This is a genomic window from Mesorhizobium sp. WSM4842 (assembly GCF_055901575.1).
This window is the reverse complement of sequence record NZ_CM148372.1, coordinates 6,926,002-6,983,672: the sequence shown is the minus strand read 5'-3', so window position 1 is coordinate 6,983,672 and position 57,671 is coordinate 6,926,002. Positions and strand designations below refer to the sequence as shown.

Sequence of the window (57,671 nt, the reverse complement as noted above, 5' to 3'; positions counted from 1 at the left end):
GGGAAGTGTGTCCATCATCGGCGAAATAACGACTGCCACGGAACTGACCTCGCTCGGCGTCGATTCGCTGGGTTTGGCGGATCTCCTCTGGGATGTGGAGCAGGCCTACGACATCAAGATCGACATGAACTCGGCCGACGCCTGGTCGAATCTCAAGGATGTCGGCGACATGGTGGAAGCCGTCCGCGGTTTGCTCGCGAAGGAGGTCTGATTGGACAGGCGAGTCGTCATTACTGGGATGGGCGGGCTTTGCGGCCTAGGCAACAACGCCGCCTCTATCTGGAAAGAGATGCGCGAAGGCCGCTCCGCCATCCGCCCGATGGTCACTTCCGAGCTTCATGAGATGAAGGGCACTGTCGGTACCGAGATCAACGAGCTGCCCAAGCACGACATCGGCCGCAACCAGCTCGTCTCCATGGATCGCCTCAGCTTGCTCGCTGTGCTTGCAGCGCGCGAAGCCGTGCAACACGCCGGACTTTCCTGCGACGAGGGAAATCCGTATCGCTTCGGCGCGACAGTGGGCGTCTGCGGCTGGGGCTGGGGAACGGTCGAAGAAACCTACCGCGCCCTCTATTTGGACGGCGCGAAGCGTACTGGCCTCTATGCTGCACCAAAGGGATTGCCGAGCGCCGCTGCCAGCCAGGTCAGCATGAGCCTCGGCCTGCGCGGCCCGGTCTTTGCCATCGCGTCTGCATGCGCATCAGCCAACCATGCGATCGCTTCGGCGGCGGATCAGATCAGGCTCGGCCGGGCCGACGTGATGCTTGCCGGAGGCGCCGAAGCGCCACTCGTATGCGGTCAGCTGAAGGCATGGGATGCAATGCGCGCCCTCGCTCCGGATACTTGCCGGCCCTTCTCCGCCGACAGGAAGGGAGTGGTGTTAGGTGAGGGTGCGGGCATGGCCGTGTTGGAAAGCTATGAGCATGCCGCGGCGCGCGGTGCCACAATGCTTGCCGAGATTGCAGGCATCGGCCTTTCCGGCGATGCCTTCCACATCGTCGCGCCGTCCATCGAGGGGCCGGAGGCCGCGATGCGCGCTTGCCTTGCGGACGCCGGGCTGAATGCTGAGGACGTGGATTACCTCAACGCCCACGGCACCGGCACCAAGGTCAACGACCGAACCGAGACGGCGGCGATCAAGCGCGTCTTCGGAGACTATGCCCATTCGATGTCTGTCTCGTCCACCAAGTCCATGCACGCGCATTGCCTCGGCGCGGCGAGCGCACTTGAAATGATCGCCTGCGTGATGGCGATGCAGGAGGGCGTCGTGCCGCCGACCGCCAATTATCGCGAGCCAGACCCCGATTGCGATCTCGACGTCACGCCCAATGTGGCGCGCGAGCGCAAGGTGCGCGTGGCACTGAGCAACGCCTTCGCCATGGGCGGCATGAACGCAGTTCTGGCGTTCAAGCAGGTGTAGAAGCCATGCGAGGTGCCTCCCGTAACTCTATCTCTCGTATTCAAATGCTTGCCGGATCACGATTGTGAAGGACGTGGCCTTGGACCGGCTCGGTGAATGCGCCAAGTGGCAGCGGAAGCTCGACGAACCGGGGCCCCGTTTTTGCAAAATTCTCAACTGTTGAAGCGGCGTGGACGTACCGCTACCCGGAAGGTTAAGCCATGCCCTTCGGTTCGGCTCGAGGTGTGTCCAAAGCTTTACCCGACAATGTCTGGAGGCACGCAGGGCCGCCAGTGGCCGCTTCCATGCGAAGCCGGTCCTCAGAAAGGGAATCGATAACAATGTTCGATCTGACCGGCCGCAAGGCGCTCGTCACCGGAGCAAGCGGTGGAATCGGCGAGGCCGTGGCGCGGGCGCTGCACGCGCAGGGCGCAACCGTCGGCCTGCACGGCACGCGTGTCGAAAAGCTCGAGGCGTTGGCTGCCGAACTTGGCGGGCGGACAAAACTGTTTCCAGCGAACCTCTCGAACCGCGACGAGGTCAAGGCTCTGGGCGCAAAGGCGGAAGCCGAACTCGAAGGCGTCGACATACTGGTCAACAATGCCGGCATCACCAAGGACGGGCTTTTTATCCGCATGTCGGACGCGGACTGGGACGCGGTCCTCGAGGTCAACCTGACCGCCATGTTCCGGCTCACCCGCGAACTGACCCATCCGATGATGCGCCGCCGCAACGGCCGCATCATCAACATCACGTCCGTGTCCGGTGTAACCGGCAATCCCGGCCAGGCGAACTATTGCGCCTCAAAGGCTGGCATGATCGGCGTGTCGAAATCGCTGGCGCAGGAGATCGCGACACGCGGCGTGACTGTGAACTGCGTGGCGCCGGGCTTTATCGAATCGGCCATGACCGACAAGCTGAACGACAAGCAAAAAGAAGCGATCATGGCCGCCATTCCGGCCAGGCGCATGGGCACCGGCGTGGAAGTCGCCTCAGCTGTGGTCTACCTGGCCTCGAACGAGGCCGCCTACATCACCGGCCAGACCGTTCATGTGAACGGCGGTATGGCAATGATTTAGCGTGAAAAGTTCAGTGCGCCCCGATGACGCGTATCAACAGTGAAGGAAGTTTCCCACCCAGATAGCAGTCGGTTGGTCTGGCAACTGACGAGTGGGTCGGTCGGGCAACTGGCCGGGTCGAAGCCTCGTGATCAAGGCCGCCTTGGGCGGAGGTTTAGATCAAGCTCTTTGAAACGCATGTCTTTCTTATCCATCGCGTGGAATGCATTCATCGAAACAAACGATTTTGCCAATTCCGCAGAACGTCGCATAGCAAGATTTCAAAGATGTAAGCCAAAGGTAACTATCGATGTTTGTATTGGCTCCGAGCAGCATTTTCCTGGTGTACGCCTTCCGGTGTGCTCGCAACACAGCGGAGTCGCATGTTCATTGCGGCTAGTTTCTTCGGCGACCTGCACAAGCTACATCGAGCCGGCTCGATGCGACAAGCGTTCCCCCTGCTAGGCGCTTCCCCAACAAAACAGCAACAAAGATGAGGTTTTTCCATGTGCTCTGACGTGCGGTGGAGGTTGTGCTGGGAAAGTGACTTGCAACAGGCCGACCATGTCGAACTTTCCGAGTTTTTCCGAAAGACCTACGGACCGACTGGGGCCTTCAACTCAGAGCCATTCGAAGGCGGCCGTAGCTGGGCCGGTGCGAGGCCGGAGCTCCGCGCAATCAGCTACGACGCGCACGGCGTAGCGGCTCATATCGGCATACTACGCCGCTTCATCAAGGTTGACGAGGTCGATCTCATGGTGGCCGACTTGGGGTTGTACGGGGTGCGTGCGGATCTTGAGGGACAAGGGATCGGTCATTCAATGCGCGTTTTATATCCAATATTGCGGCAGCTTGGAGTTCCATTCGCTTTCGGCACCGTTCGGCACGCGATGCGGAACCATATGGAGAGGTTCTGCAGAGACGGCCTGGCGGCGATTGTGTCGGGCGTTCGCGTGCAGTCCACTCTCGCAGATGTGTATCTCGACCTGCCGCCCACGCGCGTCGAGGACGTGCTCGTCGTCGTTGTGCCGATTGGACGCTCGATGAGCGAGTGGCCATCCGGCACCCTGATCGTTAGGAACGGTCCGGAGCTATGAAACATCTTGAAGTGCCGGGTGATCGCGCTGAGGGCACCAGAGCGGCGGGTTTTTGCCGAGCTACTCGGACTGAATACGCGATCCCATTCAAGTTAGCTGTGGATGATCAAGGCTGAATTAACATGCAAAATCTGCGCATCTAAATCGATCCGAGCCCGAGTTTCCGCGCGCACGGACGTTCCGGACCTGAATCGCCGTCACCCTGAAATCGACAAGACATCGGCTATCCCAAAATCGAGCCCTTCGAGGTGCACAGGATATCTGGAGAGATGTTCGCCTGTTCGCAGGCGAACATGGTTCCGGTGCGCTCCCCAACCGGTCATCACTTCGTCGGCGATCAGGAGCGTGCCGAAGGCCTCAGTGATCTTCTTCAATTCGGTCAGAACCCAGGCCGGGTACATCAGCATGCCGCCGGCGCCGAGCACGAGACCGATGTCGAGAATGGGCGCGCTGCGGGTAAGCCAGCCACCGATATGCGGTCCACGCCGGTCGCCGCAATTGCCGGGCGCTCGCCCGCGTTACTCAAGCCCAAGGCCTCGGTGATCGCGCTGCGCCCGACATAGGCACAGCCTGCGCAAGCTCCTCGACCGACATGTTGTCGAGGAGCATGCCGTCGACGCCCACTGTAAGCGCTATCTCCAACTGGTCCAGCCTGTCCACCTCTACCTCGATCTTGACCATGTGACCTATGGCGCTAGGCGCCCGCTCGATTGCGGTGCGGATGTCGCCGGCAATGGCGATGTGGTTGTCCTTGAGCACCGCGTCGTCGAGCGCGAAGCGGGTGATTGGCGCCTGACCGCGTATCGCTTCGACAAACAACGCGGCCGTAGCCGTAGCAATGCCGCTCAGACGGCACAGAAAATTGAGCGCGGTCCGCTCAGCAGGCTTCGCGCCGGCCCGTTTACCATCGCAATGGTTTGACCTGCTCGACATCGCTGCCGTCCGGCCGCCGGATTTGCACATCGATTGCTGGATCGACGAGCAAGAAAGAAAACGCCACAGGTCGAGCCCGCACCCACGCCCGCTTGGCGCGCGTTAAGCGAAAGCGTGGCTTTGCATCGGCGGCGATAATTGCATCGCTCGTGATATCGCCGGCTCTGCCCAGGTCTTCCAGCAGGGATGATGATCTGAGGAAGTGTGCAAGTGAAGTCATGTCAACGGCTCCGTCGGATGTCGTCGTTGCAGTCGCGCTCATGGCCGGCTGACTTGGGTCATGCTGCGTGCTGCCGCCGTAAGGTTCCGCTGGGATTAGCAGTGACGCACAACGAGAGGGTTCAGAGGGTTCAGGTCAACGCCCTGGAACCCATGTCACTAGCCATCCATCACGTGGATGCGTTTCATCGAAACAGACGATTTTACGAATGTTGCGGCACGTTGCATAGAACGAATTCAAAGATGTAAGCCTTTCGGGAAAGTCGTTGATGTCTGCGTTGGCTCCAAAGAGCATTTTCTGGTGTGCGCCGAATACCAGCCTAGGCGCGCGTCCATCGCGGCCAGGCACTTCCGCGATCGACGCAAGCTACATCGCATCGGCGCAGCACGACAAGCTCCCCGAATTGCGCAGGCGCTTGCCTCAAAGGCAGCAGCAAAGCTGAGGTTTGTGGTTGTTTTGGAAAGAGGCAATTTAGATGCTTGTTGATGGCTCAAGGATGGATCGGTTCGTTGTTTCTCGACGGCGCGAGGGTCTCGGTGATTGCCTGTGGTCTCTCGCGTCGGCATGGGACTACGCACATCGGACGGGACGGGCTTTAGCAATAGATTGGCGCGGCTCTTGTTACCTCGACAACCCGTTTGCGAATGCCTTTCCGGCTTTCTTCAAGCCAATTGAAGAGATCGGTGGTGTACGGGTCATTTGCGATGACGAGATCAACCACGTCTCATTCCCCGGTCCCTTCTTCCCGTCGTGGTGGAACAAGCCATCCATCGACTGCGTGTACCGTCCGGATGAACAGATTTTCCAAGAACGTGACGAGCTTAACGATCTTTTCCAGGCCCAAGATGATTGTGAAGCCAACACGGTAGTGTGTGATGCTTGCTTGATGTGGCGCTGCGATGAGCAAGCCGAGCGAACGATATTTCGGAGCATCAGACCGAGGGTCGAAATTGAGGATCGGATTGAAGCGCTCTACCAGGAACACTTTGCCGGGCACAGCATAATTGGGGTCCATGTCCGCCACGGCAACGGCGGAGATATTATGGATCACGCACCTTACTGGGCTGATCCAAAGGTTGCCTTAGAGCAGGTATGCACTGCCATTCGCATGGCCAAAGCGCAACCGCATCCAAGGCCTGTAAGGGTGTTCTTGTGTACAGACAGCGCCCAGGTTGTTGATCACTTGTCGGGCGTATTTCCCGAACTTTTCACCGTCCCAAAACGCTTCCAAGCGGATCAGGCCGGCCCCTTAAACAGTGCAGCACTGGGCATTGACGGGGGTTTTTCCGCTCTCGTTGAGATGTATCTCCTTGGTAGATGCGACACTGTAATTCGGTTTCCTCCGACTAGCGCCTTCTCCCGCTATGCCCGCCTCTTCGTGCCACGAATTGTCGAATTCGATCTGAAGGACCCACGTCGTTTGATCTTGATTGATAACTCTTTCGACCGTTCCCCGACCCCATGAAGGGGTTGGCATCCCGCTCGAACTCTCCCTTGCCTTCGCGCAGAGGCCCCGTTCGCCCTGCCCAATGCGCCCCTTTCTCGCCACGCAATCCCGCCGCAGGCGAGCATTTTCTTCGGCGCGTCAAAATCAAAAGGATTCAAGCTTGTCAAAGAGAAAAGTCGCTTTAATCACCGGGGTCACGGGGCAAGACGGTTCCTACCTCGCAGAATTGCTGCTGGAAAAGGGCTATTCTGTGCATGGGATAAAAAGACGATCGTCTCTTTTCAATACGGGCCGTATAGACCATCTCTATCATGATCCTCATGAAAGTGGCGTTGATCTTACACTTCACCACGGGGACTTGACAGACTCGTCCAGCCTTACGCGCGTCATCCAACTGGTTCAGCCGGACGAAATTTACAATCTGGCAGCTCAGAGCCACGTTGCAGTCTCCTTTGAACAACCAGAATACACCGCGAACTCGGACGCGTTGGGTGCGCTGCGTATCCTCGAGGCAATTCGGATCCTGGGGCTCGTCGAGCATACGCGCTACTACCAAGCCTCGACGTCTGAGCTCTACGGGCTGGTGCGGGAAACGCCACAGACCGAGACGACACCGTTCTACCCCCGATCACCCTACGCTGTTGCCAAATTGTATGCTCACTGGATCACCGTAAATTATCGAGAAGCTTACAATTTGTACGCATGTAACGGCATTTTATTTAATCATGAGTCACCCGCGCGCGGAGAAACATTTGTAACGCGAAAAATCACGCGCGCCCTGGCTCGGATTAAGCTTGGAATGCAGCCGAATCTATTCTTGGGCAACCTTAATGCTCTTCGCGATTGGGGGCACGCTCGAGACTACGTCCAGATGCAGTGGTTGATGCTGCAGCAGGAGCAAGCTGAAGACTTTGTGATCGCTAGCGGTGAGCAACATTCGGTGCGCGAATTTGTCACCGTCGCGGCCGCTGAACTCGGCATTGGTGTTCGTTGGGTTGGGGAAGGGGTCGACGAAGAGGGATACGATGCAAAGACGGGAGCTTTGATCGTAAAAGTAGATCCCCGTTATTTTCGTCCTGCAGAAGTCGAGACACTTCTCGGCGATGCCCGCAAGGCCAAAGAAAAACTTGGATGGGAGCCAAAAATCTCCTTCATTGAATTGGTTAGGGAGATGGTTCGGGAAGATTTGCGCATGGCAGAGCGTGACGCAGTGCTGATGACGCAGGGTTATTATTCATACAGTCCACGAGAGTTATGATGACAACGGCGGCGCCATGCTGGCTTGTTGTCAGCGTTAGGGTGGCCTTCTTAAGGAGCGTCCATAGCGTTATCACATGGGAAACAAAAAGATGAAGAAAGTCTATGTGGCAGGCCATAGCGGCCTTGTTGGATCCGCCACAATGAGTGCCCTCGAGGCGTTAGGATCGTATGAGATAATAACACGTACTCACGACCAACTGGATCTATTTGATCGGACCGAGACGCGCAGGTTCTTCATGTCGCGGCGGCCCGATTACGTCATTATGTGCGCCGCAAAGGTTGGTGGTATACTGGCGAACGCTAGCTCTCCTGTCGATTTCCTTCATAACAACCTCGCGATCCAACTCAGTGTTTTTGATGCCGCTTACGCTTCAGGCGTCGAACGGATGATTTTTCTTGGCTCCTCATGTATCTATCCACGCGACTGTCCGCAGCCGATACGGGAGGAATACCTTCTCACCGGTCCGCTTGAAGCGACGAATCGTCCCTTCGCTTTGGCAAAAATCGCAGGAGTCGAATCATGCTGGTCTTTTAACCGGCAGTACCAGACGCGCTATCTCGCGTTGATGCCGACCAGCTTATATGGTCCCGGCGATAATTATCACCCCGAAAAATGCCACGTTCTGCCTGCTCTGATACGCCGTTTTCATCAAGCTAAAATAAACGGCGACTCCTCGGTGGGGGTCTGGGGATCCGGAAACCCTCGGCGAGAGTTTATGTATTCGTCGGATGTAGGCGATGCCATTGCGTTCCTGCTTGGCCTGCCAGATTCGGATTTTGACGCCTTGACTGCCCCCGACACTGCGCCCCTGATTAATGTTGGCGTTGGCGAGGATGTCACAATTCGCGAGGTGGCGGAACTCGTCAAGGCAGCGGTCTGCTGGGAGGGCAATCTGGTATTCGACACGACGAAGCCAGACGGTACTCCGCGCAAGTTACTGGACGTAACGCGCTTGCGTAAGCTTGGCTGGAAGGCCAAAACGTCTCTTGGTGCCGGGTTGCAAGCGACGTATGAGGATTTTCTTCGCCTTCATGGGGCTTGATGTGGACGCGCGCATCCTGGTTGGACTGCGTGTCCGACCGGGTGCAAGTTTGTTCAGTCAGGCCAAACAGAAGAGAGGGACGCATACATGTGCTAACGGTGCAAACCGGACCTCTCTGCGACCGGCGGTGCTGAGGACCACCCAAAAGCTTGCCCAGGCCAATGGGAAGGGCGAGGGCCGCATAACGGGCTGCACCTGGAACGGCTGTGCGTGAGCGCCGTCGACTCAAGCCGCCAGTTAGAACTGCTCGACCTCACGGGAGTCGCTGCTTAGGAACCTGCCGTCGATACGAACGCCAACCGGGGCCCCGCCATGCCTCGGGGCAGGCCTTATCCAAGGCGGTGCATGCGGTAATGGCGGACGTGGACGTATGCTTTTCAACTCGCGCCGCAGGCGGGATCGTGTCCGGATCGTGTCCTCCCTAGGTGGTGTAGCTGACGGCATTGGTCGCCATGCTCTCCGGCATGGGCCGGGCTGATCGGCTTGCTTCAGTCTGCGTTGTTAGCGCCGAACTCACTCGCCTCAAGGTCATAGCGCCACAAGCGCGGATTCGCGGCGCGATGGTGCGGGCGTTTACAACTCCTGCAGCAGCGGGTCTCGTTGATGAACCGGCTCGCCCTGAACAAATCGCTCGCGTGTGCAGCGCGCCAAGCTATCGCGCAGAGCATCCTGACGCTCTGGGATGGCAGTGGCAGGTGACCGCCTATGCGGTGAGCACGCTTGGCCTTAGCTTGATTGGCATCGACCCCAACCACCCCTTATCATCGTGCCGTGCGCACAGCTTCTGCCGCCAAGTGAAGCCGATCAGCTGCGACCGCTCGCCGCGCCAACTCCGGCGCCAGACGATGCTCTGCTCGGCTGGTTCGAGCCCGTCGCCGCTGTTTATCCGCAGCATCGAATGTCCTAGCAGCTGAAGCCTCGAATGAATAACCGTCGCAGCTCTTCCAGCGCTGGCTCGAAACAGCAGCGCCTCTCGGAGTTGTTGAATAACCCGGAAGACAATGCCCATTTTACTTTTTCGGCAATGTTGAGGCGTCTGGGAATGGCTCAACGATTGCCCGTTAGGCCTCATGCAATGTCTCGCCCAATCCGACGAGACGGGCTGCGGCTTGACCCGTCGGCATGTCAATGACCGTGATTGCCCTTTCTGCAAGGAAGCGACGCTCGTTCTTGGTCAGCTTTGCTGTATCGATTGCCGCAAAATGTGGGCCATGGGAGCGCTTCATGATCTGTCGGGCATAGCCAACGCGCTGGCGGCACGCTGATGGCCGGCTTTGATGACAGCTTCGACATCATTGTCGTTGGCGCCGGGCCGGTCGGACTTTCCTTCGCCGCATCGCTTGCCACAGCGAGCTCAAACTGGCGGTTGTCGAAGGGCAGTCCCTGGAAAGACTGGAAAATCCGGCTTTCGACGGTCGCGAGATCGCGCTCACCCACGCCTCGATTGGGATCCTTCGCGAGCTCGGCGCTTGGGATGTTATCCGCGGCTCTGACAAGTCACCGCTTCAAGGCGCACGCGTCCTTAACGGATCGAGCCCTTTTGCGCTGTGTTTCGATTCCCCTGGCGGATCCGCGGAACCACTGGCGTTCTGGTCCCGAATTGCCGGATCCGCGATGCCCTGTTCAGGATCATCCGCTTGCAGGGCCATGTCCGGCTGCTGTGCGGCCACTCGGTCGTGCGTGCAACAAACAGTCACCAGGGAGCAGTCATAACGCTCTCCAATGGCAGGCAGCTGACCGCTCGGCTTCTCGTTGCCGCCGATTCGCGTTTGTCCGCCACCCGCAATCTGCTCGGCATCCGCGCCGATATCAATCGGCTTGGCAACTCGATGCTGATTTGCCGGGTGAGGCACGAGCGCCCCCACCACCAGATCGCGATCGAATGGTTCGATCATCATCAGACGGTAGCGATGTTGCCCCTCGCGCGAGGCATGTCGTCGCTGCTTTTGACTTTGCCTTCAAACGAGGCCGACGGACTGCTTGCCCTCGACGACGAGTTGTTCCTGATGGAGTTGACGAAGCGCTGTCGAGGGCGCCTCGGCAACATGAGCTTGGCAAGCAGCCGCCATATCTATCCGTTGGTCACCACCTGGGCGCACAGGTTCCGGGCGCCGAGCGCCGCATTGATAGGCGACGCTGCCATTGGCATGCACCCGGTGACCGCGCATGGCTTCAACATCGGCCTCGGCGGCCAGAGGCAACTCGCCCGTGGCATCCTGACAGCATGGCGCGACCGTCGCGACATTGCCGATCCCGACATGCTCCGCAGATATGAAAGCCGACTGCGCCTGTCGGCGGCGCCGCTCTATCATGCTACGAATATCCTTGTCGGACTCTACTCAAGCGAGCATCCGGCGGCACGTCTTGCAAGACATGTGGGGCTGCGCTTCGGCCAACATCTTCCCTTTGTCCGTCATGGCATTGCGGCCATGCTGAGGCGGTGAACCCCAGTCACCATAGTGTCATCATCGGCGTGCCGGCGTAGCAGGCTGGCGAGTTTGGTTCGATGTGAGCGGTCGCGGCTGCGCGGGATCCTCGATCCCAGTGAAGAGCATGACGCCTTCCTCCCCTTGTATGGGCGGAAGCGTGATCTGCTCTTTCAAGCGTTCGTTTTCCTGGTGCGGACGACGAGGTATCTGGGCCGGTCAATCGGCTTTCGGTGCTGATTATGGCAGGGCCGCCCCTCTACGGAGCGATCGGTCAGGATTGCTCTGTCTTGGAACGAGAGAGGACCGCCGCGATTTTCGACCCGCGCAGCGCCCAGCCGGTTCCGTGGTTGCACGCTTGTCGCTCCATGGTCAGCCGCATCCGGCGCAGCCGGCACACGAGGTGGGCGGCCGAACGAACCTACACCTGTCCACCGCCCGAATTGGAAGCAGCGATCCACCGCATTTCCGCCTGGGGTCTTTCAGGAATCCGGCTCGCTCCGCGAAGCCGACAAAGGCATCGCGGGCCACGCCCATCGGCGTGCGGCGTCTTGTGCTTGGTAGCACCGGTGAAGGGCTGTTTCATGGATCAGACTGCGGCGTTCCTCCGGCCACTCCTCAAACTCGATCGCGTCTACGAGATCGACAACGCACAAGGTGGGCTCCATGCTTGATGAAGACGGGGCTGCTGAATGCCGCGAGCCTCTTCCGTCGCGGATCGTCAGCGTGTCAATCGCTGTGTGTGCGGAATTCCCGACCGCCGCCAAGCGTTTGTCGGCCAACGCCACACAGGCGCGGACCCAGCCACGCCCAATTCCACCTTCGATGTGTTTAGGGCGTGGATGGTTGTCATCCGAACAATCAATTTTGCCAATCCTGCCGACCCTATTAGGGGTGTGACCGAAATCAGGTGCCTCGGCCTGCAGGCACGCCCGACGAAGAAGCCTGAGCACCAACCACCTATGCCCATAGGAGTACAGAAGGCAACGATCCGAAGACAGTGGAAATTGGTGCCGGGACGTTCTTCCTCATCCGTGTCTATGCGCGCGTCAAACGGACTCTCATTCGCTGAATGGTCCCAGAAGCGCACGAGGTGGGCAAACCACACGGTGAAGCGTGGTGGTGTTTTGACATCGGGTCTCACGAACGGCCCCGCTTTCAGAATTAGGTGCAACTTTGATGTAGAAGCTCGTTCGCCGATCACGGCAAGTTGAACACGGCCTTGCGCGCAACGCGCCGAGTTAGAAGACGCGGCCCGGCCGAATCCCGCGCACTGGAAAAAACGACGATGCCGAAGTACAGGTTTCACAAGCTTGCAGCCATTGTTGTGCTTGTCGGTTTCGCTGCGTGGATGGCGACGGGCGAGTTCTCGTCCGTCGGCAGCGCGGCCGCCGACAAATCCAAAGCGGGGGAGGTCGAGCAGCCAAAGGCGGCTGACGGCGGCAAGGCCAAGCCCGCTGAGGCAGAACAGCCCAAGGCGACCTTACGCACCGTCGCGACCATAACCCCACCCAGGCGTACCTATGCGCGCGCCATCCGGATTTCCGGACTGACCGAAGCCGACAAGCGCGCGGTCCTGGCGACGCGCGTCGCCGGCGTCATCGACAAGCTGCCGGTCAAGCAGGGACAGCGCGTCAAGACGGGCGACCTCGTGCTGATGCTTGCCACCGAGGAAAAGCTTTCGGCGCTCAGCAACGCCAAGCAGCTTGTCGCGCAGCGTCAGGCCGAACTCGATGCGGCCTCGCGGCTGGCGAAAACCGGCAATCTGCCCAAGCTGCAGCTCGATACGGCTCGCTCCAACCTGACGCAAGGCCAGTCGCATCTGGAAGCCGCGCAGGCCGAGCTCGACCGCAACGAGGTGAAGGCGCCGTTCGACGGCGTCATCGACCGGGTACCGGTGGAGCTTGGCAGTTCCGTGATGCAGGGCGACGAAGTGGCGACCATTCTGAGCCTCGATCCGGTGATTGCCCGCGGCGAGGTCAGCGAACGTGATCTCGGCTATCTGAAGATCGGCGACAAGGCGAATGTACGATTGGTCAGCGGCCAGAACGTCGAGGGCACCGTGCGCTATATCAGCCGCGACGCCTCGTCCGCCACCCGCACCTTCCGCGTCGAGACCGCAATCCCCAACCCCGAGGGCACTATTCCGGCCGGGATGACCGCCGAGATCGCGCTGAGCGCGCAGCCGACCGACGCTGTCATGCTGCCGCGCTCCGTGGTGACGCTGGGCGACAAGGGCGATCTCGGCATCCGCGCCGTCGACAGGGATGACAAGGTCGTGTTCTTCCCGATCGATCTGGTCGACGATACGCCAACCGGCCTGGTGCTCGGCGGCATCCCTGCCGATGCGCGCATCATCGTCGCCGGCCAGGAACTGGTGAAGGAAGGCGAAGTGGTCAAGCCGGTCGAGGCCGACCAGGCGACCATCCAGAAGCTGTTGGGCGAAGCGACGGCCGGGACGCAGTAATCATGGATATCGTCAAACTCGCAATCAGCAATGCCCGGCTGACCATTTCGGTCCTGGTCTTCCTCATCCTCGCGGGTGCGGTCGCCTATCAGTCGACACCGAAGGAAGCGGAACCCGACGTTCCGATTCCCATGATGTATGTCAGCCTGATCTATCAGGGCATCTCGCCCGAGGATTCGGAGCGCCTTCTGCTGCGGCCGATGGAAGCCAAGCTGAAGAGCCTCAAGGGTCTCAAGGAGATGCGCTCGGCCGCCTTCCAGGGCGGCGGCTATGTGCTGGTCCAATTCCACCCGCAGACGGATCTGGCGACGGCGTTGCAGGACACACGCAGCAAGGTCCAGGACGGCAAGGCCGACCTGCCGCAGGCAGCCGAGGAGCCTGTGGTCTCCGAGGTCAACGTCTCCGAGTTCCCCGTCCTTGTCGTGACGCTGTCGGGCGAGGTGCCTGAGCGCGTTCTGACGACGGCTGCGCGCGAGTTGCGCGACCGCATCGAGGAAGTGCCTGGCGTGCTGGAAGGCTCGCTGCAGGGCGCCCGCGACGATCTCGTCGAAGTCGTCATCGATCCGATGAAACTGTCTTCCTACGGGCTGCAGCTCGAGCAGCTGATCGGTGCGGTCGGCGATTCCAACAGTCTTGTCGCCGCCGGCAACATCGAAGGGTCCGAGGGCAAATACGCGGTCAAGGTGCCGTCGCTGATCGAAACGCCGCAGGACATGGCGGCGCTTCCGATCGTCGCCGGCCCCAATGCCGTGGTGCAGGCCAAGGATATCGCCACCGTCCGCTCCACCTTCAAGGACGCCGAGACGGTGACCCGTCTTGACGGCAAGCCGGCGATCGCCATCGAGGTGAAGAAGCGCATCGGCTCCAACCTGATCGACACGATCGCCCAGGTGAGGGCCGTGTCCGATGCCTTCATAAAGACCATGCCGGAAGGCATGCACGTCACCTACACGCAGGACAAATCGGTCTTCGTCAACCAGTTGCTCGGCGATCTGCAGAACCACGTCATGATCGCCGTGATGCTGGTGTTCATCGTCATTCTCTACGCGCTGTCGGGCCGCGCCTCGCTGCTGATCGGCCTCGCCATTCCATCGTCCTTCCTGATCGGCATCCTGCTGTTGGCCATGATGGGCTACACGATCAACATGATCGTGCTGTTCAGCCTCATCCTGGCGGTCGGCATGCTGGTCGACGACGCCATCATCGTCACCGAATTCGCCGAGCGGCGGATGAGCGAAGGCATGCCTAAGGCAGAGGCGTTCGCGCTTGCCGCCAAGCGCATGGCCGGTCCGGTCATCGCCGCGACGATGACGCGCATCGCCGCCTTTTCGCCGCTGCTGTTCTGGCCGGGCATCATCGGCGACTTCATGAAATACATGCCGATCACGCTGATCGTCACGCTCTCGGCCTCGATGCTCTATGCACTGGTCTTTGCACCGGCGCTGGGCGCCTTGTTCGCCAAGGCGCCGCCGCATCACGAGAATGACAATCGCGACGGCTGGTACATGGCTGTGGTCAAGCAGGCGGTGCGCTTTCCCATCACCGTGCTTCTACTCACCGTCGGCCTTTTGTTCGGTGTCGGTTTTGCCTATTCGAAATATGGCGCCGGCGTCGAGTTCTTCCCGAATGTCGAGCCTGACTACGGCCTGCTCTATGTGCACGCCCGCGGCAACCTTTCGCTCGCAGAAATGGATGCCGCCACAACGACCGCGGAAAACCGGCTTCTCGGCTGGCCGGGCGTGAAATCGGTCTATACCCGTGTCGGCAAGACGCAAGGCGGCGGCCAGGATATTCCGGAAGACGTGGTCGGCGTGATCCAGTACGAGTTCGTCGACTGGCGCGAGCGCAAATCGGCGAACGCGATCCTGGACGAATTGCGCGGCGTCATGGCCGGCATTCCCGGCGTCGACGTCGAGGTTCGCGTGCCCGAGGCCGGCCCGCCCACCGGCAAGCCGATCCAGATCAGGCTTTCGGCCGTCGACCCGGAAGGCCTCGACGACAATGCGCGCGCCGTCGCCGCGCGCATTGCCAAGGTGCCCGGCGTCATCGATATTTCCGACGGCCTGCCGCCGCCCGGCGTCGACTGGGCGCTCGACGTCGATCGCGCCAAAGCGGCACAATACGGCATCAGCCCGACCTCGGTCGGAACGGTGGTGCAACTGGTGACGAACGGGCTGAAGCTCAGTGAATACCGGCCAGCCGGTGCTGACGACGCCGTCGACATCAGGCTGCGTCTGCCCGAGGACCGGCGCACGCTGTCGACACTCGATGACCTCAGGGTGCAGACTTCGCAAGGGTCGGTGCCGATCTCGAATTTCGTCGTGCGCAAGCCCGAGCCGACCGTTGGTATCCTCAACCGCATCGACGGCGCGCGCACGGTGGTCGTCCAGGCCAATGTCGCCGCCGGCGAGCAGGTCGCTTCTGTCCAGCAGCAGGTCAGCCAGGCTGTCGCCGAAGTGGATCTCGGCAGCGGCATACGCTGGAAGCTTGCCGGCTCGAACGAGGACAGCGCCGAGGCCAGCGCTTTCCTCAGCAAGGCCTTCGGCGCGGCGATCTTCCTGATCTTCCTGGTGCTTCTGATGCAGTTCAATAAGTTCACCAGCGTCTGGCTGGTGCTATCCTGCGTAGTCATGGCGACGGTTGGCGTGTTCCTGGGATTGCTGTTGACCGGAGAGGCGTTCGGCATCGTCATGTCAGGCATCGGCGTCATCGCACTGGCCGGCGTGGTGGTGAACAACAACATCGTGCTGATCGACACCTACGACCGGCTGCGCGAAGAGGGCTGGGACAAGATGGACGCGGTGCTGCAGACTTGCCGCGAACGTGCCCGCCCGGTGGTGCTGACGGCGGTGTCGGCGATCCTCGGCGTGCTGCCGATCGCCTTCGGCCTCGGTCTCGAAATCTTCCATCACGAGACGACGATCAACGCGCCGTCGACGCAATGGTGGATATCGCTGTCGTCGGCGATCGTCCTCGGCCTGTCCTTCGCCACCTTGCTGACGCTGGTAGTGACACCGTCGATGCTGATGGTGTTCACGCGCAGCAAGAACAGCCGCTTCTATGCATTCTTCCGTCGGGTATTCCGGCGCGGCAAGACAGTCGGTGCGACTGTAGAGACCCCCGCAAGACCGGGCTCGCTTGACGAGCCGGCGATCGCCTTCCCGAAGGCCGCCGAAATAGGCCAACTTTGCTTGAAGCGCCATGCTGAACAAATCGTTGACCGAGATGACACGCATCGAGTGCCGGGGCGCGTCGATCAATGAAGACTGCCTGCTGGCCCGCTTCCGAAAGCCGATTTCCGCTTCCTGATGAAACGAATTGTCGAAGTTGACTTGGTGACACGTGCGCTCGTGGTGTCAAGCTGACCCTATATGTGGACGTATAAGAGCGCCCGATTGCAACAAGTTAGCTGGATCCAGTTGATGGTCACAACTGCTGACGTATATCCGGCTTCTTCATGCGGCTCGATGTTCAGCGCGGCGAGCCTCGACGGGTTTTCGCCCGCTTCCACCTCAACGGCCCCAGACGTCGGCCGAAGCTTTTGCGGTCCACACATCAGGTTCGGAAGCGACGGGGTGACCGTTTCCCCATCTCTGCCATTTTGCTGCAAGGCCGAGGTGCGCCCTCCTTCTCGCTCTCCAGGTCCGTCAGGCTGCTTTACCGACAGTACCGGTTGCCAGGCAGCGAGCATCGACCAGACGATTCTTGTTGCCGAGCGCGACCGCAGCGCCAGTGGGATGCCGCCTTTGCCGCAACTTGTCGAGCCTGAGGCTTCGCGGAACCTGTTTGCCGCCGGCGCGATCCAGAGCTGCGCGATCGCCTATGGATCATCAGCGTGCGTCAACGGTCGCCGCGTTTGCTGACGCCTAACAGTCGGGCCCATCCTCCACTTGATCGCTGCTTCGGCACGAGGCGCAGCCACGCCGCTGGCAGCCGCTCTTGAAGCAGGTTGTGTCACCGACAGCTGCCTCGGTTGCCGTCGCTTTATAGGCCAACCGAGCACGGCCGGAAGGTTCAGATCATGGGCCTTCGAAACGCATGGTTTTAACATCCATAGCGTGGATGCTCGCGATCTAAACAATCAATTTTACCAATCTGGGCGGGTCGTTCATAGACCCCCCACATGACATGCACCGCGTTGCTCTGCCGCGTGAGGTGCACAAAAGAACCCGAAAAAGAGGAAGTCTTCGCATGCGCTCTGACGTGCAGTGGAGGTTGTGCTGGGAAAACGAGTTGCGGCTTTCCGATCACCTCGAACTCTCTGAGTTCTTCCGGAAGACCTATGAGCCTACCGGAGCCTTTAATGGAAAGCAATTCGAAGGCGGTCGAAGTTGGGCGGGTGCGAGGCCGGAGGTCCGCGCAATCGGCAATGATGTGCACGGGATAGCGGCTCACTTGGGCCTGCTGCGCCGATACATCAAGGTTGACGACGCTGATCTGCTTGTCGCTGAACTCGGTCTATACGGGGTCCGTCCGGATCTTGAGGGGCTAGGAATCGCCCATTCGATTAGCGCGATGTATCCAGTGCTGCAGCAGCTTGGCGTTCCATTCGCTTTCGGCACGGTTCGGCACGCGCTCCGGAACCATGTTGGTAGGTTCTGCCGCAAAGGCTTGGCGAGCATTTTGTCGGGCGTTCGCGTGCGTTCAACCCTCCCGGACGTGTACCCCGATCTGCCTCCCACGCGAGTCGACGACGACGTACTCGTCATGGTGCTCCCAATTGGACGCTCAATGAGCGAGTGGCCGGCCGGCACATTGATCGATCGGAACGGTCCAGAGCTATGAAGAACACCCGCAATGATATCAGTCAGCGCGACCCGCCCCTCATCGCATCGATCGATCTGAATACAGCATTGACCGCGGATTTATTGTCCGCTCGCTTCCTCAAATTCACTGAGAAATCTGACATCTCATGAACCTCTTTGCCCCAGCCAGTATCGTTGCAGTCTGCTCTTATGCGCTGCTGTCGACCGTCTATAAGACCGCGCAGGTGTTTTATACCCTGCCTACAAACGTACCGCCGACCTCGGGCGAACCGGCCGGCTGTGAGCCTTGGCCGAGCGTCGATGTCATTATCCCGTGCTACAACGAGGCTCCTCGCACCCTCTCGGACTGCCTGGCTTCCATTGCAAGTCAGGACTACGCCGGAAAACTGCAGGTCTATGTTGTTGATGACGGTTCTGGAAACCGCGATGCCCTCGTAGGTGTACACGAGGAATACGCTGGTGATCCGAGGTTCGAATTCATTGCGCTCCCAAAGAATGTCGGAAAGCGCAAGGCACAGATTGCGGCGGTTCGCCGCTCGTGCGGAGATTTGGTGCTCAATGTAGATTCGGACACGATACTCGCGCCGGACGTCGTCACAAGGCTTGCGCTAAAGATGCAAGATCAAGCGATCGGCGCCGCCATGGGCCAGTTGGCGGCTAGTAATCGCAATGAAACTTGGCTGACGCGGTTGATTGACATGGAATACTGGCTCGCCTGCAACGAAGAGCGGGCAGCGCAGGCTCGGTTCGGTGCCGTCATGTGTTGCTGCGGTCCGTGTGCCATGTACCGGCGAACCGCGCTTGTTTCGCTGCTGGATCAATACGAGACGCAGCGCTTTCGAGGGAAGCCGAGCGACTTCGGTGAGGACCGCCACCTTACGATCCTGATGCTGAAAGCAGGCTTTCGAACAGAGTATGTCCCGGAGGCCGTCGCGGCAACAGTCGTTCCCAGCAGCATGGGTCCCTATCTGCGCCAACAGCTTCGCTGGGCCCGGAGCACGTTCCGTGACACGTTGCTGGCGCTCCAACTGCTGCGCGGCCTTAATATTTATCTCACATTGGACGTGATTGGGCAGAATCTTGGCCCATTATTGCTCTCTTTGTCGCTCCTGGCTGGGCTCGCGCAATTCATAACGACAGGTACTGTCCCTTGGACGGCATGCCTGACTATTGCGGTCATGACTATAGTTCGCTGCAGCGTGGCAGCGTTTCGTGCGCGCCAACTTCGATTTCTCGGATTCTCGCTCCACACACTCATCAACATCTTTCTCTTGCTCCCGTTGAAAGCATACGCGCTGTGTACATTGAGCAATAGCGATTGGTTGTCGCGAAGCTCGGCCGCCACTGTGACAGACATCGACGGCGCCATTCCAAAGCCCGCCTTGGTGGGATCTGACGCAGCTTACAGCGAACAGCAATAGTCACGTGATCGCAGGTGGAAGAGTGTTGAGCCAGGACCAGAAACATCAAGTGTTGAAGCGAAAGTTGGGCCCAGAGGATTTGCGGCGGCCCGAGACTCCTCCGATCGAACGGGAGTGTCACCGGCAAACAAGCGCGAAAAGCTCCGTGCATGACTCTCTGTCGACCGTGGCAATCGATTTTGCCGGCGTAACTAAGTCGTATGGGAACAAGGTCGTTGTCGACGACCTGTCGTTCACCGTTGCGTCGGGAGAGTGTTTCGGCCTCCTCGGACCAAACGGGGCCGGCAAAAGCACGATTGCGCGTATGCTCCTCGGCATGACATGCCCTGACGCGGGCACGATCACGGTGCTCGGCGTCCCGGTGCCGGCGCGCGCTCGGCTGGCACGTAGGGGCATTGGCGTGGTCCCGCAATTCGATAATCTTGACCAGGAATTCACCGTACGCGAGAACCTGCTGGTGTTCGGCCGCTACTTCGGCATGAGCACACGCGAGAGCGAAGCGGTCATCCCGTCGCTTCTCGAGTTCGCTCGCCTCGAGCGCAAGGCGGATGCGCGCGTCTCGGAACTGTCCGGCGGCATGAAGCGATGCCTGACGATGGCGCGGGCGTTGATCAACGACCCCCAGCTCATTGTGATGGACGAGCCGACCACCGGCCTCGATCCGCACGCGCGCCACCTGATCTGGGAGCGGCTGCGCGCGCTGTTAGCTCGCGGCAAAACGATTATCCTGACGACGCATTTCATGGAAGAGGCTGAGCGATTATGCGATCGGCTGTGCGTGCTCGAAAGGGGTCGCTACATCGCCGAAGGCCGCCCGCAGGCGCTGATCGACGAGCATATCGGATGCCAGGTCATGGAGATTTACGGCGGCGATCCGCACGAGTTGCATTCGCTGGTCAAGCCACATTCTCAGCGCATCGAGGTCAGCGGCGAAACCCTCTACTGCTACGCGCCAGACCCTGATCAGGTGCGCACGCAACTCCAGGGGCGACCAAGTCTGCGCCTTCTTCTGCGTCCAGCCAATCTCGAGGATGTTTTCTTGCGGCTGACCGGGCGCGAGATGGAGGAGTGAACGATGATTGAAGGTCTTGCGGCGGTGCTGCCCGCCAATGCGTGGAACTGGGTTGCGGTGTGGCGCCGGAACTATCTGGCATGGAAGAAAGTCGCATTCGTGGCGATTCTCGGTAACCTCGCCGATCCAATGATCTACCTTTTCGGACTAGGTACCGGCCTCGGCATAATGGTCGGCCGCGTCGACGGTGCGCCGTACATCGCCTTTTTGGCGGCCGGCATGGTCGGGGTCGGTGCGATGACCGCCTCTACCCTCGAAACACTGTACGCGGCTTTCGCTCGCATGCATTCTCAACGCACATGGGAAGCCATGCTGTATACGCACGTTACCCTCGGCGACATCGTTCTGGGGGAACTGGCGTGGGCAGCCACCAAGGCCTTCCTGGCCGGTATGGCAATTACCATTGTCACCGCAGCCTTGGGCTATACAGCCTGGCCGTCCGTCCTCTATGCGCTGCCATTCATTGCTCTGACAGGGTTCGTATTTGCCAGCCTCGCGATGGTCGTCACCGCACTTTCGCCCAGCTACGATTACTTCGTATTTTACCAGACGCTTATCCTTACACCCATGCTGTTCCTGTCGGGCGCCGTTTTCCCATTGAATCAGCTGCCTGACACCTTTCAGAAGATAGCGCGATGCATGCCGCTGTCACATGCGATCGACCTCATTCGTCCGGTTATGCTTGATCGCCCGATCGGCGGCATCGCCCTGCACATCGGTGTGCTCGGCCTGTACGCACTGTTGCCATTCTTCCTCTCGATGGCGCTGTTGCGCCGCCGACTGATGCGCTGACGCGAAAGAGAAGGAGATAAACCATGCGCTATGGGCGCAAATAAAAACGACATCGCCAGCGTGTGCCGCGAAGGGTTTTGGCTGGCGTCGATTCAATCCCACAACGCTATGTAACGCCCGGCGTCTCGAGCACAGGATCTTATGTTGATCCCGGCGGACCTCATAGAATTTCCTTGAGGCCGGTGATGTTTGGCTGGCGTTCGGGCGCGAGCGACAACGCGGCCTGTCTTTCTGATCGAACGGTCTCGAGACAGGCCAATTTAGTATTCCTGTACGACAAATGGAGAGCGAGATGCTGTGTCTAGGATTGAACGGCGGATTGGACAAAGTCTATGAAAACAGATTTCAGATTCCAAACACATTCATGCACGATGGCGCTGCGGTGCTCGTCCGGGACGGACAGGTCATTGCGGCGGTAGAAGAGGAGCGCCTCAATCGGATCAAACATTCCAACAAGCTCCCAATTAGTGCGGCTCAATACTGTCTTTCAGCAGCTGGGGTTCAGCTCAGCGAAATCGATCGAGTGGCGTTCTACGCTACCGAAGACTATAGCAACGCAATGCTTGAAAACATGCTTGTTTCCCAGCCGGACGCCTCCATTCCGTTGGATGCTAAACTGTTGATGCAGCAGCTGCTGGCGCAGGAGTTCGGTACCGAGCTCGACGCTTCGCGTATCTCATTCGTAAGTCATCATCAGGCGCACGCCGTGAGTGCTTTTGCAATGTCGGGCTTCGAGCAAAGTCTGATTTTCGCGATTGATGGCTCTGGTGATTTCCTGTCGGGCCTTGTGGCGGTTGGATCTGGTACTGAAATTACGCAACTTGCGACTTTCCCAGAGAACAATTCTCTCGGGCAATTTTATCTCGAGACGATCCGGTATCTCGGCTACGGCTTGTTCGATGAATATAAGGTAATGGGGCTTGCCCCCTACGGCGATCCCGTTCCCTATCGCGAGCTTTTCGAGCAATTCTATGAACTCTCTGCAAACGGCGAGTATCGCGTCCACCTGGACCGCATCGGTCCGACTTTGCTCCGCAGCATTCAGGTTCGGCAAAAGGGAATGCCATTCACTCAGCAGCACATGGATGTGAGTGCGTCGTTACAGGAAGCGCTCGAACGCATCGTGTTTCACATTCTTCGCCATTATCGTGAGGCCACCGGGATGACGCGGTTGTGCCTGGCCGGCGGAGTTGCGCACAATTGCTCCATGAACGGCAAGCTGCTCTATTCAGGACTTTTCGAAGACATCTTCGTGCAGCCCGCATCGCATGACGCTGGATGCGCATTAGGCGCCGCGCTAATCGTGTCTAATGAGTTGGGCCGCCCAGCGCCGCGTACGCGATTGCAGGAGGTTTATTGGGGGCCGGAACTCGCGAGCGATCACGCTGTCGAAGAGGAACTAAAGGCATGGGCGGGGCACCTGGAGTTTGAACGCACTGAGGAGGTGGCGGATAGGGCAGCCGAGTGGATGGTCGGTGGCGCGGTGATCGGCTGGGTGCAAGGTCGTTCGGAGTTCGGGCCGCGAGCGCTCGGAAATCGCAGCATTCTTGCCGACCCCAGGCCCGCTTCAAACAAGGACCGGATCAACGCTATGGTCAAGAAGCGGGAAGGATATCGCCCGTTCGCCCCATCAGTGTTGGAGGAGGATGCGCGCGAATTTTTCGACCTCCCGGGCAGTGCGTGCGAATTTCCCTTCATGAATTTCGTAGTTCGTGTGCGCGATTCCAAGCGTGATTTGCTCGGCGCCATCACGCATGTCGACGGTACGGCTCGGCTGCAAACAGTATCGCGCAAGGCCAGTCCGGCCTACTGGGACGTTATCAATGCCTTCAAGCAGCGGACAGGCATCCCAATTCTGCTCAATACGTCCTTTAACAACAATGCAGAGCCGATCGTAGATTCAGTTGCAGACTCGATTGCCACGTTCCTGACAACAGAGCTGGATGGACTTGTGGTCGGGCCGTACCTCGTCAAAAAACGGGCCGCAACGCTGCAGGATTGGACTGCGCTCGCGGTTTCATTGCCGCCTTATGTATCCCTGCATAAAGTCCGCGCATACACGGCGCAGGATCGCCACGAGACCGTCTGCGAAATCCGAACGGATCACCGTGACTGTGCGCGTATTTCACATGGCTTGTTCGATCTGCTGACGCGGATCGAAGGCGAAGCCGTGCTCGCGGATCTCCTCGACACAATTACGCCGGATCAGGGCCTGCGCGAGGCTCTCACAGGAGAGCTGCGACTATTGTGGGAGCAGCGCCACGTTCGGATGCATCCCTCGCAAGCTGCTCGCGTCCACCAAAACTGATGCCAAAGCCTGGACGACCGATAACAGCTGCCCAAACACCGGTCTGCACCTTCATATGATGATCTCCAATCCAATTGACCGAGGCAAGGGTCCTGATGATTGCGTCTGCCGCGAGCATGCATGTTCGCTCCAGCTAACGCATATTGCAGTCGCGGATCAGCAATGGATTTGCTTGCCGGTGGCTCAAGACAGCACCAGTTCGTCGTGTCTCGACGGCGTACCGGGTCGGTGACCGCCCCTGCGACTTCAGCTTGGTGTTACGCGTAGCGGATGGGACGAGCGTTGGTGGATAGATTGGCGTGGGTTGACCCCGGTGGCGAGCGGGCGGGCCGCTTGCGGGAATGGCGGCGGCCCTTCGGCGCGCCAAGCCGGCATGTTCGTCGTTGAGCTGCTTTTGGCAAAATGCGTCGGTGGGGCGACGATCTTGTCTGAATGCGGCTTGATGCTTCGGCCTCCAATCATCCGGCCCTGTTGTTTGCATCCTTGATTTACGGCAATACGACGCCGGTGCAGATTTCGACGACGCCATCTTCAGGAAACCGAGGATCTGTTGGTCAAGGTCACGCAGGGGTTAGCGTTGGCGATGCCCGACATCTGCTCTCGGGCAATCGCCTGATCGGGATGGGAGTCGAGGAAGGGGAGCGCCCCTCGAGCACCTGCGCGATCGCAAGCGTCATGGTCTGTGCCCTTCGCGAAGCGCAAGAGTCTTCAGCCCGCGCAGAACCAGGTAAGGCCGAACTAGCGAGAGCGCGGCGCCGGTGATGTAGGTAAGCCCGTGTGGAGGGTTTCCGCGCCGCCGAGGATTGCGCCGCCAAGGCGGCGGCCCCATTCGCCGCAACGCTTTCGAAGCCGTAGGTCGAGTTCAGGATGACGGATGGCTGAACGGCACTGGAAACACCAGCCGGATCGTAGCAGGATCGCGCGGGTAGCGAAGCCGATTGGCTGTTCGCAGACCGGGCCAGTCTTGGATCGGTGGGCGGGCTCGGGCATCCACTTCGGACGTGCTCTTGGCTTTCAGGAAGAGTAGCTGCAAACTGGTTCAGTTGGCAGGAAAAGAAATGGTCCAGTCTCCAGCTCCCGGTGGCTCAATCCGCCCGCATGGCATGGGGGCGCGCCAGATCTACGAAGCGCTTCGTGAGCAGATACTCAGAGGCGTCTACGACACCGGCAGCGTCGAGATGCTGCGCGACGTCGTCGCCCAACTCTGAGACGTCGACGGTTCCGCACGCGGGGTTAGAACTTCGCGACCGCTCATCGTAAACAGGTCATCGTTGAAAGCAGTTGGGCGACGGCCGCGCTCATGGCCGGCTGAATTAGCTGATGCGGCTTGCCGCCACCGTGCCGTTGCGCTCGGTCAGCAGTGCGTGGAGCCGACGAGGAGCTTCACATCAAGGGCCATGGTCTCATCTATCCGCAACGTGGATGCTTGTCATCGAAACATTCGATTTTGACTATCGGACAGGACATTGCATAGGAAGAATTCAAGGATGCAGGCTAGGGAGATTGTCGATGTATGCGGTTGGCTCCGAGGAGCATTTTTCTGGTGTGTGCATTCTGGTCTGCGCCGAACATTAAGCGAGCCGATCCCCTTTTCGACCAGGTACGTCGGTGATCGCGCAAGCTGCATCGCGTCGGCTCTTTCGCCACAAGCCCCAACTGGCGTAGGCGCCTACCCCAAGGATCAACAAGTCGAGGTTTCCCATGCGCTCCAAGGACGGTGGAGGTTGTGCCGGGAGAACCAGTTGCAAGTAGCCGATCATATCGCACTCTCCGAGATCTTCCGAAAACCCTATCGGGGGACTGACCCTGCAATGAAAAGCTAGGCGCTGGTAATTTGAGACGTTCTGCAGAGACGGCCCGGCCACGATGTGTCGATGTTCGCATGCGGTCCCACTCAGAAGTGCTGGATCTCGACATGCCGCCTCGTGTGGAGGACGTGCTCCTCGTGATTATGCCGATTGCGCGGCCGATGAGCGAATGGCCGACCGATGCAACAATTGACCGGAAGGATCCGGAGCTATGAAACATCTTGATGACGGATGGGAGGTGCAGAGTGAATGCGCTGATGGAACCGGCCGTCGGAGCGTTTATCTGACGTTTGACGACGGTCCCGATCCATTCTTCACACCACAGATACTCGATGTGCTGGCGCAAAATCGGGTGCCAGCGACTTTCTTCGTGATTGGTGCCTACGCCGCAGAGCACCCGGACCTCATCCAGCGAATGATCGCAGAAGGGCATGAGGTGGGCAACCACACGATGTCTCATCCGGATCTGTCCAAATGCGGCTTGGGCGACGTCCAACGTGAGGTATTTGAGGCGAACCGTGCCATCATGGTAGCATGCCCCCAGGCCTCGATCCGCTACATTCGCGCGCCATACGGCGCCTGGAGCGAAGAAGTGTTCACTGCGTCAGAGATCGCCGGGCTGGCGGCCCTTCATTGGTCGATAGACCCAAAAGACTGGTCGCGCCCCGGCACCGATGCGATCGTCGATGCTGTGCTCGCCTCGGTCCGGCCCGGCGCAATCGTGCTCTTGCACGACGGTTGTCCTCCCGACGAGTCGAGAAGGAGCACTCAAGCCGGTCTGCGCAACCAGACCGTTATGGCGCTATCCAATCTGATTCCAGCATTAGATGCCTGCGGATATGAAATTCGCCCGCTTCCAGAACATCACTGAAATGCGAGATCCTATGGGCCTGCTTTCCCAGCCAGTGCCTTGGGTCTCGCTTATGAAGGCTTACAGGCTTCGTCGACATCGGACGAACTGTCGGCTCCGACCCGTTGACTAAGCGTAGACGTTTGTTGTCACCTGCTACAATGAGGACCCGCGCAGCCTCTCGGCATTGCCTGGCATCGCCGGAACCTCTTCGACGATTCTTTCAATATGGTCTCCGGGATCGCGGGCTGCGTCCACAAGGTATGGCAAACTAGTCGCCATTGCCGGGATATGCCCGACCCCTCGGCTGCGAAGGACCAGGGGTTCTCCGACTCGCACACCCCGCTGTGGATCTGCTCCTCGATCGTCACGATGATCGGGCACGATGCCATCTTTCACAAACTGGACCACGTCGATAGCTTCTGACTGGCTGTTTCCAGCAGGCCAGAGTGCCGGTATCTGACTGGTAACTCAAGGAGTTTCGCCATGTACATCCCTCCCGCTTTCCGCGACGACGACAAGGAGACCCTGCGCGCGACCATCCGCGCGGCGGTGCTGGCGAACTTCGTTACAGTCACGGCGGAAGGGCCGCTCGCAACGCCACTGCCCCTCTTCCTTGATGAGAGCGAGGGCGAGCACGGGGTGATCTACGGGCACCTAGCGAAGGCCAATCCCCAGTGCCATGTTCCGCCGCTGGGCGACGGCTTAGCCATCTTCATGGGGCCGGACGCTTATGTGACGCCGGCATGGTATGCGACCAAGCGGGAAACCGGGAAGGTCGTCCCGACCTGGAATTACATCGCCGTCCACGCCTATGGTCCGGTCGAGTTCTTCGAGCATGCGGGAAGACTGCTGGACGTCGTGAATCGTCTGACCGACCACCACGAGGGCGAGCGCGCCTTGCCTTGGGCGGTGTCGGACGCGCCGCCGGATTTTGTACAGGCGCAACTCCGCGGAATCGTTGGCTTGCGCATGCCGATCACGAGGCTGGAGGGCAAGCGCAAACTGAGTCAGAACCGGAACGCGGCCGACCGCGATGGCGTGGCCGCGGGCCTTGCGGCGAGCGAGCGGGCATCTGACCGCGAGCTCGCCGCTCTCATCCCAAAATAATCATGAACTTTGTCGGAATCGACCCATGATGCCAGAACTGACCCCATTCGCCCTGTACCTCGCCGCGGCCTCCGTGCTCGCCATCACGCCCGGTCCGGGCATCTTCTACGTTGCCGCGCGCACGCTCGCCGGCGGTCGTCCGGAGGGTATCGCTTCCAGCTTCGGCACGGGGTTGGGAGGCATGATCCACGTCCTCGCAGCAAGCCTAGGTGTTTCCGCGATCGTGCTCGAGAGCTCGGAACTGTTCTCCGCATTGAAGCTGTTCGGCGCGGTCTACCTCGTCTGGCTAGGCTTTCGCACCTTTCAAGCCGCGCGCCGCAAGGGAGCGACTGGCGATGATGGCGCCCCGGTGCGTTCAGTCGGACCCCAGCGGGCTTTTCGTGAAGGGGTGCTGGTCGAGGCTCTCAACCCCAAGACGGCAGCCTTTTTTCTAGCCTTCCTTCCGCAGTTCGTGAACCCGAGCGCAGGACACGTAGCTCTGCAATTCGTGGTGCTTGGCTCCGTGTCGATTGCGCTCAACACGCTCGCCGACATCGTGGTTGCCTTCGTGGCCAGCGGCATTCAAGACGGCGCGGCAGCGCGTCCCAGGTTGATCCGCCGCCTGAGGGAGGCGTCGGGCGGCGCGATGATTGCGCTGGGCGTCGGCCTCGCTCTGGCGAAGCACCCTTCGGTCATTACACCGATTCAGGCGATGTCTCAGGCGCGGCACCACAGTGAGGGAAACGTGAGTTCGACTGCCTCGCCTTCCTCATGACCATCATTTTGGCCCTCGCGAATCAACGCACGGTAGAAGCCAGTCAGCCGAGAATGACTGCCGTTTCATATAAGGAAAGCCAAGCCATGCGCCAAGCATCGCCCCGCTTTGCACTCGATCACATGGCGACGCCCGGACTTGACGTCAGGGCACTTTTCGCTTTTGCCCGTGACCAGGGCCTAACCGACGCAGCCAACAGTACAGCAATGCTATTGCACGCGGCAGCCGGCGGCGGACGTCCGGTCTGCCGCCGCCGAAGCAGGCGTTGGGATTCTCCATCAATGCCTTGCAGCGCTTCAATGAGTGGACTCCTGCCCGCAGGGCCGAGGCGAGCAAGCTCGCCGATTATGCGGCGGCCTGCGGAGCCAAGACGCTCATGCTGGTGCCGGTCAACGATGGCTCTTGGCCTGCCAATGGCGAGCGCCGGGGCGATCTCCGCGTCGCCTTGAAGGCGCTCAAGCCGATCCTCCAGTCGCGCGGCCTGATCGGTCTCATCGAGCCGCTCGGCTTCCAGACTTGCTCGCTTCGATCGAAGAACGAAGCGGCTAAGGCCATTGCCGCCATTGATGGCCAGTCCGTCTTCCGCCTCGTGCACGACACGTTTCATCACGCCGCTCGCCGGGGAGCCGTTCTTCTCCTGCGACCTGACCGGTCTCGTGCACCTCTCAAGCGTGAGCGATCCGATCCAATGGATTTACCCGGATCGCGTCCTGGTCGGTACCGACAATGGCAGCCAGATTCGGGCGCTGCTTGATGGCGGCTATGGGGGCCCCTTCTCATTCCCACCGTTTGTCGACGCAGCCCACCCGCTGGACGACCTCGCAGGCGCACTTTCCGCGACTATCGATCTCGTTCGACACGCCTGTTGAAACGAGTGCCGGTGTGAGACGCGGTAGTCAATCAGGGCTTGCGACCCTTTTTGGTGTCCCGCGGAGAACTCATTCGAGACGCCTCCTGTAACAATATCTCTCGCATCCAGACGCTTGCCGCATCACTGTTGTGAAGGGCGGGCCATTGGAGGGCCTCGGTAAATGCGGGAAGCGGCAGCGGAAGTTCGATGATCTGCAGTGGGAAGGTTTTCTTGAAATGCTCAACCAGCCGGAAGGGCATGGTCGCTATACGAGCCGTGCCTGAGACCATCGGCGGGATCATGCTGAAGGCCTGCACGATAACCTCGACACGTCTCTTCAGGCCATGCTCAAGAAAAAAACGCTCCTCGACGGAGGGCTTCCGCCCGAACTTGGCCGCAACGTGCCTCATCGACATGTATCTCTCGAATGTAAGCTGCTGCGGCAGCTGCTTGTTCGTGGGGCAGCCTACGCACACGAGCGTGTCGTCGAACAGCGCCGCTCTTGGATGCGCGCTCGACATGAACAATTCTGGACAAATCAGAAAATCGACGTCACCGCGCCGGAGAAGCTCATCGGGGTCGTCGTCGAGCGGCAGCAATTCGAAGCTGACGGCGGGTGCTTCGCGTGCAACACGCTCCACGACCTTTTCAAAAAACACGAGTGTGGCGAAATCGGAAAGGGTGATCCTGAAACGGCGATCGGACTGAGCCGGATTAAACGGATCCCAAGAAATAATCGAGCTCTGGATTTTCAAGAGTGCGCCGCGAACAGCGGGGGCGAGTGTTTCCGCACGTGGGGTTAGAACACGTTCGCGGCCGCTCATCGTAAACAGTTCATCGTTGAAATAATCGCGCAGCCGGGCGACAGCCGCGCTCATGGCCGGCTGACTTAGGTTGATGCTGCTTGCCGCCGCCGACAGGTTGCGCTGGGTCAGCAGTGCGTCGAGCACGACGAGAAGGTTCAGATCAAGGCCTTTGAAGCGCATCGCTTCACTTATCCATAGCGTGAATGCTCGCGATCTAAACAATCGATTTTACCAAACTTCCAGGGCGCTGCATAGATGAACATGCACCCGATGACGCCACGGCTTCTGTAGCGTGTGCTGGGACATGACTTGCAAGTAGCCGATCATGTCGAGCTCTCCGCTTTTATCCGAAAGGCCTATGGGCCGACAGGGGCTTTCAGGCGGTCGTAGCTGGGCCGGTGCAAGGCCGGAGGTTCGCGCAATCGGCTCTATGTGCACGGCGTAGCGGCTTACTTGGACCTGCTGCGCCGTTCATCACGTTGGCGAGGTTGATTTTCTTGGTAGGCGAACTCGGATTGTACAGGTTCATCCGGATCTTGAGAGACTCGGAATGAGCCATTCTATACACGTCATGCGTCCGGTGCAGCAGCAGCTTGGCATTCCGTTCGCTTTTGGCACGGTTCGGCATGCGCTGCGGAATCATCTTGAGAGGTTCTGCAGAGACGCCCTGGCGACCATAGTGCCGGGCCATCGCGTCGCCACACATGATCGCGACCGCCACTGCGCTCCAGGTTTGCGATCAGGCACTGGGATTTCGTCCGCTCGGTTGCAGCCAGTCGGCCCACGATACCACGCCGCGATCCGCGTAAATTTCGATCCTTTTCACCGAAACTGGCGTGCTCGCCGTGCCCAGAAACGGCCGGTAGCAACCGCAACAGATGGGCTGGAGTCTGATGCTTGATCAAATAACAGTCGGAGCGAAGGGACGCGGCTCGCGCCCAGCAGAGACAAACGACCGAGACCTAAGCCTTGATTTCGTCAAAGGTATACTAATTACTTTAGTGATAATTGGGCACTTATTACAATATTTAATTTATCGAGGCACTGACGATTTCTGGACGTCTCCGTATTATAAGTCGATCTACATGTTTCACATGCCTCTCTTTATGGCAATAAGCGGATATCTTTCTTATGGGGCAATTTTGCGAAAACCGTTCATTCAAGGGGTCGGCAATCGAGCAACGCAGTTACTACTACCAATGCTTTTTTGGTGTGCGTTAATTTGGACACTAAAGTCCGCCATGATCCCTCCTGCGACAAGCTTAACTGATGGATTGCTGGACTTTTCGAAGGAACTCATTGGAACATACTGGTTCATATGGGCGGCGTTTATCTCGTTCATTCTAATTAGACTGTTTACAATTTCCAATCGCGTATCGATGTGGATTATAAGCGCATCTGCAATTGCGGTCGCATTCGCGCCCATCACATTATCAATAACCCCGTCATTAAGATACACTTACCCATTTTATTGTCTCGGGTTCTTGCTTGCGCAGCCGATCGGATGGCAGAAAATTATCATTTGGGCACACAAATCGATTTTTGTAGTTTTACTGTCGATAGCAGCTTTCATATGCTTTATTTTGTGGGGCAAGGAGACTTACGCCTACAACAATCTCGTTTTAATTCATGATAAACAGTCGGCTGAACAAGTATTTCTGATGTTCACTGGCTCGGCAGCAGCTTCTGCAGTAGCGATGCAGCTTATGTTCCAATGCTGGAGAATTGTCTATTCGACCAGAATAGCTCACTTTGTCGCGGTGGAGCTTGGTCAGAGCACGCTGCTGCTTTATCTGGTTCAGGGTGCCGTGTTTCGCCTCACGGATTTTATACAGTTTGGAGAAGTCTGGAATCTCACGACCAGAATCGCGTTCGCAAGTGTGGTTGGAGTGGCGATTGTCGTCACAGCACTGGCAATTCGCAAGATTGCGCGCGACCTTGGATATGTGTCGCGGATCGTTGTCGGAGCGCCGCCACGCCCAAGTCCGCTCAATTCTCAATCGCCCACAATGGTCGCGATGACAAGCAGCCACGTTACGGACAGATGAGGCATGCGTTTCAAAGGCCTTGATCTGAACCTTCTCGTTGTGCTCGACGCACTGCTGACCGAGCGCAACCTCACGGCGGCGGCAAGCAGCATCAACCTAAGTCAGCCGGCCATGAGCGCGGCCGTCGGCCGGCTACGCGATTATTTCAACGATGAACTGTTTACGATGAGCGGCCGCGAACGTGTTCTAACCCCACGTGCGGAAACACTCGCCCCCGCAGTTCGCGGCGCACTCTTGCACATCCAGTGCTCGATTATTTCTTGGGATCCGTTTAAACCGGCTCAATCCGATCGCCGCTTCCGGATCATGGTTTCCGATTTCGCCACACTCGTGTTTTTTGAAAAGGTCGTGGAGCGTGTTGCACGGGAAGCACCCGCCGTCAGCTTCGAATTGCTGCCGCTCGACGACGATCTCGATGAGCTTCTCCGGCGCGGTGACGTCGATTTTCTGATTCTTCCGGAATTGTTCATGTCGAGCGCGCATCCAAGAGCGGCGCTGTTCGACGAGACATTCGTGTGCGTAGGCTGCCCCACGAACAAGCAGCTGCCACAGCAGCTTACATTCGAGAGGTACTTGTCGATGAAGCACATTGCGTTCAGGGTCGGCCGTCCGCAGATGCCATCCATCGAGGAACGGTTTTTGCTTGAACATGGTCTCAAGAGACGTGTCGAGATTATCGTGCAGGCCTTTAGCATTATCCCGCCGATGGTCTCAGGCACAGATCGTATAGCGACCATGCCCTTCCGGCTGGTTCAGCATTTCAAAAAGACTTTCCCTCTGCGGATCGTCGAACTTCCCCTGCCACTACCCACGTTCACTGAGGCCGTCCAATGGCCCACCCTTCACAACAGTGATCCGGCAAGCACCTGGATGCGGCAGATAATGTTGCAGGAGGCATCCCGCATGTGAAGCCGCGGGCGCTCCTGGCGAACGGCACGCAAAAATTGAGTCTGACTCCAATTCGATGATTTTTGCATGACAGTGTGGTGCTGATTTCCGATGCTGATAGCCGGCAACACCAAAACCATGAAGTGGAAGAAGTACTTTTGCCGCAGGCTGTGCGAGTCTGAAGGTCTACCCTATGCACCGCGCCCAATTGCCGGGAATGCAATGATTTCAAAAGCTGATTCGGCCCGGAGGCATGGAAAAGCCGCCTCACACGGATCAAGCACGGGTTCGCCCTTGTATTTAATAGCCGTACGAGGCGAGCGGTCGACGGCGAGGCGGTCCGCTTCGGTCCGGCACTCTTAGCTTCTCTCGTCGGCACCATCATTCAAAACGCCGCCGCTGGTCGAAATCGACCGGACAACAACGTGCGATCGCGCGGAGACGATGGCTGCAACCGCCAAAAAATCGTGAGCAGGATCGCACCGCGCGGCTGATGCGATTGCATCTTTCGCCGTGCTGCACTGGCCTGTGTCAGGTGCTCTAGGGTTCGCAAATCGGTCCGAGCAAGAACACTGTCAGGGCAGCGAGGAACGAGGCAACGGCGCTGTAGGCAAAGGCACTAGCAACGCCGGTATTGTCCACCAGCAGTCCGCCGAAAATCGCGCCGGTGGCGATGGCACTTGGAACGTTGCGGCCATCAGCCCACCGGCGCTTTCGGCCTGCTCGGGAGCGGCGCGCAGCACCATGCATTTTCTGCAGTCCCACCGGCACCGCGCCGAAGGCAAGCCCCATACGGTACCGCAACCGCCGAGGCCCAGGCCGATGCTTCCAACGTCAGCAGCGAGACAGCGGCCATCGCTATGAGCAGGGGCGGCAGGGCCGCGACTGCCTTGAGGCTGTGCTCGGCCAAGATCCGCCGGCCAAATTGCCGAAGAAGCCGCCGATGACAATGGCGAGCAACACGAGCGAGATCGTCTCGATGTTGAGCGCGGGAACATTCTCAAGGAAGTCGCGGATATAGATGGAGCCGGCGAAGTGCCCGGAAGCGACCAGCAGGACGACCAAAATCGCGACTTTGATCATCGGATTCTTGGCCACATCCAGCAGACTGCGGAAGCTGGCCGCTCCAATCGGAGGCAGCCTCGGAAAAGCCGTGAGTTGCACTACCAGTGTAACGCGCCGAAGACTGCAGCGATCATGAAGGCGCTTCGCCACCCCCAGACGTCGCCGACATAGGCGCCGATTGGACCGACGGTACGCCGGTGAGGATAATCGACATGGCGCGCCGCAGGAGGTGACCTGGAACGAGCCGCATCGCCAACGCTGCCGACATCGACCAGAAGCCTCCGAGCGCTATTCCGAGCACGACGCGGGCGGTCAGAAGAACCGGCAGTGACCCCGCGACGGCACCAGGACCGTGCGCTGGCAATTGTGCCCTTCGGCATCGGGTTGCTGCAACCGATCTCGCACTTATGGGTCCTGCAAGGAGCGTGCTCGAGAATGTGGACCTCTACTCCGACTTGCTGACACTGACGGAGGGTGTCGGGGTCAACGTGGTCGGCCACATGCCCGGCGCCATGGCGGAGTGGTTCGGTGCTGAGCAAAGTCGCGGACGGCAAGGCGGACGCTCCCAGGGATTAACGCGGCTGGCGCAGGCAATGCGGGATTCCGTTGGCAGAAGGAGCTCAAACAGCTAATTCGCTCAAGCTTGCCACCACCGCAGCAGACGAATGGCATGCCGGTCGGCAGGGCCGTGCAGGCCCTGGTGTTCGAACCCTCCATTCACATCGCTAAGCAAAAGCATTCGCGTGCTTGCCAGCTCAACAGCACAGTCTCGGCGCTTTATCGGCCATGACGATCAGATTCGTTCGTCAGATCAGGGCAGCTTCAAGGGCCGTAACCGCACACACCCGCATTATCCGGCTCCCTCAGCTATGCTGCCGGCGATTGCAGCGCTAGAGCGCGGTAACTCAAGTTCGTTACAGCCCGCCGCTCAGCCCTCGAATTGACCTGCACCTGTCTTGGTCAACAGCAACCCATCGCACCAAACGTGGTCTACGCATCCCCACTCACAGGCGGCAGCCGCATCCGGAAAAAAACCACGTCCATTGAGATTTGCACTCGTGTTGCAGAGCAGCGAAATGCCCGTGAGTTTCTCATATTCTATCAGAAGTTCTGCAATTGGGTGTTCAGAAGTTCTCGAAACTGTCTGAAGTCGCGCAGTCCCGTCGAGATGGACGACCGCCGGGATTTTTTCTTTCCACTCCGAACGGGTTTGGTGATCGAACAGCATGTAAGGATCCGGCGTGCCGGGATCAAACATGTCAGGTGCACGATCCTCCAAGCATATTGGCGCTACCGGTCGGAAGTGCTCTCGAACTTTGATTTTGTTGAGATGGTCCTTCATTTCCGGCGAAGTTGCGGCCGCCAGGATGCTTCTGCCTCCCAAAGCACGTGGACCAAGCTCTGCGCGACCTGCAAGGAACACCACAGGCTTGTTGTCGGCGAGCACGCTGGCAAGTTCTTTCAGGCTGCAAGCAGCAGATTGCCAACCAGGCGGAACCTTGCCATGGCTCACATTTGGCCCGCTGTAGACTGACCAGTCGAGATGCACGAAACCCTTGTCGGCGGCCAGCGCGCAGCAAGCGGCACCGATCGCCGATCCGCTGTCGTTTGGAAACGGAGGCACCCAGACTGCGTCGAACAAACCGCTCGCCCGAAGAGCGCTGTTCCATTTGATGTTCAGCCCGCATCCGCCGGCTATGCACAGGTTTCGGGTTTTGGGGACTGAGTACCCACGCAGCGCCCTTGTCATCCCCCGGACGAGAAGACGCTCCACGAAGGCATGGAACGAAGCAAGTATGTCCTCGGGCGTTTCGGGGATTAGCCGCGACGCGCTTGCATCGAAGAAGTCGTGCACAGCCGTGAGTAACGCGTCTTCGCTGTGGCTGTTGTTCCCGTAGCCAAAAGCAAGGTCCGTATCCCAGGCAAAATGGTCGTCGTAAAGCTCCTGAAACACATTCACGATGTGTTCATGGACCACTCCGAGCGCAATATAGGCCATCAACTTGCCGGCGATACCGAGATTCCAGCCAGTCCGCAGTTCTCGCCTGTAAGGACCGAAATGTTGGCCCGCGGCCGCATAGGCATGGCCTATCATCGGAAACAGGCACCCAACAAATCGGACTCCACTTGGCTCGACGTAGTAAAGCCGCGGAAAGATGCAGCCGTCCCATACCAGACAAAATGCCGGTTCCTCAGCTTTGGCGAATGAGCTGGTGCAGTATGCGGAAGCCACGTGCCCAACAACATGCGGGTAGCTTTCATAAGAACATACCCCACTGTCGAGCATGAGACCGGAACCTTGATAGGCTGTCAGGGGATTTTCGGCGTCCCGCTCCACATATGGCGCGCCGTTGAGAGTGATAGGGGAGCCATTACTCAGAACCTGGAATTCTGACTGGATTTCACCGTCCCATCCGTCAATAACGAACCGGTCGATATCGCGCGGAGCAAGCCCGTTTTCCGCCAAAACGGCGACGACCGTCTCAAGCCGCTCGATATGTTGGTATCGTGGGTTATTGTCGAGCTTCTCCTGCTCAATGCAAAAGACTAATCTGCCGTCTTCCACGACAGCAATTCCCCCGTCGTGCGTCAGCTTGATACCGCAAATGCGCATAGCAGATCCTTGTCGAGGTGACCTAGAGCAACCGCAGAAAACGGCTGGAAAACATGGTCGTGGGTTTTGATGTCGCGCTATGCAGGATCATAAGAAACCGGTAAATTAGATTGTTTGGATGTGATGCATCCGCGCGATGAATGATAAGGTCTGCCGCGCGATCTAGAACAAAATGGCTGACACGCAAAAATCACCAGAATTGCGAGGCAGCGCTGTGCGGCACTGTAGAAGGGCTGGCCACTGCAAGCGCTGGGCAGGGATCTGCACGGTCACACATCACCCGCGCCACGGGAGGTGCCGCGCTCCCTCGGCACCGCGCGTGCTGAGCACGAAGGTGGTCGCGCTACAAGCGAGCCTTCCCTGATCAAGCTACTCTTTAGGTCATCGACAAGATTTTCGATGGCGAGGGCAGCGCCCAAAAGGCCTATTCGGCTTTTTGAATCGCGCCGCCATGTTGGAGGAACAACCTCCGACAACCGATGGATCCCGCCTGCAGATCGGCAGCGGGACAGAGCGGCTAAGCGCGTGTGAGGTTAGCTGTCTCGGCTCACAGATGCAGTGTCGGCTCGGCAAAGAAGACGAGCTGGGCCCTATTGACGGATGATCGCCTTGGGGGGCGGAGAGATGACCGGCTTGCACAGATTTGAGAGGGCGGTCGTTGTTCAGGTTGGCCGCCAGAGTTCTGAGCGTATCGTATTCGATGTCAACCAGGCGGCCGCTATCCTGATCCGTGCCCTTCATCATCGGACCGAGAAACGGAGGGTAGCGATGGACGCTTGTCTGCAAGTATTGCGTGGTGAGGCCCATCCACCAGCTGCCCGAAGGGCTTTTGTGGCAGCCGCGCTTGAAGCAAAGATCCTGCGCAGCGATTGAATGCTGTTAGCGCATCAAGGCTTTGATGCTTCGAGTGGAAGTCGTCTGGCCTGCACACTCTTCCGGAGAAATGTAGGCGTTGGCGGCCCCGGACGCCTACCTCCCTCGCCGATAAGACGTTCTGCCAATCGAACACGTTGACGAGGACGTGATTGGCGTCGAGGCCTGTCGATCCATCGGTGATCAGCACGCCGCGCGCATTGTTCCCGATCAGATTATGGAGAACATCTCGGCTAGTCATCGAAAGGGTCGGTGCGTACATTTTTCCCTCGGAAATATGAAGTCGCGCGGCTTACGATCCGACACCTGATCCTAGACGGTCCAAGACGCCGGCGAGCTGGCCCTTCGCCGCAGCGGAAAGCGGCTTGATTGGCCGTGGGGGCTCGGCGGAACAGATTTCGAGGAGCTCGGCGATTGCGTAGACGACGCGAAGGCTCGAGAACGTCTTGAAAAGCTCCCACACCGGGGCCAGGGTGGCGTCGATCCGGTGTGCTTCTGCGTGGTCGCCGTGCTGAGCGGCTCTGACCATCCTCAGGCAGGGGTCGGGCAAGATGCCACCGAGGACGCTGTACCATGTATCGGCGCCGGCGATCAGGGCCTCGGTGGCGTTCCAGTCGCCGCGGTAGCCGATCGAGAATCCTTTCGGCACAATTTTTTTCTGGTGCGCAAGTTGGCCTTTGATAGCATCGCCCCGGTCGGCTGAGTTTTTAATAGCGAGGATCTCAGGCAGCTGTCCCAGACGCTCGATGAGCGCTGGCGTGAAGCGAAAATGCGTGTTTGCAGGATTGTCGTAGATCACGATCGGCAGGCCGCTTTCGCGCGCCACTGTCGAAAAATGCTCGAAAACCTCGTCGTCAGTGAGCGGGGTGTAGGAAACAGCCGCGAGCAACCCCGCGGCTGCGCCAAGGGCCTTGGCATCGCTTGCATAGTGTACCGCTTCATCGGTGCGCAAAACGCCCACGCCCACCACGAGCGGGACTCGTCCACGCGTCTCGTCCAGCGCCTGGCAAATCGCCCGGCGGCGTTCCGCGCGCGACAGATACATGTAGGTGCCGGTGCTACCGAGCAGGCCGATGGAATCCACCTTTGCTGCGCAAAGCCGCGCTATCAGCTTTCGAAGCGCTAGGACATCGACGCCGCCGTCACTGTCGCTTGGCGTTATTGGGAAGGCCGAAAGGCCGCTCAGGAAAGCCATGCTGAAGCTCCCGTTGTTACATTGGGTGAAGCGTTGGGCATCAGACCCCGTCCAGCGCCTGCTCTAGATCCGCGATCAAATCGGCGGCGTCTTCGAGCCCTACCGACAGACGCATGAGGTCGTCGCCGACTCCGTCAGGCAAATGCGCGTCCTTGCGGATTGACTTGCGCGAGCGGGTCAGGCATGCCGGATGATAGATGAGACTGTCAGCGTCGCCGAGGCTGACCGCCCTGATGATCAGCTTGAGCCGGTCCATCATACGGCGCGCGCCCTCGAACCCCGTTTGGAGGCCGAGAGCCAACATGCCCGAGCCTTGCGACATCTGTCTGCGCGCGATCTCATGGTCGGGATGAGAGCCGAGAAATGGATAGCTAACCCAAGCCACAGCCGGGTGCGCCTCGAGCGCCTGAGCGACCGCAAGCCCAGAGACACTGTGACGCTCCATACGCAACGTGAGTGTCTTCAACCCGCGCAAAATCAGGAACGCCGACATGGGCGAGAGCGCTGCCCCGGTGAGATAGCGCAGGCCAGTTTCGCGCAGCAGGTGCAGTGTTTTCGCATCGCCCAGTATCACACCGCCCAGAGCATCGCCATGGCCATTGATGTACTTGGTCAGCGAATGGATCACGATGTCGGCTCCGAGTTCCAGCGGACGCTGGAGGGCGGGCGAGGCGAAGGTGCTGTCGACGGCGACCTTCACGCCGCGAGAATGGGCGTGTTCGGCAATGGCAGCGATGTCGAGGATACGGCTCAGCGGGTTGATTGGCGTCTCGAAGAACACGAGCCGGGTCCTGTCAGTGATGGCGCCATTGAGATTGCTCGGATTCGACAGGTCGACGGCAACGACCTTGATGCCAAACTGCGGCAGCCCCTGCTCGACCATGGCGAGCGTATTCGAATAGAGTGTCTTGTGGACAATGAGTTCGTCACCTTGCGAAAGCAGCGAAAGGATCAGCGTGCCGAAGGCGGCGATCCCCGAGGCGAGTACCAGCCCAGCTTCGGCTCCTTCGAGATTGGCGAGCCGCTTCTCGAGGATCTCGGTGGTCGGGTTGTATTCGCGTGCGTAGAGCCTTCCGCCAAGCGCTGCGACGGCTTCGTTTGCTGCAACGCTTTCAAATCCATAGGTCGATGTAAGAAACACCGGCGTCTGAACGGAATTGGAAAAGCCGGCCGGATCGTAGCCATGATGGATTGCCCGGGTGGCGAATGCGAGACCGACGTCGTTCCGGGACGGCGTTGATGTTGCCTCGGCTTCAAGCTGATCTTCGGCGCTGGTCATCGGCTTTAATCCTCTTGATTTCGGGGACAATGCCGTCACACTAACTCAGATGGAACGTCCAGTTGGCGATGAAAGAAATGGTCCAGCCTTCTCCTGAAGCGTCGACAGCTCGCTCGCAAGGTCTCGGCGCGCGCCAGATCTGCGAAGCTCTTCGCGAGCAGATCCTGGGTGGGATCTATGAAACGGGCAGCCAGCTGCCGTCGTCACGCGGCCTCGCAAATGAACTCGGTGTGTCGCGAACCACGGTCACCGTGGCGTATGATCAGCTGGTCGCCGAAGGTTTCATCGAGGTCATTCAAGGCGCAAGACCTCGCGTTGCCTCTTCGCTAGTCCGAAGTAAAGAGACCAGCGCGGTGCCGAAACGGACTGGCCCGATCCACCTTTCCTGTTACGGCGAGCGACTGCGCGCCAGTCCGCCACGGCGCGATTACCTCCCCAACCGCCTCAAGGTCGATTTCCGTTATGGCGACCTCGCCCCATCTGATTTCCCGGCGCTGACGTGGAAGCGTGCGATGAACGCGGCGATGTCACAAAGCCCCGGAAGGCTGGCCTATCACGATCCACGCGGCTCGCATCGCTTGCGCCAGGCGCTGCAGGGATATTTGTGGCGTGCCCGAGCGCTTAGCTGCCAGGTCGAGCAGATCCTCGTCGTCAGCGGATCACAGCAGTGCCTCGATATGTGCGCGCGCCTGCTGCTCGATCCTTCTGACAGCTTCGTGATCGAGGATCCCTGCTATAGAATGGCGCGCCAAGTCTTTGCCAGCACAGGAGCCACGCCCGTCGCTGTCGCCGTCGATAGCGAGGGCATGAAGACCGAGCTGCTGCAGGAGATCCCAGCGCGGCTGGCCTATGTCACCCCGTCGCACCAGTTCCCGCTCGGCGCCGTCTTGTCGATTTCGCGGCGGTATCAGCTCCTCGAATGGGCTCGGCGCAATGACGCCTATATTATCGAGGACGATTACGATGGCGAGTACCGGTACGACATTCGACCGGTGCCCCCGCTGCATAAGCTGGAAGACCGCAGTTCCGTAATCTATGTTGGCACGATCTCCAAGACACTGTCGCCGATGCTGCGCATCGGCTACCTGGTGGTTCCGGCCGAGTTGCAAGACGTCTTTGCGATGGCCAAGCAGCTTCTCGACAGGCATTCTCCGGTCGCGGAACAGGAGGCCCTGGCCTCACTCATCGAGAGCGGTGGTTATGAAAGCCATGTGCGCCGCGTCCGCCGTCTTAACGGCGAGCGGCGAGAGGCACTGCTTGCCGTCCTTCGACGCGCGTTCGCAGACAGCATTGCCATCGAGGGGGCCGATGCAGGGCTGCATGTCGTCGTCTGGTTCAAGGATCTTTCTCGGTCGCTGGAGGACGTCCTGGTTGAAGAGGCGCGGCGGGTCGGGGTTGGCATCCATCCGATTTCATCGCTGTACATCCGAGATGAAGGCCGTGCTGACCGGATTGGACTGGTGATGGGCTATTCCGCCCTGACCATTCGGCAGATCGAGAATGGGGTTCGGCTCCTTACTGGAGCTATCCAACGGGTAAGAAACTTTGCCCAAGAGTCGGCAAGATGCTCAATACCCGCCCTGACAGCGAGCGGGCCTGGCTCGTGACCCCAGAGTCGCGCCGGCATTGATCGCAGACTGAATCAGCAAGACTTGCCAGGACTGGCTCTGTCGGCCAGTCCTGGTCGATTTCGGGAAAGGAATTCTTGAGGATACTGTCAAATCCGGTGGAAGCAAGGCACCGTCGCGGCCGGCTTAAAGGAGGAAGCGTTGTTGGATTTTCCGCTGATCGACGAAGAAATAGCAGAGATCGCACCTGACTTTCGCGCAATCAGCATTCTTGTTGATGCAGAGGACAGTGCGCGAGGCGTCATGGCTCGGGACGTGTTGGGAGAGGCTTGCGATTTCGCCCGAGCGGGGGGACCGGCCTGGGGAGAAGCGCACTTGGCCAATTGGGCGGAGGCATACGTCCGGTTCGGCGCGAAACCAAACCGGACGCCGTGCTCGGCGCAGGCATTGAAAAAACGGGTGGAGAAGGATGGCCGCATCCCACCAATAAATCCTGTCGTTGACCTCTACAATGCAGTGAGCCTGCGTTTCTCAATACCCATTGGCGGCGAAAATTTCGATGCATATGTCGGCAAACCGCGGCTGACGATTGCCGTAGGAACGGAGTCCTTCCACACTGTTTTGAATGGGGAAGCGGTCGTCGAAAGTGCTTCCAAGGGGGAGGTCATCTGGCGCGACGATCTGGGAGCTACATGTCGCCGCTGGAACTGGCGGCAGGGCACGCGCACCCGGTTGGAGACCGTGGGCGGCCGCATGTGGTTTATTTTGGAAAGCTTGGCAGCGATGCCGGAAGAGGCGCTCGAGCAGGCGGCTAAGATGCTCGTGAGCGGTCTGAGAGAGCTGGCACCAGGGTGTAAGGTCTACAAGCAGGAAATCACCACCGCTAAAGCCTCAGTCGCTAGTCTCGACAGGCGGGTCGGTTGAGGAACGTGCCCGCCCCGATGATGATCGGTGCACTCGCAAGCAGTCTGCGTTCCTTTGCCAGCGGGTCTCCTGGGGCTGCGAAGGTCGATAGGAGGTAACGCCTCTGGCCATTTCGTACTCAGCAGGCCAGCGGAAGGTGCACCGCATTCATAATTCGAATCGACCCAGTGTAGCCACGGTCCAAAGATTGCGCACCTCTTCGGGTTGCTGCTTTGATCAATCTCGACGTCAGACGCTCCGGGGCGAGCTTCAGTCTTGGCACTCCGAGCCAGCATAACATCTCGTGGCGAAAAGCCGGATGGAATTCGGATCGAAGCGGTCGCGAGACATCTGCCATGCTTGGGCAGACTCGTGGCTCTCCGCCGAGGGGGGATGCGGATGACGATTTATTTCCGCCTACCTCATCGACGTGTGTGATGACCACGGCAGTTGTGCCCGATCCGCCGTTGGCCGCGTACGCCTGCCGTGCGGCAGTGCTCGATCGCCGACATGACCTTGAGCTGCCGAGGCTGAGCTGGCCTGCATGCGCGACCTGATAGGCAGGCCGGGCAGCACGGAGCATATCGGCGATCTCGCTCGAGTCGCCGCACGCTCACCCGTCGGGCGAGCTCTCCGCCTCCTCGAAAGGCTAAGTTCTCGCGGACTGGCCTGCAGCATATCTGCGGGTTGAGCTTGCGTAGAGGGCCGTGTGTCGAGCTTGCGTCTCCCAGCAGGACCCGGGTAACTCCGACGTCGACGCCGGCCTCCAGGCGTGGCGAAGCTGTGACGCAGCGTGTGCCGGCCAGGCCCCTTGACGGTGTTGGCGCTTTTGCAGTCTCGGCGACAATCCGATGGATCTGCAGCGTCGGGTAATCGCGTGCTGCCCCGGGAACAGCCAGCCACCGCGGCGACGCCCTGCTGCCGCCCGACCTTCCATCAGTAGCGCAGTTGGCTGAGCCGGCCGGCCGACAGCATGGCATCACGGCACCGTGCGCCGTACCACGCTCGATCGGCAGCAGCATGCGCTCGTTGTGACCGTGGGCCATAATGCACTGGCCGCTCCTCCTTCCCTTGAACGAGCCGCACGAGATGCGCCATCTACGGGTAGGTGTCTTCAACAGCACCCCATCAGGGCCGCCAGCAAGGCTGCCCCTGATTCTATCTTTATCGCCGGCAACTCGATCGGGTAGCGCTACGCTGGCGACGGCGGGGCCACGGACGGTTGGGCTAAGCCAAGAGATGTCGGGGGCGCAGAAGTCGTGGAGGGCCTCATTGTTGGACCGCCAAATTGTTAGCCCGATGATCCCCCGCCATGCCACTTCACCAACTGGACGGCTTCAATTGCAACGAACTGGCTGTTTCCAGAGGGCCAGATTGCAAGTATCTGACCTGCAACGCACACAAGGAGTTCCCCCGATGTACACCCCTCCGGCCTTCTGAGTTGATGATATTGATTTCCTGCGAGCGAGCATCCGCGCAGCGCCGCTGGCGAACTTCGTCACTGCCACGACCCAATGACTTTTCGCCTCGTCACTGCCCTTCTTGCTTGATGAAAGCGAGGGCGAGCACGGCGTGATCTGCGGCCAGCTCGCGAAGGCCAATCGGAAATGCCGTGTTCCGCTACTGAGCGATGGCTTGGCCATCTTCATGGGGCCGGATGCTTACGTGACCCGGAGTGGTATGCGGCCAAACGGGGAACCGGGAAGGTTGTGCCGACCTGTAAGGGAGGCGCTATGATCGCGCTGGGCATCGGCCTCGCTACGAAGAAGCAGCCTGCCACATCAGTTTGGCTCCGGATCGGTTCAGCATCTTTCCGGGTTGGCGCCTACTCTGCGGAAGCAGCTGGATAGCCTCGATCGATCCTCGGTCATTTCGCCTAGCAGATCAATGTTCTCAAGAGGCGCGGTAGTATCCGTTGCGTGAAAGTCGGCTCACAATGAAGCACAATCGTGTGAATAAAGAGCGGGTCAGTTCGATTGACTCGCCTTCCTATGCCGATCATTTCGGCCTCATAAATCAACAAACGGCAGAAGCCAGTCAGCCGAGAATGGCGGCCGCTTTCATGAAGGAAAGCCACTCCGTGCGCCAGGCGCCACTTCGGTTTGCACTCGACCACATGGCGACGCCCGGGCTTGACGTCAGGACGTTCTTCGCGCTCGCCCGCGATCTGGGTCTGACCGACGTGCAAATCCGGAATAATCCCTGCAGTAAGGCTGTTGTGCGCGGCAAGCCGCCGGCGGATGTTCGGTCTGCCGCTGCCGAAGCGGGCGTCACGATCATCTCAGTCAACGCCCTACAGCGGTTCAACGAATGGACTCCCGCCCGCAAGGCCGAGGCCAGCAAGCTCGCCGATTATGCGGCCGCCTGTGGCGCCCAGGCGCTCATGCTAGTGCCGGTGAACGACGGTTCGTGGTCCGCCAATGGCGAGCGCAATGGCAATCTCCGCGTCGTCTTGAAGACGCTCAAGCCGATACTTCAGTCTCGGGGTCTGATTGGGCTCATCGAACCGCTTGGCTTCCAGACCTCCTCGCTTCGGTCGAAGAACGAAGCGGCTAACGCCATTGCCTGGGTTGATGGCCAGTCCGTCTTCCGGCTTGTGCACGATACATTCCACCACACACTCGCCGGCGAGACGTCCTTCTTCTGCGATCTGACCGGTCTCGTGCACATTTCAGGCATAAACGATCCAACCTTGTGGGTTCACCCGGATCGCCTCCTGGGAGGTTCCGACAATTGCAGCCAGATCCGGGCGCTACTTGATGGCGGCTATACGGGTCCCTTTTCTCTTGAGCTCGTCGAGGAAGTCCACGCATTGAATGACTCTGCAGGCGCATTTGCCGCCAGCATCGATCTCATCCGACACGGGCTACTGGCGCGAGTGCCGGTCTAAGGCGCGTAGGCAAATTGAGCGGAGAAGTCATTCGAGATCGCTCCTGTGTCCCGCTCATGCAGATGCTTGCCGGATCACCATTGTCAACACTGGCCATTGGACTGCCTTGGGCGGCCGCGGCCGTTCGATGGGCCCGCAAGGCGAAGGTTGGATCTGATGCTGAGGGCGGCGGACTATCGGAATTTTCGGACGAAGAGCAACTGACGGCGGACAAAGGGCGAGTGCGCGAAGCCAACCGCAGGTGGTCCTGAGGTGATCTTTTTCTAGGACCGCGGTCGCGCCGCTGCTGCTTCACCTCGGCGGCCTCTCCGGGATCACCGACGACCGCTTCCTCCGACCAGAAGTGCCGATGCCAGACCCGTAGCTATGCGCTCTCGGATAGCGCGTGGGACAAGAATTCTGGCGCTCCGATCTGCGATTCAGCGTTATTAAAACCCCAGCTTCCTCTTCAGTTCCGCGTTCTCCTTGCGCAGGCGTTCCGCGAGCAGGCTCTTCAGTCGTTTGTTTTCTTCCTCAAGCGCGACGAGGTCCTTCAGATCGTCACCAACCGATGCAGGCAGCGCAGCTTTCTTCCATTGGTAGTAGGTCTGTTCTGAAATGCCGGCCTGCTTTACGGCGCTCTTGTGGGAGGCGCCGCCACTGATAGACTTCTGTATCAGGGCGAGCATCTGGGCGCGCTCCTTTTCAGAGTAGACCTTACGTCCGGTCCGCACGGTCGCTGCTGGTGCTTCCTCCGCCTGAGACGCCGCATTGGGCGCATTCTTCCGAGCAGGCGGCCTGGGCTCAGCCTTCGCTCTCGGCGACCGTTGGGCTTTCTTCTTTTGGGGCCTCTCTACTTTGGCTGCCGGTTGCGTTGCAGTTGTTACTGATTCTGCGTCCAGGGGATTTGCCATGAGATACTCCGCTCGCGGTTTGTGCATGTGTTCAGCATCAAGCGCTACAACACTTGAGTCAACAGGGCGACCATTTGGCAACTCCATCTCCTCGAGTTCCCTTGTTGTCTCGGCCATTGCTGCGGTTAGATCGACATCGCTCCAGATCGAACGACTCCGTTTTTGAGAACTGCGCTTCTGTCTGATCTCCACCGTGAATGCTCGGGGCTGACGCCTCATAGGTCGTTCCTTGTTGAACACGAATTATGCAGGAAGTCGCGGCAGACGACGAATGAAGGTCTGGCCGCTTCTTCTGTAGCCGAGCTATATGCATCGGACCGCCCGAGCAAGCCCTGCTGGCGACGCACACCCCGGAACAGACCAGTTCCTATGAGCCCCTAAAAGCAAGTATGCAATGCCATCTCGGGACCGAGGAGGTGGTGGATTCCCGCAGCATGCAAAAGCTATCTCCCGTGTTTTCGATGGTAGAGCGACGGCTGGCATCCGAACTGAAAGGAGCTGCTCAAGAGCTGCGATCCAGTCTGCGCTGGCAGTGCAGGACGGCATACCTCCGAAGGCCGGTGCTACCGACGCTAGCCCGCTGATTACCGACATCGGTTGGCGCCGAAGAACGGACAGCTGCGCAGAATTGGCGAGCGGGGAGAGGCGAGGGCACGAGCCGAGTCGAACTCGCATCGAGCGTCGTCCGGCAGCGGCAGAGCATGACAGGCTTCTTCGACAAGAACGGAGCCTGACCGAAGCTACTCGTCGCCGCAGTCGTTGCTGGGGCGACCCTTCTTTCACGAGTACCGCGGCGGCCGCCTGGTCGGAACGTCGTCCCGGTACTGACCGAGTGAATTTTGCGGAGCCACGCAGCGGCGTCGTGCGCAATCGGGAAAGCCAATATAGACTTGCCCTGGGCAGGACGTTTTCGTGGCCCGCGGAGTGCATAAATTCCCCGAGCCTTTACCGGGCCGCTATACCTCTTGGGAGCGAGTTTGCTACGCTCACGATATGTCCGGAAATTTCCCCTTTCACGCCGAGCTTCAAGCCGCTTCACTTGTGTTCGCCTCCTCCTGAAAGCCTGCCAACCCGCTTTTCGCGTTCGATCGATGGCGCGTTCTCAAAGTCGATCATGGCCTTGATGTCGACGGTCAGGTTTGGGAATGCTGAAGGACGCACGCCTGGTTGCCTCTCCGGCAGCCAGGCGATCACGGGGGACTTCGCTGAGCCATCAGCAAGCATTGCTGCAAAACGGCGCCAAAACTGCCCCCGACCGGCGTCGGCGTCGCCCGACCATTAGTGAGCGGTCCGACTCTGGGCAACGCACCGCTCCTGTTCGGAACACCGCATGAAGCGAAAGAGCCATTTTGGTGGGCCCGTTATGCTTCGTCCAGCAAACGATCGGCGGACGCGAGCAGCTTGTGAGGGATGCAGCCGAATGCAGCGCTGCTCCCACAGCGAAGCTCCTTTGTAAGAGCTTCACGCTTAGCTTCATCTAACGTGATTGAATTGAGGAGATCCCCCAGCACGTCTCCGGCCTCGATCTGAATGAGCAGAGCGTACACTTCATTTGAATGCGCATACCGTCCCGAATGGAGTGGATTGCGCGGCCATTTATGAAAGGAATGTCGGCCATGGCGATAGATCACATCATTTCAGATGTTTTCCGGCAGATAGATGTCAAACGGGAGAAATGTCTGCCCCGGCGTCTCCGCGGTGCCGGTCTTGATGGCGCGATCCATCAGCAACATCAGCTCCTGGCAAAGTCGGCGCAGTGGCGTCGCCACCGCCATCGTGATGATGTCGTCCGCGAGGGCCTCCCGCGACTCCGGCGTGATTTCATTCACGATCGCGACGAGATCCTGGCCTTTGCCCTCTTCCCGGAGCGCGGAGATAGCCCCCTCCATGCCACCGCCGGCCATGTAGAAGCCGACGAGCTCAGGTTCCCGCTGCATAAGATCCAGCAGCGCCTCGTAGGTGATCTGTCGCTTCTCAAGATTGACGAGCGTATCCAGCACCTCGAATGCTGGCTCGTTCTCACGGAAATAGGAACGGAACCCGCTTTCCCGCAGCACATGACCCTGGAAACGGTGGCTGCCGACAAACACGGCCACCTTGCCAGACCGTTTAGCGACCTTGGAGAACATCCAAGCTGCCGTCCGACCGACGCTGCGGTTGTTGAGACCTATGTAGCCCTCGCGCACGCCGGCGGCGAAGTCAGAAAGTAGCGAAAAGACGGGGATGCCTTTCGCCTTGAGCTCCTCGACTGTTGCCGTGATCTTCGGGTGGTCTGGCGCCACCATGGCGATTGCGTGGCATCGGCTACCAAGATCCTTAAGCAGTGCCGTCAGATCGCCAGGCAAATGTGACGGCGCGAATTCGATGAGCGGAATGCCGTGGAAGCAGTGGGCCGAACTGACCGACGCCTCGACCTCGCGCGCGAACTCCTGGTAAAAATGCTGGGCCGGTTTCCTCAAGATGAAGCCCAGCCGGTAGCGGGGCAGGTCCTTTCCCATGCGCTGTTTGATAAGTCCCGCAGCATGATAGCCGATCGCGTGGGCCGCGTGGTGGACGCGACGCGCGGTCTCCTCCCGCACCGGAAGGCGAGCGTTCAGCACCCGATCGACCGTTGCCACGCTCACCCCCGCTTCGCGGGCGAGATCGGCAATTGTAGGGCGCTTTGCCGTCGCTCCGATTTTGATCGGCTGGCGCTCCGTCATCCGGTGCATGCCGGCGACGGATTGGGGCGGCAAAGTGATTTCGGCATCCTCCCCGATCGACGGCCTATACATTGATCAGCGCTCCAGGCGCACCCGGGCGCGTCTCGGTCTGCGGTCCGTTTCCATATTGCGTCCATGTTTCTTGTCCTCACCGCATTTGATGCTTCTGATCTGTGGCCCGCGAACCGCTGTTTAGACCCGGCGAGCCGATTGTTTGGTGGCTGATGAGCCGGCGACTTGGCTGGTCGCGCTGCAGCAATCTTGCTGGGGCGCGTGGTCGGTTTAATCTCTCGGCAAGCTCCCGTAGAAGGCAGCTTTCATGCGCGTTTCATCCAGTTCGCCTTCCCAGCGGGCGACAACCAGCGAGGCCACCGCATTGCCGATTACGTTCGTCAGCGCTCGGCATTCGGACATGAAGCGGTCCACGCCAAGGATGAGGGCCATCCCAGCAACGGGAACGCTTGGTATTACGGAGAGCGTAGCAGCCAAGGTGATAAAGCCGGCCCCTGTTATACCTGCGGCACCTTTCGAGGAAAGCATCGCGACAAGCAATAGGAAAATCTGATCGGGAATCGACAAGTGCGTGTTCGTTGCCTGGGCGATGAAGAGGGCGGCGAGCGTCATGTAGATATTGGTGCCGTCCAGATTGAAGGAATATCCAGTCGGGATGACGAGACCCACGACGGAACGCTTCGCGCCGGCGTTCTCCATCTTCGCGATGAGCGAAGGCAGCGCGGCCTCCGAGGAGGACGTTGCTAGGACCAGCAGCAGCTCTTCCTTGATGTAGCGCACGAGAGAAAAGATCGAGAAGCCGTTGTATCGGCAGACCACGCCTAGAATCCCGAATACGAAGAGGAAGGCGGTGAAATAGAACGTGGCGACCAGCATGGCGAGGTTGGCCACCGAACCGATGCCATATTTGCCGATGGTAAAGGCCATGGCGCCGAAAGCGCCGACGGGCGCGGCCCTCATCAGAATGCCGACCAGCTTGAACACCGGCGCGAGGAGCGCCTGAAGCAAAGAAAGCACAGGCTTGCCCGTGTCGCCAACCATCGCCAGGGCGATGCCGAACAGCACCGAGAAGAACAGGACCTGCATGATGTCGCCTTCGGCGAAGGCACTAACGATCGTCGAGGGAATAATGTTCATCAAGAAGCCGGTCACCGACTGCTCGTGGACCTTGGCGGCATAGCCCTTCACGGCCTGGGCATCGAGCGACGCCGGATCGATGTTCAGGCCGGCACCCGGCTGAACGACATTTGCGACAATGAGACCGACAATCAATGCGAGGCTCGAGAAGGTGAGGAAATAGATCATTGCCTTGCCGGCGACCCGGCCGACCTTCTTGAGGTCATTCATGCCGGCAATGCCGGTCGTCACGGTTAGGAAGATCACCGGCGCGATAATCATCTTGACAAGCTTGATGAAAGCATCGCCGAGCGGCTTCAGGCTCTCGCCGACCTCCGGGTAGAAATAGCCAACTGCGACACCGAGGGCGATGGCGGTAAGCACCTGAATGTAGAGCTGGGCGTAGAAGGCCTTGCGGGGCACGGGACCCGCGCTTCGGATTGGTGGAGCCAACAGCTTTTCTCTCCCTGACCGGATCGGGGTGGGGCCTCCTCCCTTCCCGCGCTTCTCCCATCGCGGCGCTCCGGTCACGCGCTGCTGGCATGTCGACAGCAAGTGTTGTGCCAAGTGGAGGCCCGCGCCCAATAAGGTATTCCTCCGCTCGGTGAGGCAGCCTCAGTAAGGGCGGGTTGTGCGAGCTTCCGCACTGTTGCCGTCATCTCGGGAGAAATCCCGCACTAACGCCAGCTTTGCACCCATTGCTTTAGCCTGACAGCCACCAGTCGGTAACTCTGCGATCCGCTGTGCCCGCTCGCTTCTTTGTCGCATTTGCGACCCGGCCGGGCACGGAAGTGGAGGATTCCCTACACGAGCGGGCTCTTACCGCGCTCCCGCTGCAGCCGTGGCTTCTCGACGGGTCGTCGATAAGACGGAATGATTCACGGGACTTGGTGCGCATCGGTGCGACTCAGAAGATGCTTCATAGCGCGAACACTTTAGCCGCTCGACGACACTTCGGGCCGTAGTGTCGACGCAGCCGCCCTAATGCCGACAGCATCCCGGGGGCGTCGACCTCGTACGCTCACCGCGCCGGTCCTCCGTGAACACGCCGCGGTTACTCTGCCGTTCGATGTCCATCCGTCGGCAAATCTAAGTTGATGGAATTCTATCATGTCCTCGTGCTTTCCTTTCAGAAATGCGAGGAAAGCTCGGTTGACTAGCCATCCTCATTCCCGCTCTGTAGGGCAACGTGTGGTTGCGCTCCGGAAGCCTGAACCGCGCCCCAGTTCAGTAAGGAATAGCCGAGCCATGCATCAAGCCTTGCCTCCGGCGTCTTTCGGGCTTGCCCCTCGTCAGGGCCTGACCGACGCCCAAAACCGTGACCCACACTTGATCTTATGCAAGGCAGTATGTCGCCTGCGGAACTCTGGCGTCCTGCCGCCGACACCTCACGACTACCTGCATCAACGTCTCAAGCGTTCCGGTAAGCGGCTCCCACCCGCAAGCAAGTGCGCCAATCATGCTGCGGCTCGCGGGGCGAAGAAATTCTTGTTGGTGCCGGCCATCGTTGGCTCGGGCCCTGATGCCATCTGACGATGCGTCTACGCCGGGGACATCGCAGATCCAGATGGCGCGGCGTTGCTGTCGCGCCCCAAGATCGAGGATGACATGTTAGATCAGGACAATGGTCGCCAATCTGAAGAAAGTGCTGAGCAGACTTCGTCAAGCTGCACATCACCCCACGACACCAAAAGGGATGACTTGGAACCCGCCATTCTGCCGTCGCGCGCGAGCGCGCTTGCCGGCATCTACGAAATTTCGAAAGCGCTCACCGCCCCCTCCGGGCTCGAGGTCAGGCTGGCCAAGGTTGTAGACCTGCTGCGATCGTTTCTGCAGATGAGGCACGGCATCATCTCTCTTTTCGACGGTGATGGCGAACTGGAAATCATCGCAGGCGCCGGCCGGACCGAGAGCTGCAGTGAGCGCTGCCGGACCTACCTTCCGCGGAATGCAATCGACCAGGTTTTGGCGACGGACAAGCCCCTGGCCACCGAGAACATCGCGGTTCATCCGGCTTTCACCGCCGCCGACATGGACGTGCTCGGGGCTTCCGACGACATACCAGTGTCCTTCATCGGCGTTCCCATTAGCGTCGATGCAAATGTCGTGGGCACGCTGACTATCGACCACGTACTGCGCCATGGCTCAAGAGTTTGGCTCGATTACAGCCTCTGTCTGCTCCCGCTAGTCGCCAACCTGATAGGGCAGGCAGTGAAGTCGCATCGCTCTTTCGAGGGCGACCGCGAGCAACCGATGGCAAAGCAGGACTCCCTGCCAAAGCAGAAGCGCCTGGCCCCGCAGCGTAACACTCACGTGGGGATGATTGGCGACAGTTTGGCGTTGCGAGGTCTGCTTGAGAAGGTCGCGCTCGTAGCCAAGGCCAAGATTGCGGTTCTGTTGCGAGGCGAATCCGGTACCGGTAAGGAGCTGGTCGCCAAGGCTATCCACGAGTTGTCCCCGCGCGCCAAGCGGCCCTTCATCAAGCTCAATTGCGCGGCGCTACCCGAGACTGTGCTGGAATCCGAATTGTTCGGCCATGAGAAGGGTGCATTCACAAGTGCGTTCAACTCGCGCAAGGGGCGCTTTGAGCTCGCCGACAAGGGGACATTGTTCCTAGACGAGATTGGCGAGATTTCGGCCTCGTTCCAGGCAAAGCTCTTGCGCGTGCTGCAGGAGCAGGAGTTTGAGCGGGTCGGGGGCAACCAGACCATTAAAGTCGACGTCCGCATCATTGCCGCCACGAACAAGAACCTGGAAGAGGCAGTTGCCAGAAACGAGTTCCGTGCCGACCTCTACTACCGCATCAGTGTTGTTCCCTTGCTGGTGCCGCCGCTTCGCGAAAGGCGCAGCGATATTCCGCTACTTGCAGCTGAGTTTCTCAAGAATTTCAACGATGAGAATGGCCTTATGTTGACCTTCGATCCGAGCGCGATCGAAGTACTGATAAACTGTGACTTTCCCGGCAACATTCGCGAACTGGAAAACTGCGTGTATCGTGCCGCGGTTCTGGCGGCGGGGCCATCAATCGGGAAAGACGACTTTGCATGCTGCCAGGGCAAATGCTTCGCCGAGGCGCTGCATAATTGCAGAGTTGGCAAAGTCGCGCTGCAACCTTCGCCGATCGGGCCGCTACCAGTGGTTCGGGCCATACCGCCGGCTGCTGGGGTTAGTTCTGCCGCCGTCCCACCGCCGTCAGCGACCGAAGGGCAGCCGCCGCTGGACCCAGTCGGGGTAGTCCACTCTGCGAGAATGGCCGATGCCGAACGTGTCATCCAGGCGATGGAGAGATGTGGCTGGGTCCAGGCAAAGGCGGCACGCCTGCTCGGACTGACGCCGCGCCAGATCGGCTACGTGTTGAGGAAATACGGCATCGAGATCAAACGTCTTTGAACAAATCACCGAGCCGAGTAGCTGGGACAATCAAGTATTCGTGCCTTGGCGCCCTTGAGGAGTGATGCGGGGCTCCTGCAATTCCGATCCGATCGCACAGACCGCGCTGCCCCCGCGGTCGTCGCCCCACCGTGCACCCGGGTCTCACGGCAGCGCTATCGTCGGTGGTCCAGGCCCTGTCTTGATCACCAGCTCGTGCCGGACGCACTGAGACTGAAACGGAGAAAAATTGATGTCTGATGCAAAACTGCAAACTGTGCTTTCTTCCCTTTCGCAGGTAGCGGGACAGTTAGATGTTCTGCTGTCCGACAAACCGGCGCCGGATCCTTGTTGCGTCAAGCTAAACACGAACGAGAACCCGTTTCCGTTGCCGAAAGCCATAATGCAAAGTGCGATGGCGGCTCTTGAACGGCAATATCTATATCCAGAAGACGACAACGTCAGCTTAAGGCAAGCAGCGTCGGAAGCCTACGGCGTCTCGAAGGATCAGGTGATCGCCGGAAACGGATCGTCTGAACTGCTCGGGCTTATCTACAGAGCTTTCCTGGTTCCAGGAGACAGAATGGCGATGGATGTCGCCGGGGTTTTCGTTCAACCGCAAACTTGCCCGTTTGCAGGGTGCTCAATTTCTCGAAATCGGATGGTGCGCAGATCATTCCTTGCCCGTCGAAGACTTGCTTTTGGGACCGGCAAAAGATGCCAAGTTCATTCTGCTGGCCAACCCAAACAATCCGACCGGAACGTTTGTTCCTGTGGCCGATGTTGAACGCCTGGTATCACAATCAGACCGTCTGATTGTCTTGGATGAGGCCTATGTCGATTTTGCACCGGACAATGGTCTGCATCTCCTCGATCGCTATCCAAACCTCCTGATCTTGAGAACATTCTCGAAAAGCTATGCCACCGCCGGCATTCGCGTCGGTTTCGGACTTGGCCACCCCGAAGTCATTGGCAGGCTGCGGGATCTCCAGAACGTCTTCAACGTGAACGTGATCGGCCAGGCTGTTGGCATCAGTGTGCTTGGGCACCGCGGCGCCTATGCCGAGAACCACAAGCACATCAGGGATGAAAGACAGCGAGTGACGGTGGCACTGTCGAAACTCGGATTTTCCGTAATACCTTCTCACGCAAATTTCCTGCTAGCGCGTGTTCCACCGGGGCAGGAAGGCTCATGGTGGCAAGCAGCCTTGGAAAGGCAAAAGATACTCGTCGCCTTCTTTCCGGATGCAGGGCTGGAAAATTACATCCGCATCAGCATCGGTACAAAAACCGAGATGGATGAATTCCTTGACGCCGCCAGAGAGATAGCAGGAAGGGCGGAGGAAACGATCCCGCTGTGCCGGCGGTCAGCGGCTGCTGCCTTAACCAGTCGATAGCTCCCCGGCCATTAAGCGACCGATAATTTGAATTTGCTTGCATCATTGCGAGCCACGAACTGTTGCAAAGAGTTGGAGAAAATCGCGTGAAGAATGCCTTCCCACAGGGCCTGACCTTCGGCATATTCGACCATCTGGACGAGGACGGCTGCGAGATTGCCCGGCAATACGCCGATCGCCTGAGTTTGGCAGAGGCCTGCGATCACCTTGGTTTCTACGCATATCATCTGGCAGAGCACCACTGCACTCCGCACGGGAGGGGCCCATCGCCGAATCTGTTCTTATCTAGCGTCGTCCAGCGCACCCGGCACCTTCGCGTCGGCCCGATGGTAATGCTCCTTGCCCTTTATCATCCGCTGCGTGCGTTCGAGGAGATCTGCATGCTGGACCAATTGAGTGGTGGCAGGGTCGAACTGGGTATAGGGCGCGGCTCTCTCCCAGTCGAACTGGGTTACTTCGGGATTGCTGCGGAGGCGGCGCCAGGTCACTACGCGGAAGCCAGCGAAATCCTCATCAAGGCGATGAAGGGCGACACGCTGTCCTATCGCGGCCGCCATTTTGAGCTGAATGACGTCCCTTTGACGCTGAGATCTTATCAGCGCCCCCATCCACCGACATGGATCGCCACCAATAGACCCGAGTCGGCCAGCTGGGCCGCTTCAAGTGGCGCCAATATCGCGTGCCTGGGACCTGCCTCTTCTGTTCGCAGAATCACAGATGCATTCCGAGCCTGCCGGGAGCGCAGTGCCGACGCGGACGAGCGAGGGCCATTTCTTGGAATGCTCCGCATGGTCGTGATCGCGCGATCGGAAACAGATGCATATGCGCTCGCGGCACCCGCTTACGAACGATGGCTCAAGAGCTTCAGGTTCCTCTACGACCTCAATGCGCTCCAGACGCCCCCAAATCTGCCGCTGAGCTTGGATGCAGCAATCGAAAGCGAATTGTGCGTGGTGGGAACGGCATCTTCCGCGCGACAAGCTCTTCTTGATCAGCTCGAAGAGGCCGGTGCTAATTATCTACTTTGCCAACATGCATTTGGGAATCTGTCCTTAGACGCTTCGCTATACACCGCAAGGACGATCCAATCTGAAATCATGGCTCGAGTTACCTGACGTGGAATGCGCGCTCCGCCTTCGGAGTTGAATTTTCTCCGGCGCACCATCACCTTCCCGGTCCCGCGCATGATGCCGATATAGTGCTTGGTGTGTGGGTGGAGGGCGCGCACGCTTGTGGAGGCCCTAGATACTTGGAGCGACCGGCCTGCCGATTAAGAAATCGCCCCGATTTCGTTTCGCGAGAGAGGGCCGGACTTGTGCGTACCAGGGCAAAGCCCCAGCTTCTGAGGCATAGAGAGGCATAGGGAAGATTGCTATAGCTCATTATTTAGGGCACTATGAGTTATAGAAAGGTGCGCTATAACTCATGGTATGGAATTGGGAGCAGGCTGACTGGCCGCATTTTACCTACGATAAGGAAGAATTGGAACCGCTGGAAAGCGAATTCCTGCTCCGATCGGGTGAGTTCCTGGGTGTCTTTCGGCACGTCGGTTCTGACGATCGCGACCAGATACGCATCGATCTTATCAGTGAAGAGGCCTTGAAGACATCCGCGATTGAAGGGGAATACCTCAACCGCGAGAGTCTGCAATCCTCCCTGCGCCAGCAACTTGGGCTGGGCAGCGAGAACAGGCGCATTCCGCCTGCCGAGCGCGGCATCGCGGAAATGATGGCCGACGTGTATTTACATTTTGGCCATGCCCTCTCGCATCGCACTCTCTACGCTTGGCACAAGATGGTGATGTCGGGGGAACGGCGTATTGAGACCATTGGCAATTACCGCCAGCATGCCGATGTCATGCAGATCGTTTCCAATCGGCTGGATAAGCCCAAAGTGCATTTCGAGGCGGCACCTCCCTCAGCGCGGGTCAAAGCCGAAATGGATGCTTTCACCGCTTGGTTCAACGATACCGCGCCTAAAGGTAAGACGCCGCTCCCGGCGTTGACGCGAGCCGGTATCGCGCACCTTTATTTCGAGAGCATCCACCCATTTGAGGATGGCAACGGCCGCATAGGCCGTGCCCTCTGCGAAAAGGCGCTTGCTCAAAGCCTGGGTGAACCAAGTCTCATCGCTTTGGCATACACGATCGAACGCCACCGCAACGCCTACTACGACAACCTGCAGGCCAGCAATAAGAGCAACGCGGTAACAAATTGGCTGCTCTACTTTGCCAACACGATCCTTGAAGCGCAACGCGTAACGCTGGTCCGCGTCGAATTCTCCGTAGCTAAAGCCAAGTTTTACGAACGCTACCGAAACCAGTTCAACGAGCGGCAGGAAAAGGTCATCGCCCGAATGTTCCGCGAAGGCATCGACGGGTTCAAAGGAGGGCTCAGCGCCGAGAATTACATCGCCATCACTCAAGCATCGCGCGCGACGGCGACAAGAGATCTGCAAGACCTCGTTTCCAAGGGCGCGATGACAAGAACTGGCGAACGGCGACACACGCGTTACGCCCTGAACATTCTGGATGACCGCAGGTAAACCGCAGCACAGAATTATTGCCACCTTACTCGCGCAGCGACACGTGCGAAGTTTTAAGCAAAGGTCTATGAATTCAGGATCGCGCTGGGCAAAGCCTGGGCACCAAGTCCGACTTAAACGGTCCGTCTGCATTTCGCTGAGAATTTCAGGGCAACGGTTGCGGTCCCAGCGTGTTTTTATCTTCAAGTGTCGGCAATGTTCATGGCATTTCGGGCGACCGAAGCGATACGGCCAACGCATCGGCGGTGCCGCTCCGCCTTTCTCAAAATCACCTTCGGTCTGGCCCATCTGGTTTGTTACATGGGCAAAGCAAATCACGTCCTTGTGACGCGCCGATGCAAAGGAATAGAGGGCCGCTGCTACCGATTCCGGACAATTGCCGGAGTGCAAGCCACTTCAGCTCGTGGCTTAGCCGTGGTCAAAATCAT

General features: G+C 59.2%; 37 protein-coding genes and 12 pseudogenes (1 of these 49 running past the window's edge). 35 read left to right on the top strand and 14 right to left on the bottom strand.

Going from position 1 to position 57,671, the window contains the following annotated elements:
• The 4 genes from AC0NIE_RS33720 to AC0NIE_RS33705 form a co-directional block, all read left to right on the top strand.
• Positions 1–211 carry the 3' portion of an acyl carrier protein gene (locus AC0NIE_RS33720; RefSeq protein WP_473489882.1) on the top strand. It extends 68 nt beyond the left edge of the window, so the window shows 211 of its 279 coding nt (coding positions 69–279); the start codon falls outside the window, past its left edge; it ends in the stop codon at positions 209–211.
• Positions 212–1,420, top strand: a complete 1,209-nt coding sequence (locus tag AC0NIE_RS33715) for a beta-ketoacyl-[acyl-carrier-protein] synthase family protein (RefSeq protein WP_473489883.1) — start codon at positions 212–214, stop codon at positions 1,418–1,420.
• A 320-nt stretch (positions 1,421–1,740) separates the two neighbouring features.
• On the top strand, positions 1,741–2,478 hold the full coding sequence (fabG, locus tag AC0NIE_RS33710; RefSeq protein WP_473489884.1) for a 3-oxoacyl-[acyl-carrier-protein] reductase: 738 nt from the start codon (positions 1,741–1,743) through the stop codon (positions 2,476–2,478).
• 485 nt (positions 2,479–2,963) lie between these two features.
• A complete protein-coding gene (locus AC0NIE_RS33705) occupies positions 2,964–3,554 on the top strand; it encodes a NodA family N-acyltransferase (protein WP_473489885.1) in 591 nt (196 codons plus the stop codon).
• Positions 3,555–3,792: 238 nt separating this feature from the next.
• Here the strand turns inward: AC0NIE_RS33705 and AC0NIE_RS33700 are convergent.
• Together AC0NIE_RS33700 and AC0NIE_RS33695 are read right to left on the bottom strand one after the other, a co-directional pair.
• A pseudogene (locus AC0NIE_RS33700) lies at positions 3,793–3,985 on the bottom strand (aminotransferase class III-fold pyridoxal phosphate-dependent enzyme); the annotation flags it as partial.
• Positions 3,968–4,707 (bottom strand): annotated as a pseudogene (locus tag AC0NIE_RS33695) (beta/alpha barrel domain-containing protein); the annotation flags it as partial. The pseudogenes AC0NIE_RS33700 and AC0NIE_RS33695, both read right to left, overlap by 18 nt.
• 475 nt (positions 4,708–5,182) lie before the next feature.
• On the opposite strand from AC0NIE_RS33695, the gene AC0NIE_RS33690 reads away from it, so the two are divergent.
• From AC0NIE_RS33690 to AC0NIE_RS33680, 3 genes are all read left to right on the top strand, one after another.
• On the top strand, positions 5,183–6,172 hold the full coding sequence (locus tag AC0NIE_RS33690) for a nodulation protein NodZ (RefSeq protein WP_473482488.1): 990 nt from the start codon (positions 5,183–5,185) through the stop codon (positions 6,170–6,172).
• A 142-nt stretch (positions 6,173–6,314) separates the two neighbouring features.
• Positions 6,315–7,412, top strand: a complete 1,098-nt coding sequence (gmd, locus tag AC0NIE_RS33685) for a GDP-mannose 4,6-dehydratase (RefSeq protein WP_473482486.1) — start codon at positions 6,315–6,317, stop codon at positions 7,410–7,412.
• Between the two features lie 91 nt (positions 7,413–7,503).
• Positions 7,504–8,457, top strand: coding sequence for a GDP-L-fucose synthase family protein (locus AC0NIE_RS33680; protein ID WP_473482484.1), 954 nt, complete (start codon positions 7,504–7,506; stop codon positions 8,455–8,457).
• A gap of 703 nt (positions 8,458–9,160) precedes the next feature.
• On the opposite strand, the gene AC0NIE_RS33675 is transcribed toward AC0NIE_RS33680, so the two are convergent.
• Entirely contained in the window at positions 9,161–9,466 is a 306-nt protein-coding gene (locus AC0NIE_RS33675; RefSeq protein ID WP_473489886.1) for a hypothetical protein, read from the bottom strand.
• Positions 9,467–9,518: 52 nt separating this feature from the next.
• Positions 9,519–9,698: pseudogene (locus AC0NIE_RS33670) on the bottom strand (SIR2 family protein); the annotation flags it as partial.
• A gap of 23 nt (positions 9,699–9,721) precedes the next feature.
• On the opposite strand from AC0NIE_RS33670, the pseudogene ubiM reads away from it, so the two are divergent.
• From ubiM to AC0NIE_RS33650, 4 genes and pseudogenes are all read left to right on the top strand, one after another.
• Positions 9,722–10,901 (top strand): annotated as a pseudogene (gene ubiM, locus AC0NIE_RS33665) (5-demethoxyubiquinol-8 5-hydroxylase UbiM).
• Positions 10,902–12,171: 1,270 nt separating this feature from the next.
• A complete protein-coding gene (locus tag AC0NIE_RS33660; RefSeq protein WP_474045272.1) occupies positions 12,172–13,350 on the top strand; it encodes an efflux RND transporter periplasmic adaptor subunit in 1,179 nt (392 codons plus the stop codon).
• Positions 13,351–13,352: 2 nt separating this feature from the next.
• Positions 13,353–16,526, top strand: a pseudogene (locus AC0NIE_RS33655) (efflux RND transporter permease subunit); the annotation flags it as partial.
• Positions 16,527–16,551: 25 nt separating this feature from the next.
• Positions 16,552–16,659, top strand: a pseudogene (locus AC0NIE_RS33650) (SAM-dependent methyltransferase); the annotation flags it as partial.
• Between the two features lie 534 nt (positions 16,660–17,193).
• On the opposite strand, the pseudogene AC0NIE_RS33645 reads toward AC0NIE_RS33650, so the two are convergent.
• Positions 17,194–17,333 (bottom strand): annotated as a pseudogene (locus AC0NIE_RS33645) (transposase); the annotation flags it as partial.
• Between the two features lie 208 nt (positions 17,334–17,541).
• On the opposite strand from AC0NIE_RS33645, the gene AC0NIE_RS33640 reads away from it, so the two are divergent.
• From AC0NIE_RS33640 to AC0NIE_RS33590, 11 genes are all read left to right on the top strand, one after another.
• A complete protein-coding gene (locus AC0NIE_RS33640) occupies positions 17,542–18,135 on the top strand; it encodes a NodA family N-acyltransferase (RefSeq protein WP_473480706.1) in 594 nt (197 codons plus the stop codon).
• 127 nt (positions 18,136–18,262) lie between these two features.
• The gene (gene nodC / locus AC0NIE_RS33635) at positions 18,263–19,537 is read left to right on the top strand and encodes a chitooligosaccharide synthase NodC (RefSeq protein ID WP_473480702.1); all 1,275 of its coding nucleotides are present in this window, start codon (positions 18,263–18,265) and stop codon (positions 19,535–19,537) included.
• 49 nt (positions 19,538–19,586) lie between these two features.
• Positions 19,587–20,609: a nodulation factor ABC transporter ATP-binding protein NodI gene (gene nodI, locus AC0NIE_RS33630; protein ID WP_473489053.1), complete on the top strand. Its 1,023-nt coding sequence runs from the start codon at positions 19,587–19,589 to the stop codon at positions 20,607–20,609.
• A 3-nt stretch (positions 20,610–20,612) separates the two neighbouring features.
• Positions 20,613–21,401 carry an ABC transporter permease gene (locus tag AC0NIE_RS33625; RefSeq protein WP_473489054.1) on the top strand — a complete coding sequence of 263 codons (789 nt, stop codon included), beginning with the start codon at positions 20,613–20,615 and terminating at the stop codon, positions 21,399–21,401.
• A gap of 292 nt (positions 21,402–21,693) precedes the next feature.
• A complete protein-coding gene (locus AC0NIE_RS33620; protein ID WP_473489055.1) occupies positions 21,694–23,709 on the top strand; it encodes a carbamoyltransferase family protein in 2,016 nt (671 codons plus the stop codon).
• 1,058 nt (positions 23,710–24,767) lie between these two features.
• A complete protein-coding gene (locus tag AC0NIE_RS33615; RefSeq protein WP_473489056.1) occupies positions 24,768–24,917 on the top strand; it encodes a hypothetical protein in 150 nt (49 codons plus the stop codon).
• Positions 24,918–25,591: 674 nt separating this feature from the next.
• Positions 25,592–25,732 (top strand): hypothetical protein, encoded by a 141-nt coding sequence (locus tag AC0NIE_RS33610; RefSeq protein WP_473613740.1) that lies wholly within the window; start codon positions 25,592–25,594, stop codon positions 25,730–25,732.
• Entirely contained in the window at positions 25,729–26,388 is a 660-nt protein-coding gene (gene nodB, locus AC0NIE_RS33605; protein ID WP_065010656.1) for a chitooligosaccharide deacetylase NodB, read from the top strand. The genes AC0NIE_RS33610 and nodB overlap by 4 nt, the downstream gene beginning before the upstream one ends.
• Before the next feature lie 465 nt (positions 26,389–26,853).
• Positions 26,854–27,477: an FMN-binding negative transcriptional regulator gene (locus AC0NIE_RS33600; RefSeq protein WP_473489057.1), complete on the top strand. Its 624-nt coding sequence runs from the start codon at positions 26,854–26,856 to the stop codon at positions 27,475–27,477.
• Positions 27,478–27,505: 28 nt separating this feature from the next.
• Positions 27,506–28,231: a LysE family translocator gene (locus tag AC0NIE_RS33595; RefSeq protein WP_473489081.1), complete on the top strand. Its 726-nt coding sequence runs from the start codon at positions 27,506–27,508 to the stop codon at positions 28,229–28,231.
• A gap of 265 nt (positions 28,232–28,496) precedes the next feature.
• Complete coding sequence (locus tag AC0NIE_RS33590) at positions 28,497–28,985, top strand: TIM barrel protein (protein ID WP_473489058.1); 489 nt, start codon at positions 28,497–28,499, stop codon at positions 28,983–28,985.
• Positions 28,986–29,131: 146 nt separating this feature from the next.
• On the opposite strand, the gene AC0NIE_RS33585 is transcribed toward AC0NIE_RS33590, so the two are convergent.
• Complete coding sequence (locus tag AC0NIE_RS33585) at positions 29,132–30,067, bottom strand: LysR family transcriptional regulator (protein WP_473489059.1); 936 nt, start codon at positions 30,065–30,067, stop codon at positions 29,132–29,134.
• A gap of 114 nt (positions 30,068–30,181) precedes the next feature.
• On the opposite strand from AC0NIE_RS33585, the pseudogene AC0NIE_RS33580 reads away from it, so the two are divergent.
• From AC0NIE_RS33580 to AC0NIE_RS33565, 4 genes and pseudogenes are all read left to right on the top strand, one after another.
• Positions 30,182–30,788, top strand: a pseudogene (locus AC0NIE_RS33580) (GNAT family protein).
• Entirely contained in the window at positions 30,781–31,935 is a 1,155-nt protein-coding gene (gene nolL, locus AC0NIE_RS33575; protein ID WP_473489060.1) for a nodulation factor fucose acetyltransferase NolL, read from the top strand. Before AC0NIE_RS33580 ends, nolL begins: the two are co-directional and overlap by 8 nt.
• A 3-nt stretch (positions 31,936–31,938) precedes the next feature.
• Positions 31,939–32,844 carry a LysR family transcriptional regulator gene (locus AC0NIE_RS33570; protein ID WP_473489061.1) on the top strand — a complete coding sequence of 302 codons (906 nt, stop codon included), beginning with the start codon at positions 31,939–31,941 and terminating at the stop codon, positions 32,842–32,844.
• Between the two features lie 84 nt (positions 32,845–32,928).
• Positions 32,929–33,062, top strand: a pseudogene (locus tag AC0NIE_RS33565) (nitrogen fixation protein NifQ); the annotation flags it as partial.
• A 301-nt stretch (positions 33,063–33,363) separates the two neighbouring features.
• Here the strand turns inward: AC0NIE_RS33565 and AC0NIE_RS33560 are convergent.
• Positions 33,364–34,225, bottom strand: a pseudogene (locus AC0NIE_RS33560) (MFS transporter); the annotation flags it as partial.
• A 591-nt stretch (positions 34,226–34,816) separates the two neighbouring features.
• Positions 34,817–36,502, bottom strand: a complete 1,686-nt coding sequence (gene nodU, locus AC0NIE_RS33555; RefSeq protein WP_473489062.1) for a nodulation protein NodU — start codon at positions 36,500–36,502, stop codon at positions 34,817–34,819.
• Positions 36,503–37,102: 600 nt separating this feature from the next.
• On the opposite strand from nodU, the gene AC0NIE_RS33550 reads away from it, so the two are divergent.
• Complete coding sequence (locus AC0NIE_RS33550) at positions 37,103–37,375, top strand: DUF982 domain-containing protein (protein WP_473613738.1); 273 nt, start codon at positions 37,103–37,105, stop codon at positions 37,373–37,375.
• Positions 37,376–37,667: 292 nt separating this feature from the next.
• On the opposite strand, the gene AC0NIE_RS33545 is transcribed toward AC0NIE_RS33550, so the two are convergent.
• Together AC0NIE_RS33545 and AC0NIE_RS33540 are read right to left on the bottom strand one after the other, a co-directional pair.
• Positions 37,668–38,570: a dihydrodipicolinate synthase family protein gene (locus AC0NIE_RS33545; protein ID WP_473489064.1), complete on the bottom strand. Its 903-nt coding sequence runs from the start codon at positions 38,568–38,570 to the stop codon at positions 37,668–37,670.
• 40 nt (positions 38,571–38,610) lie between these two features.
• Entirely contained in the window at positions 38,611–39,849 is a 1,239-nt protein-coding gene (locus tag AC0NIE_RS33540) for a trans-sulfuration enzyme family protein (RefSeq protein ID WP_473489065.1), read from the bottom strand.
• Positions 39,850–39,917: 68 nt separating this feature from the next.
• Between AC0NIE_RS33540 and pdxR the strand changes: the two genes are divergently transcribed.
• The 4 genes and pseudogenes from pdxR to AC0NIE_RS33520 all read left to right on the top strand — a co-directional run bounded on the left by pdxR (position 39,918) and on the right by AC0NIE_RS33520 (position 45,210).
• Positions 39,918–41,456, top strand: coding sequence for a MocR-like pyridoxine biosynthesis transcription factor PdxR (gene pdxR, locus AC0NIE_RS33535; RefSeq protein ID WP_473489082.1), 1,539 nt, complete (start codon positions 39,918–39,920; stop codon positions 41,454–41,456).
• A gap of 162 nt (positions 41,457–41,618) precedes the next feature.
• Entirely contained in the window at positions 41,619–42,341 is a 723-nt protein-coding gene (locus AC0NIE_RS33530) for a B3/B4 domain-containing protein (RefSeq protein WP_473480648.1), read from the top strand.
• 1,428 nt (positions 42,342–43,769) lie between these two features.
• Positions 43,770–44,038 (top strand): annotated as a pseudogene (locus AC0NIE_RS33525) (FMN-binding negative transcriptional regulator); the annotation flags it as partial.
• 329 nt (positions 44,039–44,367) lie between these two features.
• Positions 44,368–45,210, top strand: a complete 843-nt coding sequence (locus AC0NIE_RS33520; RefSeq protein ID WP_473489083.1) for a TIM barrel protein — start codon at positions 44,368–44,370, stop codon at positions 45,208–45,210.
• Between the two features lie 428 nt (positions 45,211–45,638).
• On the opposite strand, the gene AC0NIE_RS33515 is transcribed toward AC0NIE_RS33520, so the two are convergent.
• The 4 genes from AC0NIE_RS33515 to AC0NIE_RS33500 all read right to left on the bottom strand — a co-directional run bounded on the left by AC0NIE_RS33515 (position 45,639) and on the right by AC0NIE_RS33500 (position 50,389).
• A complete protein-coding gene (locus tag AC0NIE_RS33515; protein WP_473480646.1) occupies positions 45,639–46,322 on the bottom strand; it encodes a transposase in 684 nt (227 codons plus the stop codon).
• Positions 46,323–47,138: 816 nt separating this feature from the next.
• Positions 47,139–47,297: a hypothetical protein gene (locus AC0NIE_RS33510; protein WP_473489066.1), complete on the bottom strand. Its 159-nt coding sequence runs from the start codon at positions 47,295–47,297 to the stop codon at positions 47,139–47,141.
• Between the two features lie 443 nt (positions 47,298–47,740).
• Positions 47,741–48,805, bottom strand: coding sequence for a LacI family DNA-binding transcriptional regulator (locus AC0NIE_RS33505; RefSeq protein WP_473489084.1), 1,065 nt, complete (start codon positions 48,803–48,805; stop codon positions 47,741–47,743).
• Positions 48,806–49,087: 282 nt separating this feature from the next.
• Positions 49,088–50,389 (bottom strand): dicarboxylate/amino acid:cation symporter, encoded by a 1,302-nt coding sequence (locus tag AC0NIE_RS33500; RefSeq protein WP_473489085.1) that lies wholly within the window; start codon positions 50,387–50,389, stop codon positions 49,088–49,090.
• 1,152 nt (positions 50,390–51,541) lie between these two features.
• Here AC0NIE_RS33500 and nifA point away from each other — a divergent pair.
• The 4 genes and pseudogenes from nifA to AC0NIE_RS33480 all read left to right on the top strand — a co-directional run bounded on the left by nifA (position 51,542) and on the right by AC0NIE_RS33480 (position 57,243).
• Complete coding sequence (gene nifA, locus AC0NIE_RS33495; RefSeq protein WP_473489067.1) at positions 51,542–53,323, top strand: nif-specific transcriptional activator NifA; 1,782 nt, start codon at positions 51,542–51,544, stop codon at positions 53,321–53,323.
• Between the two features lie 232 nt (positions 53,324–53,555).
• A pseudogene (hisC, locus tag AC0NIE_RS33490) lies at positions 53,556–54,699 on the top strand (histidinol-phosphate transaminase).
• Positions 54,700–54,785: 86 nt separating this feature from the next.
• The gene (locus AC0NIE_RS33485) at positions 54,786–55,814 is read left to right on the top strand and encodes an LLM class flavin-dependent oxidoreductase (protein ID WP_473489068.1); all 1,029 of its coding nucleotides are present in this window, start codon (positions 54,786–54,788) and stop codon (positions 55,812–55,814) included.
• A 310-nt stretch (positions 55,815–56,124) separates the two neighbouring features.
• On the top strand, positions 56,125–57,243 hold the full coding sequence (locus AC0NIE_RS33480) for a Fic family protein (RefSeq protein ID WP_473489069.1): 1,119 nt from the start codon (positions 56,125–56,127) through the stop codon (positions 57,241–57,243).
• Positions 57,244–57,671: the final 428 nt, after the last annotated feature.

Coding starts and splice junctions, on each gene's coding strand:
- fabG (WP_473489884.1), top strand. CDS start 1,741: ATGTTCGATCTGACCGGCCGCAAGGCGCTCGTCACCGGAGCAAGCGGT.
- AC0NIE_RS33705 (WP_473489885.1), top strand. CDS start 2,964: ATGTGCTCTGACGTGCGGTGGAGGTTGTGCTGGGAAAGTGACTTGCAA.
- AC0NIE_RS33690 (WP_473482488.1), top strand. CDS start 5,183: ATGCTTGTTGATGGCTCAAGGATGGATCGGTTCGTTGTTTCTCGACGG.
- AC0NIE_RS33680 (WP_473482484.1), top strand. CDS start 7,504: ATGAAGAAAGTCTATGTGGCAGGCCATAGCGGCCTTGTTGGATCCGCC.
- AC0NIE_RS33675 (WP_473489886.1), bottom strand. CDS start 9,466: ATGGGCATTGTCTTCCGGGTTATTCAACAACTCCGAGAGGCGCTGCTG.
- AC0NIE_RS33660 (WP_474045272.1), top strand. CDS start 12,172: ATGCCGAAGTACAGGTTTCACAAGCTTGCAGCCATTGTTGTGCTTGTC.
- AC0NIE_RS33640 (WP_473480706.1), top strand. CDS start 17,542: ATGCGCTCTGACGTGCAGTGGAGGTTGTGCTGGGAAAACGAGTTGCGG.
- nodC (WP_473480702.1), top strand. CDS start 18,263: ATGAACCTCTTTGCCCCAGCCAGTATCGTTGCAGTCTGCTCTTATGCG.
- AC0NIE_RS33625 (WP_473489054.1), top strand. CDS start 20,613: ATGATTGAAGGTCTTGCGGCGGTGCTGCCCGCCAATGCGTGGAACTGG.
- AC0NIE_RS33620 (WP_473489055.1), top strand. CDS start 21,694: ATGCTGTGTCTAGGATTGAACGGCGGATTGGACAAAGTCTATGAAAAC.
- AC0NIE_RS33615 (WP_473489056.1), top strand. CDS start 24,768: ATGGTCCAGTCTCCAGCTCCCGGTGGCTCAATCCGCCCGCATGGCATG.
- AC0NIE_RS33610 (WP_473613740.1), top strand. CDS start 25,592: ATGCGGTCCCACTCAGAAGTGCTGGATCTCGACATGCCGCCTCGTGTG.
- nodB (WP_065010656.1), top strand. CDS start 25,729: ATGAAACATCTTGATGACGGATGGGAGGTGCAGAGTGAATGCGCTGAT.
- AC0NIE_RS33600 (WP_473489057.1), top strand. CDS start 26,854: ATGTACATCCCTCCCGCTTTCCGCGACGACGACAAGGAGACCCTGCGC.
- AC0NIE_RS33595 (WP_473489081.1), top strand. CDS start 27,506: ATGCCAGAACTGACCCCATTCGCCCTGTACCTCGCCGCGGCCTCCGTG.
- AC0NIE_RS33585 (WP_473489059.1), bottom strand. CDS start 30,067: ATGCGCTTCAAAGGCCTTGATCTGAACCTTCTCGTCGTGCTCGACGCA.
- nolL (WP_473489060.1), top strand. CDS start 30,781: ATGCTTGATCAAATAACAGTCGGAGCGAAGGGACGCGGCTCGCGCCCA.
- AC0NIE_RS33570 (WP_473489061.1), top strand. CDS start 31,939: ATGCGTTTCAAAGGCCTTGATCTGAACCTTCTCGTTGTGCTCGACGCA.
- nodU (WP_473489062.1), bottom strand. CDS start 36,502: ATGCGCATTTGCGGTATCAAGCTGACGCACGACGGGGGAATTGCTGTC.
- AC0NIE_RS33550 (WP_473613738.1), top strand. CDS start 37,103: ATGATCGCCTTGGGGGGCGGAGAGATGACCGGCTTGCACAGATTTGAG.
- AC0NIE_RS33545 (WP_473489064.1), bottom strand. CDS start 38,570: ATGGCTTTCCTGAGCGGCCTTTCGGCCTTCCCAATAACGCCAAGCGAC.
- AC0NIE_RS33540 (WP_473489065.1), bottom strand. CDS start 39,849: ATGACCAGCGCCGAAGATCAGCTTGAAGCCGAGGCAACATCAACGCCG.
- pdxR (WP_473489082.1), top strand. CDS start 39,918: ATGAAAGAAATGGTCCAGCCTTCTCCTGAAGCGTCGACAGCTCGCTCG.
- AC0NIE_RS33520 (WP_473489083.1), top strand. CDS start 44,368: ATGGCGGCCGCTTTCATGAAGGAAAGCCACTCCGTGCGCCAGGCGCCA.
- AC0NIE_RS33515 (WP_473480646.1), bottom strand. CDS start 46,322: ATGAGGCGTCAGCCCCGAGCATTCACGGTGGAGATCAGACAGAAGCGC.
- AC0NIE_RS33505 (WP_473489084.1), bottom strand. CDS start 48,805: ATGACGGAGCGCCAGCCGATCAAAATCGGAGCGACGGCAAAGCGCCCT.
- nifA (WP_473489067.1), top strand. CDS start 51,542: ATGTTAGATCAGGACAATGGTCGCCAATCTGAAGAAAGTGCTGAGCAG.
- AC0NIE_RS33480 (WP_473489069.1), top strand. CDS start 56,125: ATGGTATGGAATTGGGAGCAGGCTGACTGGCCGCATTTTACCTACGAT.